We start from the raw sequence: 55,502 nt of genomic DNA on the forward strand, positions 1-55,502 counted from the left end.
GTCAGGTTTTGGCGAGGCACAGAGGCGTGTTGAAGTCCTTGCGCGGGGTCGAGCGGCGCCGTCTCACTCTTGGCGTGAGCGTGCTCGCGAGGCGGCGTTTCAGGCGGATGCATTGACCCCAGCGGCGCCGTTTGCTCATCGCCCTTTGATGCCACTTCACGGGGCTCCAACGCCGGGTTATTGCCCTCTGCGCCCCTGATCAATTCGGCAAAGGCGGCATGGGCTTTTTGAAACGAAGCGCCCAACGCCGACAATGTCGGGCGCAGCGGTTTCACATCCTGCGTCATGGGCACCTGCATCACCTGTTCGAAGTGGTGTTGCAAGGCTTTGTCCGGGATGTTCGGCCCGCTCCGCTCAGCAGGTACTGCGGGTTCAACCGGCGTGATGCGGGTCATAGCGCGATGTCCGGGCGACGGAATTCATCGAGTTCCATTTCTTCTTTCAACTCATTCATAAGGCGCTCTTCATCTAACGCGTGACGGCTCAACTCGGTGAATTTTTCGACTTGCTGCTGCGCGGCCACCAATTTGCGCTGGCTCAAGCGCCACAGTTCGCGCTCTTGCACCAGCACCTGCGCGCGCTCAGCAATGGCTTGTTCGAGACGGGCTTCTTCTTCACGCAGCAGGGCCACTTGCTGTTGCCACTGCTCCAGTTTTTGACGGTTGAGCGGTTGCTCTTTGCACTGCTCAAAGAGCCGCGCTTCTTCTGCCTGACGCCACTGCTGATACTGCTGATGTTCAGTCACGCTCAACGCTTGCGCACTGCGACTGGCCAGCACCCGCAGTTGATGGCGATGTTGTTCCTGCTCGGCACGCTGAGCGCGCAAAGACTTAATGCTTAACAAGGTGTGCAAGGTCACAGGGCAAGGGCCTCCAATTGGGCAAGGCTTTGCGCCAAGTGGCTGAGTTCGTGGGTGCCCTGACGCAACCAGTCACGAATCGCGGGCATCTTGTCGATGGCGCGGTCGGCAACCGGGTCCTGGCCCTTCTGGTACTCACCGATCTTGAGCAGCAATTCCACTTCTTCGTATTTGGCCATCCATTCGCGCACCTGGCTGGCCGCGTGCCGGTGGCCGGGCGCAACAATCTGGTTCATCACCCGGCTCACTGAACGCAGCACGTCAATGGCCGGGTAATGATTGGCCGCGGCCAACTTGCGCGACAGGATGATGTGCCCGTCGAGGATGGAGCGGGTTTCGTCCGCCACCGGCTCGGTCATGTCGTCACCTTCCACCAGCACCGTGTACAGCGCGGTGATCGAGCCTTTATCCGACTGCCCCGCGCGCTCCATCAGGCGCGGCAAGGCGGCAAAGACCGACGGCGGATAACCGCGACGGGTGGGCGGTTCACCGGCGGCCAGGCCGATTTCGCGTTGGGCGCGGGCAAAGCGGGTGACCGAATCCATCAGCAGCAACACCCGCTTGCCCTGGTCGCGGAAATACTCGGCAATGCTGGTGGCGACAAACCCGGCCTTGGCCCGCTCCATCGCCGGACGGTCAGAGGTGGCGACCACCAATACCGAACGGCGCAACCCTTCCTCGCCCAGATCGGACTCAATAAATTCGCGCACCTCACGCCCACGCTCACCGACCAGCGCCAGCACAATCACATCGACGTCGGCATTGCGCATCAGCGTGGCCAGCAACGTACTTTTACCGCCACCCGCTGCGGCAAAAATCCCCATGCGCTGGCCTTCGCCGCAACACAGCAAGCCATCGAGCGTACGCACACCCAGCGAGATGGGTTGGCTGATCAGTTTGCGGCTCATGGGCGGCGGCGCATCGCGATACACCGGGTACCACGCAGCGGGTTCGCCCAACGGCGGGCCTTGCAAAGGTTGGCCCAGGCCGTCGAGCACCTGCCCGAGCAAATGATCGCCCACGCCCACCTGATGCATGGTGCCGGTGGGGCTAACCTCCGTATTAGAGGAAATGCCGTGCATTTCACCCAACGGCGTCAGCAGCGCTTGATGCTGCTGAAAGCCAATGACTTCGGCCATCAACGACAACGAGTGATCCGGATTACGCAAATGGCACAACTCACCAATCCGCACGCCGGGCACCACGGCTTTGAGCAATGTGCCGGTGACCTGAGTCACACGGCCACGAATTTGAATCAGCCGACATTGCTCGATGACGTGCTGCATCTGATCGGTGACGTGTTCGAGGGAGAGGTGCATGGTCGGCTTGGGTCTGGGGCTGACCATCATTCTAAAGAGAAGTACCTGTAGGAAATTTCAACCTTGGTCGTGAGTTTTTATAAATTGGTTGGGGTTTAAGCCCGCTCGCCGACCGTGGCAAACGTGGCCCCCTCTCGATTGCCCCTTACACACAACGCGTTGCCTGCCTGCAACCCAAAGCCCGCCGCCTGCGCCAACTTCTGCGCGGGGCGTGGTGGTGTATTGGGGTGGTTGCCTAAAAAAATGCGACGGATTTTGGCAGCCGCCCCACCCCGCATATTTTTACAATGGAGCTCTTCTTCAAAGCTGCACGAGAGTGAGTACCTCTATGGCCAACATCCAGAACCTGCTGGCGCCGACCGCACAGCCGGATCGCGAGGTCGAGCCATCGCGCAACCCCGATCCACGCCTGAGCGGCAGCTTTCAAGGCGAACGCGTGCAGTACATTTCCACCAGCCAATCAATGGCCGATGCCGCAGAAGAACTGACCTTTGCGTTTTCCGAACGCGTGGAAAAATCACTCGCAAAACGCAAGATCAGCGACGGCCAGGCCCGCCTGAGCGAAGTGCAAGAGATGCTCGAAGAGTATCTGCACAAGGTGCCCGACCTCGAACGCCAACAAAAACTTGAAACCCTGGTGGCGCAGCTGGCGAGCGGGCAATTGACCAACATGGCGCAGCTCAAGGCGTACCTCAAAGGCTTTTCAGGCGAGGTGAGCCATCAGTTCGTGGCGCTGTCGTTTGCACGCCAGACCCTGGCCACTAAAACCGATGCCCGTGCTCTGCTGGCGCTGATCGATCAAGCCTTGTTGCAGATGGCGGACGAGCATGGCGCAGCCATTGAAACCGGCCTGAGTATCGGCCCGCTGGCGCTGCACGCCGAACAGCTTGGCGTGGGCGATGTGCAAGCGTTGCGCGACACCTACCGTGATGCGGTGCTCGATTACAAAGGCCTGTCGGCCGCCTGGAATGACATTCAGGCCCGCTTCGCCAGCTCGGCCATCGAAGGGGTGACCGCCTTCATGATGAAAGCGTTGAGTGCCGACCTGGACAGCCAGCAAACGCGCCTCGACCCGATCAAGCTGGAGCGCGTGATGAGCGACATGTCCAAGCTCAGAATCCTGGCCGGTTTATCCGATCAGGTTCACGCGCTCTGGAAAGCACTGGTCACAGGAGAACAAGGGCATGGCATACGGGCCTTCTGACTTGATGGGCGACCTGGTGGCCGTGGTGGATAAACGCTGGGTCACCGTGCAAGACATTCAGCGCATGGGCCAGTCAATGGCGCTCAACAACGTGGCCGAAGTGATCACCTTTTATCGCGAAATAAAGCGCTTGCTGCGCCTGTTGCCGATCGAAATCTTTGCCGATGAGGAGCAGCGGCACAATCTGCTCAATGCCTGTCAATTGGCCATGGATTTGGCCATCGACCAGGAAGAGGACGAATGGCAAGCCCAATGAGTAAACAGCATGCAGTGGATTGATCAGGCGCTGGCCCAGTTCTGTCAGGACATGGGCGTGGCGCTGCCCTCGCCCTTGAGTGATTTGATCCAGCTGGAATTCGAGCACATGGGCACCCTGCAACTGGAGCGACACGCCAACGGCCTGACCGTGTGGCTGGCGCTGGAGTTGCCGTGGCATCAGGCGCACCAAGGGATGCTGCGTGCCATGTCGCGCAGTTACAGCCGCGCAGCCCCCGAGTTGCCACTGCGCTGTGGCTGGTCGGGTGAAACACGCTTGCTGTTACTCATCACCCTGGATGCACGCCGTGTCACGGCGCCGGTGTTGCATCAGGCGCTGCGGACCCTGATCAGCGTGCGCGACGAAGTCATCGCACCGTGAGTCGCATCAGCGGCCTGCATATCGGGATCGAACAGCTCAGCGAAATCGGCAGCGAACACGAACTGGCCGGGCTGCCCGAACGCTATGTGTTACCGCCGGACGGCCACAGTGTCGAGGCACATTTCGATGCCTTGTACCCGGCCCGTCGCGCCGAGCAGCAATGGCTCAGCCTGGCGCGCCCCACCGGCCAATTCCATGAGCTGCTGCGCCCGCAGGCGTTTCGCCAGGCACTCAACGGGTTACGCCACACACTCCAGGCCTCGGACAGCGCACCGTTACAGGCCGCTGCGGGGTTAATCGCGCAACGCAGTGACGATGAACATCTGCTGCGCATGGCCCTGAATTTGTTGCACAAGGTATGAGTGACATGACGTTAAAACCAGTTGAGCAAAAGCTGCTGTTGCTACTCGGATGGGTGCAACTGCAATGCGCTCAACCGGCACACGCACGCACTTTTTTTGAAGCCGTGCTGAGTGCCGAGCCGCAGCAACATGCCGCGCGCAAGGCGTTGGTGGTGGCATTACTGCAATTGGAACTGGGCGCACAGGCCGAGCAACACTGCGAGCATTTGCTCGCGCAGGGCGAAAACGACCCCGCCTTGTGGGCGTGCCTGAGCCGGGCGCAACAGGTGCAAGGCCAGCTTGAGCGGGCGCGTAGCACTTACGATCATTTCCTTGGCCTGCGGGACACCCATGCCTGAAGTCACGGAGTTTCTGACCCGCCTGGGCGCGCGCAAAGACATCATGCTGGCAGTCATGCTGCTAGCCGTGGTGTTCATGATGGTGCTGCCGCTGCCGCCCTTTCTGCTGGACATCCTGATTGCGATCAACATCACCATTTCAGTGGTGCTGATGATGATGTCGGTCTATATCAACTCGCCGCTGCAATTTTCGGTGTTTCCGGCGGTACTGCTGATTACCACCCTGTTTCGCCTGGCGCTGTCGGTCAGCACCACACGCATGATTCTGCTCGAAGCCGACGCGGGCAAAATCGTCGAAACCTTCGGTAATTTTGTGGTCGGCGGCAATCTGGTCGTAGGCTGCATTTTGTTTTTGATCATCACCATCGTGCAGTTTTTGGTAATCACCAAAGGGGCCGAACGGGTTGCGGAGGTCAGTGCGCGGTTCTCGCTGGACGCCATGCCCGGCAAGCAGATGAGCATCGACGGCGACATGCGCGCAGGCGTGATTGACGTCAACGAAGCGCGTGATCGGCGCTCGATGATCGAGAAAGAAAGCCAGATGTTCGGATCGATGGACGGCGCGATGAAGTTCGTCAAAGGCGACGCCATCGCCGGGCTGATCATCATCTTCGTGAACATTCTGGCGGGCATCACCATCGGCGTGACGCAAAAAGGCATGAGCGCCGCCGACGCCTTGCAGCTCTATTCGGTGCTGACGGTGGGCGACGGCATGGTCACGCAAATACCGGCGCTGCTGATCGCGATCACTGCGGGCATCATCGTGACCCGCGACTCTTCGGACAGCTCTACTGATCTGGGCAGCGACATCGGCGACCAGGTGGTGGCTCAACCCAAAGCGCTGATGATTGGCGGCGTATTGCTGGTGCTGTTCGGCCTGATTCCGGGCTTCCCGACCGTGACCTTTTTTGCCCTCGCGCTGTTGGTCGGTGGCGGCGGTTACTGGATGGTACTGCGCCAGCGCGGCGTGGCGGCCGCCGACGAGTCGCACGACTTGCCCACCTTGCTGGCGCAGGGCGCAGGCGCGCCGTCCGTCAAACCCCGCAGCAAACCGTCCTCGGGCAAGACCAAGGGCGGGCGCCTGAGCGACAAGGAAGAGTTCGCCATGACCGTGCCGCTGCTGATCGACGTCGATGCGAGCATGCAGCAAAGTCTTGAGGGATTCTCGCTGAACGAGGAACTGATACGGGTGCGGCGCGCCCTGTATCTGGATTTCGGCGTGCCGTTTCCGGGGATTCACCTGCGATTCAATGAAGGACTAAAGGAAGGCGAATACCTGATCCAGTTGCAGGAAGTGCCCGTGGCGCGAGGGCGCTTGCGAGCGGCGCAATTGCTGGTGCAAGAGCGCAGCAGCCAGCTGGAGTTGCTCGGCGTGCCCTTCGAAGAAGGCGACCCGGTGCTGCCGGGGCAGCCCGCGTTGTGGGTCAGCGAGGAACACAAGCCGCGACTGGAGCGCTCGGGGTGCAGCGTGTTGAGCATGGATCAGGTACTGACCTGGCACTTGTCGCATGTGCTGCGCGAGTACGCCGAAGACTTTATCGGCATCCAGGAAACCCGCTACCTGCTGGAGCAGATGGAACACAGCTACGCCGAGCTGGTGAAAGAAGCGCTGCGCATCATCCCCCTGCAACGCATGACCGAAATCCTTCAGCGGCTGGTAGGCGAAGACATTTCCATCCGTAACCTGCGGGCCATTCTGGAAGCGATGGTGGAATGGGGCCAGAAGGAAAAGGACGTGGTGCAACTCACCGAATACATCCGCAGCAGCCTCAAACGCTATATCTGCCACAAGTATTCGAGTGGCAATAACATCCTGCCCGCGTATTTGCTCGACCAGCAGGTTGAAGAGCAGATTCGCGGCGGCATCCGCCAGACCAGCGCAGGCAGTTATCTGGCGCTGGACCCCAGCGTGACGCAGGCGTTTTTACAGCAAGTGCGCCACACCGTAGGCGACCTGTCACAGATGCAAAGCAAGCCGGTGCTGATCGTCTCGATGGACATTCGCCGCTACGTGCGCAAGTTGATTGAAAGCGATTACTACGGCCTGCCGGTGCTGTCATATCAGGAGCTGACGCAGCAAATCAACATCCAGCCACTGGGACGCATTGCCCTGTGAAACGAGACCCGCTAAGCGAGTGGTTTGAGCAGCACGGTTACGGGGTGCGCGCGCATTTTTTGCGTAAAACGGGCATTCAACTGGGCTGGCGATTTGTCGACAGCGGCTGCGAAGTGGCGTGGCGCTGCGAAGGCCAGCGGGTATGGATTGTGATGTTTCGCAGGCTCGATGAACGCCTCGGGCTGGCCAACCCGTTTGCTGCACTGTACGTGTTGGCCGAAGCGGCGCGCAGCATGCTGCCAGCGCCTGCCTGGTTGTACGGCAATGTCCAAGTGCTGGCCGACAGCCCGTTGGCCGGTGCGCGCCTGGGCCGTTTCTATCAACGCTGGGCCGGTGCTCGCGAGCCACAACCCGGCTGGTTCGAGCTGGACGCCAACCGCGTGTGCTCATTACAAGACATGCGAAAACGACAAAAACTCGACCGTGCCTGACAGGAAGGCCCGCGCGCTATCCCTACTATAGGGCGCATGAACAAAGACCCTTGCACCCATGCAAATACCGTCCAGGCGGCAAAACTGGCCATTGAAAACAATGCCCAGCGCAGCCGTTTGCTCTCGGAAATGTGGGAGGGCCTGGGGCTCTCTCCCGAGGTGCGCGACCGGGTGTTTCGCCCAGGTCCGAGTCGTTTGATTGAAGCCGCCGAGCAAGAATTGCTCAAGGAAGTCGAGCGCATGCGCGCCGCCCAACGTCCCGCCGCCGAAGAAGGTAGCCGCATGCGGCGCCCTGCCCGGATGCGCGGCCTTATGGTTTAAGGACTCAGCATGAGCATCAGCCACTACACCCACACCACTCAATTTCTCAGCGATGTGACCAGCACTGCGCTGGACCAACTGCGCGGTCACGATGCGGCGGCGCTGACCGAGCTTCAAAGCCTGCTCGCAACGCTCAAGATCCGCGTGTCCCACGAAGGCACCGAGTTGACGTCGGCACAGATGAACAAAGTGTTGGCCTTTTTGCTGCCGCCCGACGCCAAGCTTGCCAATGGCGGGTATGCAAGCCAGCTGCAAAACGGCCTTAACGGCGTGAAAAAAACCCTCACCGAGTATGCCAACGCCCACCCCCACACCGCGTGGCCACTGAGCGACTTTTTAGCGCTCAACCATTTTGGCCTCACGGCGGATCGACTCGACGATGACGTGATCGATGTGTATGTCGGGGTGCTGGAGAAGCAAGATGCCAAGCGCCTCAAGCTGCGCGATGAGCTGAAAGAGCTGACCGGTGAGCTGTCGATTTACAGCGTGGTGCAGGCGCAAATCAATGCCAAGTTATCGTCCAAATCCGATATCGACATCAGCAAGACCGACGCGGGCGGCCTCAACTTGCTCGACAAAGCGCTGTATGGCTACAGCGAAGAGCAACCCTGGCTAAAGAGCGCGGAGTACGCCCTGCTGACCCGGCTGGACACCGCCAAGAACAAGACGCAGATCAGCATCAAGGACTTTTTGAGCGGCGTGCCCAAGGAAAGCGGCGCAATCAAGGCCGCTGATTTGAAAAACAGTTACGCCTTCGAAAAAGACAACAACCCGGTCGCCAATCTGGCCACCACCGTGGGGGATCGCTCGCGCTCGCTCAATGACAAAGTGAGCGAGAAAACCACCCTGCTCAACGATGTCAGCTCGCGTTACAACGCGGCCATCGAAGCACTCAATCGCTTTGTGCAAAAACACGACAGCCTGCTGCGCGACATTCTCAATGCCATTTAAGGAACGCCCCATGACCCAACCCACTCAAGACGCCTGCGAGCAGGAAATGGAAGCGTTTTTGCGCGACGGCGGCACGCTCGCCATGCTGCGCGATGTGTCTGCCGACAGCCTGGAACAGCTGTATTCACTGGCCTTCAATGATTATCAAGCGGGCAAATGGGAGACCGCGCACAAGGTGTTTCAGGCGCTGTGCATGCTTGACCATTACGACGTGCGCTTCTTCCTGGGGTTGGGCGCTTGCCGCCAGTCCATGGGGCAATTTGAGCAAGCGGTACAGAGCTACAGCTACGGCGCGGTGATTGATGTCAACGAGCCGCGCTTCCCGTTTCACGCTGCTGAGTGTCACCTGCAATTGGGTGATCTCGACGGTGCCGAAAGTGGCTTCTATTCGGCCCGGGCCTTGGCCACAGCGCACCCTGAACACGCGGCGTTAGCCGAGCGTGCAGGCGCTTTATTGGAAGCCGTACTCATCAGAAAGGATCAACAACATGATTCCAACAGCGATTGATCGCGTTGGGCTCAACCCGGCGGCAGTGTCATCTGCCGAACCGGTTGCGCCCAAACGTACAGCGCGCGAGCAGGATGTCACCGTCAGTCGGGTTCAGGCTAACGCGTCATCTGCCGTGGCGTCACAAGGGGTGCAGTTACCTGCCCCGGCGCCCGGCGTTGCCCACAGTTTGAAACCTCAGACCCTGGCCAACATCAACCAATTGGTCAGCTCGGTGATTCAGAGCACCGGCATCACGCAACAGCTGATCACTGAAGTCCCGCGCCTGGCCTTGGCGCGCTTGAGTTCACCGCAAGCGTTCGAGATTGAATTGGCGCGTATTACGGGCGAGCTGGAAAGCGCGCAAAAAGCCAACAAGCTGGAAGACATCAAGCGGGCGCGCGAGCAAAACCTGCAAAAGATGGATGAAAACCAGAAGAAGATTCAAGAGTCGCAAGACGCTGCCAAGGAGGCCCAGAAGTCGGGTCTTGCAGCCAAAATTTTCGGTTGGATCAGTGCTGTGGCCTCGATCATCGTGGGCGCAATCATGGTCGCCACCGGCGCGGGCGCAGTCGCCGGTGCCTTGATGATCGCCGGCGGCGTGATGGGCATCGTGTCCCAGTCCGTACAGGCAGCTGCGGCTGCGGGCTTGATCAGTAAAGAGGTGATGGAAAAGCTCGGCCCGGCATTGATGGGCATTGAAATCGCTGTCGCCTTGCTCGCCGCAGTCGTCAGCTTCGGCGGCTCTGCAGCCGCGGGCATTGCCAAGCTCGGGGCGAAGATGGGCACCAAGGTGGCTGACCTGACCGCCAGCCTGGCCAGCAAAGTTGCAGACCTGGGCAGCAAGTTCGGCACCGCGGCCAGCATGTCCATGTCCCATGGCGCCAAGCTGGGTGTGCAAGTGGCCGACGTGACGCTGGACGTTGCCAATGGCGCGTCCCAGGCGGTGAATAACGGTTATCAGGCACATGCCGCACTGCGCCAGGCCGACGTGCTGGAAAACCGTGCCGAGTTGACCGCGTTCCAGACCGTCATGGACACACTCAGGGAAGAACTGAGCCGGATGGTCGAGGCATTTACCCACGTCATGGAACAGATCTTCCAGATGATCAATGCCAAAGGCGACCTGCTGCATAACCTGTCCAGCCGTCCTGCGGCGATTTGAGGAGCCACAACATGATGATTGATATGAGTGTCAGCCCTCGGGCGCTGGGCGAAGTCGGCGCAGCCGCTGCTGTTGAAAAAAGCCCGGCACCGGTCAGCCGTGAAACAGCCCACGGCGCAGCCGCTTTGGCGGCACCTGCCACCAGCCCGGCCGGTAGCATCGAACTGGTGAAACCGACGCAAAACTTCAACCCCGTCAGCCTGGGCAAAGTCACCAGCGAGCTGGACACCACGGTTGAGCTGATGGTGCTGTTGTTTCGCATCGCACAAAAAGCCCGCGAGATGGGCGTGCTGCAACGTGACAGCGAAAACACCGCGATTATCGACGCGCAAAAATCCCAGGTGGCTGAAATGCGCTCGGGCGCCAACCTGATGATTGCGATGGCGGTCATCTCCGGGATCATGGCGGTGGGTACGGCGATTATTGGCGCGGTGGGCGCCAGCAAAAATGGCAAAGCCATCAAGCAGGAAGGCCAACTGGAAAAGTCCATTGCCGGACGCAATGAATTAATCGACGCCAAGATGCAATCGTTGGGTAAAACCACTGACGCAGAGCGCAAAACTGTCGCGGCACCGTGGGCGCAAGCGCAAGAATTTGATAGCAGCCTACTTAATAGGACAGGAAAGAAGATAGACACGCGCAATACCACTTTCCAGGCCATCAATGGTGTTAACCAATCACTGGGGCAAATGGCCAATACTTCGGTGCAAGTGCGCCAAGGTGAAGTTCAGGCCAACGCCAAAGAAGATGAAGTGGATGCGTCAATTGCACAAAGCCGCAAACAGATAGTTGATGAACAACTGAGTTATAACTCTAATTCCATGAAAGAGCTGATCCAGACACTTCATGAACTCTCACAAAACTACGTGGCCGCGTGGAGAGCCGCTGCTGCAGTTGTTTGATTCAGCGTCATAAGTAAGAAAAGAGCCACAGAGATGTGGCTTTTTTCTTAAAAGATAAGTCTACCAGTGACAAAATCAGGTTGTGACCTGGTGCTAGCATTCGCCTAGTCCGAGGAGACAAGCATGGATTTAACGATCAGGGTTAATCGGCTGCTGGCCGAATTTGCCAATCGCAGTGGGTTGCCCACCTTGTCGCTCGACGCTGACGGGGTCGCGACGTTGCTGTTTGATGAGCAGTTACACGTGACGCTGGTGCTTTTGGGTGGCCGTCACCGGCTGGTCATGGAAGCCAATGTGGCCGGTCTGGAGGCATTGGGTGAAGGTATTTTTCGCCAGTTGGCGAGCTTCAACCGTCGCTGGTATCGCTTCGATCTGCATTTCGGTTTTGATGAAACCACCGGCCAGGTGCAGCTGTATGCCCAGTTGCCGGCCGCAGAATTGACGCTGGAAAACTTCGAGAAAACGCTGGCCAATTTGCTGGACCATGCCGAGTTCTGGCAGCAGTTATTGCCTGAACAAGCGTGTGTCACACCGCAGGCCGCCAAGCCTGCGGGCATGAGGGTGTGAACCTGTCATGAAGATCGAAAGCGCGGGGGTTTCACCTTTATCCGTGAGTGAAGCCCCGACAGAGGCGGGGACATTCCACGGGCGTACGCTGAACGCGGGGGCCAACCCCTCAGCTGCACCCGTCACGCTGGCCGAACTGCTGGACTGGCTGGGCACTGAGTTGCCCACCAGCCCCAAGAGCGAACAGCACTTGCAGCGATTGCTGGACGGCGATATCACGCCTTTGTATGAACGCCGGGTTCGGCGGCCATGAGGCGCGTGGCGACCTGCGCATTGGTCGCCAGTGCGCTGCTGGGCTGTGTCAGCCACCCCGCCGCCCCCGAACACACGCTTGACCTCACAGGGACAGTGAGCAGCCGCCTGGTCTTGACCCAGGGGGCCTATGTGCGTATTCGCGTGTATGAAGTCAGTCAAGGGCAACCTCGCAAGGTCGCGACGTCCGACTATCGGGTGTCAGCCTTACCGCTGGGTGTGCAGTTCAAAGTGCCTGCGACGAAGGATCGTCAGTGGCTGATTAAAAGTGAACTGGCGTGGTCACAGGCAGGTTCGGTTCAAGCACGCGGGTGGCAACAGGTGGTACCGGGCCAAGCGGTGCACCTGCAACTGAGCCCTTTAACGTGTTACCCCAATTGCCGTATTAACCGCCCGCAGTAATACCGTGTTGCACGTCTGGTTATAAATAATTAAACGATTTCGGATTGCAGCCGAAACACCGAACAGTTCGACTCATATTGAGCGGTTCATTGAATAAGAGTAATTATTCTAAATTTGAATAATTACTCTTATTCATGACCTGGCTTGCTTTCTAGAATCAGCAATATGCGAATTTACGCATGTGCATGGAGATAGAGTGTGCTCATACGTCTGTCAGTAATGACGCGTCGATACGCCGCACACGTTCAGGATCACTACCTATGCAAGGTGCCAGTTTACGTGGCCAACGAATAACGCAGTGCCGATGGTGTATACCCGCCTTCGAGTTCATGTCCAACACCGAAGAAGGAATTGTTGTACTCATTGAAGGCAGCCTGACGGTTCAAGATGTCAATACAACGCTTAGTTTGGCGCCGGGTGAATTGATCTTTGCCCGACGTGGTAATTACGTGGTAAGTACGGGCGGGCAAGAAACGCGCGTACTTTGGATCCCTTTATCGGTCACGCGTTTGCAAAGTTTTGTACAGCGCTTTGGCGCGTTGCTCAGCGAAGTGGAGCGCTGTGAAGAACCGGGGAGCGGGATGATTGCATTTGCCAGCACACCGTTGCTGGCCGACTGCATAAAAGGGCTCAAAGGCTTGCTGGTGCATGAGCACCCGCCCGCGCTGGCGGTGTTGCGCACGGAAGAGTTGCTTATGTTGCTGGCATTCAGCCCGCAAGGACCGGCGTTGATGGCGGTGTTGCGCCAGCAGGGCAATCGCCATGTGGAGCGCCTGCAAGCTTTTATGGAAACCCATTACCTGCAAGAGTGGCGTTTGAGTGAGTTCGCACGCGAGTTTGGGATGGGCCTGACCACGTTCAAAGAGTTGTTCGGTTCGGTCTACGGCGTATCACCCAGGGCCTGGATCAGCGAACGGCGGATTTTGTATGCGCATCATCTGCTGCTCAACAGCGAAATGAGCATTGTCGACATCGCGATGGAAAGCGGTTTTTCCAGCCAGTCGTATTTCACCCAGAGTTACCGCCGCCGGTTTGCCTGCACACCCAGCCGTTCGCGGCAGGGCAAAGAATAGCCCCGGACTAAAAAAAACGGACGTTTATTGCAAGTCACTCGCGCCCCTCATCAGTAAGATTGCCACGCAACGCAAGACCCTGATGTGCGTGTCACGTAACAAAACAGTCAAGGCAGAGAATGAGCCAGGAAGACCCAAATCAAAGTCCCCGCCAAGGGATGTTCGCCGGCCGGCGCGTCTCTGTCGTGAGCCAGGAGGCGCGCGCGCGGGGAAATGTCGCCGGTTGTATTTCGGGCAAGGTGTACCGCGACGGCGACATCATCAGCGCCCGGCAGCTGATGCTCATGCAGCGCCTGTTACCCCGCGAGCAACTGGAGCAGCTGTTTCAGTCCAATTGGTTGCAACAGCGTCTGGCACGCGGCATGGCGCTGGAGCGCGGTGACGTGCAATTGGTGCTGAGCAAGGCCCGCGAGCAAGGGGCTAACTGGTGTGAATGGTTGGGCGACCGAATCAATCTGGCCAGCCCGCAAACCTTGATTGACTGGGTACTGTTGCCGGTCTACAGCTGGTGGGAAAGCCTGTTTGACGAGGCGATCCCGAGCTGGCGAGCGTCGTTGATCGAGTTCGAAACGCAGGCCCGGCAGTTGCGCATCAAGGCGCAGTTCTGGCGCCAGGCCAACGATGCCGATCCGCAATTGGTCGCACATGAACTGGCAGAAGTGGCACGCCGTCAGGTCGACACTGAAATCGCAATGGCCGAGCTGGCGCGCAAACTGGGCGTTATCTCCGAGCAGGCCCGACACGCGTGGCCCAACTGGCATCAAGGCGTGGCGGTACTGTTGGCCGATGGCAAGCTGGATGGTTTTTCACCGGTGCCACTGGCGCTTATCTCCTTGTGGGAGCCGCTGATCAAACTGGACGAAGACGCGAGCGCTGCCGACGCCGTTCAGCACTGGCTGCACGAACGCAGCCTGTGTCAGGCCCAGGATCACTTTTACTGGCAAGGCTCCTGACCGCCCGCTGCACTGAGGACTCATGGAACGTTTATTGACTGGATTGGCCGCACGTACCGGCCAAGGGCCTTTTGTTGCCGATCGAACGGGGGTGTATCACCTGCGTATTGATGGCCACAGCCTGTTTCTTGCGCGCCAGGGTGGCGATCTGATCGTTCACAGCCCTCTGAATTGGCAGGCCCGCGCCGACGCCGCCAACCAGCGTGACGTGCTGCGTTCGCTGCTGGAACACGTCACACGCTGGAGCCGCCGCTACCCCCAGGCGCTGGTGCTGGATGACAAGGGCCATTTGCTGCTTGAAGCCCGCCTTGAATTGGCTGCCCTTGAGCTGGATGAACTTGAACGGGTGGTGGCCGCGCAAGTAGGCATTGTGGAGTCGATCACACCCGATTTGCAGCAGGCTGCACTGGCCCCTCAATGGACCCAAACCTTATGGCGTCCCTGAACTGGCTGCGCGCTGCGGCATGGCTGCTGATGGGCGCGGCGCTCCCGGCCGCCGCGCAAGAGCTGGACTGGGCACCGTTGCCTTACCACTACGTCGCCCAGGGTGAAAACCTGCGCGATGTGTTGATCAACTTTGGCGCCAACTACGACAGCCCGGTCATTGTCAGTGACAAGGTCAACGATCAGGTCAGCGGCCGTTTCGACCTGCCCACGCCGCAAGACTTCCTGCAACAAATGACCTCGCTGTACAACCTGATCTGGTACTACGACGGTGCCGTGCTGTACGTGTTCAAAAGCACCGAGATGCAGTCGCGACTGATCAAGCTCGAACAAGTCACCGAGTCTGACCTGCAACAGGCTTTGCAGGCTGCGGGCGTATGGGAGCCGAGCTTTGGTTGGCGTTCAGGCGGCGACGGGCGGCTAGTGTATGTCTCTGGCCCGGCGCGTTATCTGGATGTGATCGAACAAACCGCGCAGGCCCTTGAACAGCAATCCACCCTGCGCAGCGAAAAGACGGGCGACTTGTCGGTGGAAATTTTCCCGCTCAAATACGCCTCGGCCGAAGACCGTCAAATCAAATACCGCGAAGACGATATTCAAGCACCGGGTGTCGCCACGATCCTGGCCAAAGTGCTGGGCGATGCCAATGTGGTGTCGGTGGACGGTCAAACCAGCGGCGCCCGCCCGCCTGCCCGCTCCGGGCGCGCGGTGATTCAGGCAGAGCCTTCGCTCAACGCGATTGTGGTGCGTGACAGCGCTGAACGCATGCCGATGTACAAACGCTTGATCGAGGCACTCGACCGGCCTTCGGCGCGCATCGAAGTGGCGCTGTCGATTGTGGACATCAACGCCGAAAACCTCGCCGAACTGGGCGTGGACTGGCATGTGGGCATCGGTCTGGGGCCAAAAAAACTGATTGATATTCGCACCAGCGGCTCTGGCGCCCAAGGGCAGCAAGCCCCCGGCGCCAGCCTGGTCGACAGCCGTGGCCTGGACTTTTTGATGGCTCGCGTCACCTTGCTCGAAAGCCAGGGCCGCGCGCAGGTGGGGTCGAGACCGACTCTGCTAACCCAGGAAAACACCTTGGCGGTGATTGATCACAGCGAAACCTATTACGTGAAAGTGACCGGTGAACGGGTCGCGGAACTGAAGTCCATCACCTACGGCACCATGCTGAAAATGACCCCACGGGTGATTCAGCTTGGCGACAAACCTGAAATCAGCTTGAGCCTGCACATCGAAGACGGCAGCCAAAAACCCAACAGCTCCGGCCCCGAGGGCATCCCGACCATCAACCGCACCGTGGTCGACACCGTGGCCCGCGTCGGGCACGGCCAAAGCCTGTTGATTGGCGGTATCCACCGCGACGAACTGAGCGAAGGTGTGCGCAAAGTGCCGCTGCTCGGTGACATCCCTTATGTGGGTGCGCTGTTTCGTTTCAAGTCCAACTCGGTTCGACGCTCGGTGCGTTTGTTTTTGATCGAACCGCGCCTGATTGACGATGGGCTGGCGCATTACGCCGCGCTGGGCAGCCAGCGGGGTTATCTCGATGACTTGCTTAATGTCGACCAACTGTCCAATCAGAGCCTGGACCTGGCCAGCGCCCTTGGCGCGACCCAATGTCAGGCACTCAGCAGCGCCCGGTTGCTGCAACAAAAACTGCAACAGGCGGCTAAAAGCTCGCACTTGTCGGCCTGCCGCATGGACGGCGAAAGCCGTGGCTGGCGTGTGATTGAAGGCGCCTGTGATGACTCGGTGGCGCACTGCGTTCGCCCGCTGAAGCAGCCCTGACATGAGCTGGAAGATCCGCTTCTACAGCGGCCTGAATCAGGGGGTCGACGTCCCGTTGAGCACCGGTCGGCTGGTGATCGGTTCAGACCCGCTGAACGCCGATCTGGTGCTGGTGGATGACGGTATCGCAGCTCGGCATCTGGTGCTTGAGGTCGACCCCCAAGGCATACGCCTACTGGAATGGGAGGCCACACACGAACCGACCCAGGACGGCGAACCCGTGCAGCCCGGCACCGTGCTGCAAGCGTTGGCCGCGCAACAATGCGGGCCTTTGAGCTGGGCTTACTGCGCTCAAGAGCGCACCTTTGCCCCGCTGCAACCGATCGCCAGCCGTGCGCAAGAGCGGCGTACCGTGCGCCGCAGCGCGCATTGGGGCGGACGTTTGATGGCCGGTTTCAGTGTGCTGTTGCTGCTGCTTTTGATTGGTTTGCTGAGCGATCCGTGGTCCAGCGTCAAGAGCGGCATGGCCAATGAAGACCGGCTGCTGGGCGTACAGATGTTCCTGGCTGACAAACCCTACCAACACCTACAGATCGACACCACGCAAGCCGATGGCACTGTGGTATTGAGCGGTTATCTGGACGACAACCGCAGCCGTTTGCTGCTGACCCAATACCTGGAAAAAACCGGCCTGAATTATCGACTGGACGTGCGCAGCATGGAAGAAGTGCGCCAGGGCGTGGACTTCATCCTGCAAAAGTTTGGTTACTTGCGGGTACGCAGCACACCCTCGCCCAACGCCGGCTGGATCATGCTCGAAGGTGAGCTGGCGCAGCAAGACGAGCACTGGCTCAACATCGAGGCGCTGCTGATGGCCGACGTGCCCGGTTTGCTGGGCGTGGACAATCGCGTGCGCCTGGCCGGCTCCCACATCAAGCGACTCGAACAATTGCTCAGTGACGCGCAGTTGACCTCGGCCCTGAGTTACACCGATCAAGGCGAGCGCATCGAACTGCGCGGCCAGCTCGACGAACGTCAACTGGGCGAGTTCACCCACTTGCAGCGCGAGTTCAGCCGTGAGTTTGGCACCCGCCCAACCCTGGAGCTGGTCAACCGTTCACGCCGGGGCAACGTCGAAGAACTGGCGTTCGTGGTACGCGGCGTGTCGCTGGGCAAGGTGCCCTATGTCGTCCTCAACGACAGCCAGAAATACCCGGTCAACGCCTCAACCGCTAACGGCGTGCGCGTGCTGTCGATCACAGACGAGGCAATTGTGGTCAGTCGCGGCAAACAGCAATTCATCATCCACCTCAAAGGACAAACACCATGATGACCGCATTGGAGCAACGCCTGAGCCGCGAAGGCGCGGGTTATCACACGCAGCTGTGCAACCGGCTGGAGCAGGCACAGAACGACTGCAAACGGCGCTTGCAGCAAGGCGCCAACCCGACGCAATACCAACAATGGCAACAGGAGGCGCAAGCAATTGATGCTGCCCTCAGCATCCTCAACACCCTTAAAGGAGCTTTGTGATGGCCGCTATTTTCACCAACAGCACCACCAACACCCTCGATCAGGTCGCCGAACAGCTCAAGGCCCAGGCCAATACCGCCAACACCGATGTAACGGCCGCGATTACCGCCCTCGATACCAATAACGGGGACAACCCGGCGGTGCTGGCAGACCTGCAACACAAGCTCAACAAATGGTCGGTGATCTACAACATCAACTCCACGGTGACCCGCTCCATGAGAGATCTCATGCAGAGCATTTTGCAGAAGATCTGAGCATGGACAGTTCATTGAAAGGGCTTTTGGCCGAAGTGGCGCTGGCTGGCACGGGGCATCATTGTCACGCCTACGCCGAACAAATCGCCGACTGGCTGGAGCAGGTTGAACACCAGGACGAAGCCGCGTGCCTGATTCGTCTCTCCAGCCTGATGAATCGCGGCGACTATCAACAGGCGCTGATTGCAGCACAAGGCAAAGAGTGGCCGTCGCTGTCACCCTGGCTGGCCTTGTGCGAGTGGCGGCTGGGGATGGGGGCTGCGCTGGACCGGCGTTTGGCACAGTTGGCGCAGAGCGACGACCCGCGACTGGTGCAGTTTGCCGAAGGCATGCGCCACCCGGAGGGGCCATGAACCCGGTGGACCCGCTGGCGTTCAACCGTGAGCGGGTGCCAGGCACGCTGAACCCCACCGCGCCCGCCAGACCGGCCGACACCCACGCTTTTGAACAGGCGATGCAAACGCCTGTCGAGGCCACCAAACCGGTGAGCGCCGTCACCTTGCAGGTGCTCCAAACCCTGCAAGCCAACGCGGGTAATGATGAACAGGCACGCCTGGCGCTCAAACACCTGATCAAGCAAGACGCGCCTTTTGCCAAGCAGCAGCAAGAAGCGCTGCTGCGCGTGCTGGGCGAGATAAAACCCTTGCCGGACACCACCGGCGCAAGCCGCGTGATCAACACCGAACTCAGGCACCTGATCCCCCTGGCCGGGATGATCGACCACCTGATGCGCCATACCCACAAACCCGACCTGGAGTCGTAATGGACATCAGCCAGATCAGCCAATCGGTGGTCACCAACCTTGAAGAACTCAAACCGAGCGGTGCCAGCGCACAACACGTGGCCGATTTCGATCACGCAATGGGCAACGGTTCCAGCAGTTTGGGCGGTAGCTTCTTGAGCGAAATCGGGCAGATCAAAGAGAACTTCACCCAAGCCAAAAACGAGCTGAAAGTGCAGTTGTCGACCCCCGGTGACGACCCCAACAGCCTGATGCAAATGCAGTGGTCGCTGATGCGCATCAGCATGCAGGAAGAGCTGATCGCCAAGACCGTCGGCCGCATGAGCCAAAACGTCGAAACCTTGATGAAGACCCAATGATGCGTGGCGTTAAACCGAGGGTGAAATACCTGCACCGTACCCTGCTGCTGGCAGCCTTGTTGGCACTTGCCGGGTGCAAGATCGAACTGTACGCCGGAGTCAGCCAGAAGGAAGGGAACGAGATGCTCGCCTTGCTGCGTTCCGAAGGTATTTCGGCCGATAAACAGCCGGACAAGGAAGGCAAAATCAAGTTGTTGGTGGAGGAGTCGGACATCGCCCAAGCGGTGGACGCACTTAAGCGCAAAGGTTACCCGCGCGAGAGCTTTTCAACGCTCAAAGATGTGTTCCCCAAGGACGGATTGATCTCTTCGCCGGTTGAAGAGCGGGCACGGCTGAACTACGCCAAGGCTCAGGAAATTTCTCGCACCCTGTCTGAAATCGACGGCGTGCTGGTGGCGCGGGTGCATGTGGTACTGCCTGAAGAACGCGACGGGCTGGGCAAAAAATCCTCCCCCGCATCAGCCTCGGTGTTTATCAAACATGCGGCGGATATCCAGCTCGACGCCTACATCCCGCAGATCAAACAACTGGTCAACAACGGCATTGAGGGTTTGAATTACGACCGCATCAGCGTGGTGCTGGTGCCCTCGGCCGATGTGCGTCAGGTGCCCTTGGCGCCGCACTATGAAACCTTCTTCTCGATTCAGGTCACAGAGGATTCACGCGGGCGTTTGATCGGTTTGTTTGGCGTGCTCATCACGTTGCTGCTGGTGAGCAATGCCGCGCAGTTTATGTGGCACCGGACCAAGGCATGACCCGCAGTTTGACCCCTTACCAGCTCAGGTTTTGCCCGGCGCGCTACATCGACGAGGCGCACCTGCCGCACGCCTTGCTCGCCGTGTGCGACGCCCTGCCCGACTGGCGTCAACGCAGTGCGATCAATGCCTGGCTGCTCGATGAGCTGGCGTTGACCATTGACTACCCACTGGCCCCCCAGCTCGGCGGGCTGGCGTTGTTTGGCCACGCTGCGTTGCAACACACCCTGCGGTGCCTGGGGGGCTTGCTGCATGGGCATGCATTGCGTCATGCACTGACGGCGCGTGAATCGCAACGCGTGCAGGCCGCGCTGGGCGACGCCGGGCATCGCTACTGCCTGCAACAGGTGGACATGATCATCGGCCTGTGGCCTGCGGGGTGGCAAAGCGCCTTGCCCGACGGCGATTTGAGCGTGTACCTGCAAACCAGCGGCCTGGAGTTTTGGTTGAGCGCCGCCGGTGAAGCGGACGGCGGATTTGCCCGCCGCTTGCGCCTGCGCCTGCCGCCCGGCCCACCTTCTCGCTCAGCCGCATTACCGGCTGAAAACCCCGCATTGGCACGGGCGCTATGCCTCAAAGTTGCCCGACAGGTGAGTCCCGAATGTTGCCATTTATTGAAATAAAAAGTGATCAGGTGCTGCTCGCCCCCGATCAAGTGCTGCTGCGCAGCGCGGACTATCAGGGCTACCTGACAGCCAATCAACTGGTGGAGCTGGCACGCGAGCGCGCGCAAGCCATCGAGCAAGGCGCGCATGATGTCTACCAACAGCAGAAGGCACTCGGCTGGCAGGCGGGCGTCGAACAAGCGCGCATCCAGCAAGCCACGTTGATCCAGGAAACCCTGGTGCAATGCAACCAGTATTACCGCCAGGTTGAGCAGCAGATGAGCGAGGTGGTGCTGCAAGCCGTGCGTAAAATCCTCAAGCAATACGACAACACTGAACTGGCGCTGAGCGTGACCCGCGAAGCGTTGTCGCTGGTGAGCAATCAAAAGCACGTAATCCTGCACGTTCAGCCTGAGCAAGTCGTGGCCATGCGCGAGCAAGTGTCGCAAGTGCTCAAGGACTTCCCCGAAGTGGGGTACGTCGAAGTGGTGGCCGATGCACGCCTGGACCAGGGCGGCTGCATTCTGGAAACTGAAATCGGCATCATTGATGCCAGTGTCGACGGTCAATTGGCAGCCCTGGGCCTGGCCCTGAAAAAGCCGCTTTAAGTTGACCGTGTAGTCGCTGTCGAGGTACGAGGCTGCGATCAATCAACCCGGGGGGATCAGGCACACCGTACTCATCGCGTGTACGACCGCTTCGCGCCCGGGCCCAGCCTCGTAATACTCGACAGTGGCTACAGGTATCGCTGGGTTATCGCGATTCTCGCAAAGTGACAAAAATGCGCCTGATACTAAAAAAGCCGTTGAAACGATTCCCTTAAGCTTTGCGCCATCAAGGACCTCAGGTTCTCCAAGGAGCGCATATGAAAATTCAGTCCACCCCGCCCGCCGGTCTCAATCCGGCTATCGCCGATACCCCGCCGCCTGCCGCGCAAACCCCGAAAGCCAAGTTATCCACAGACCCGATCGGCCAAAGCCTGAGCAGCGCGCTGAAAAGCGCCTCGGCGATTGTGATCAAAGATCAACTGCCAGACGTGGGCCGTATCAAGCTGGTAACGCCACAGCCACAAGGGGCCGCACACACCGTGGCCGAGCAGGCGGGCCAGCGCCAACTGACCTTGCGCCGTTTCGACAACGGCGTGGCGCAACTGGAACTCAGCCGCCCGCCTTTGACCAGCCTGGTGTTGAGCGGTGGTGGTGCCAAAGGTGCCGCTTACCCTGGGGCGATCAAGGCTCTGGAAGACAACGGCGCACTGGACGGTATCCGCAGCATGTCGGGGTCTTCCGCTGGCGGCATCACTGCTGCACTGCTGGCATCGGGCATGGGCGCGTCCGAATTCAAAACCCTGTCCGATGGCATGGACCTGATCGGCTTGCTCGATAGCACCCACAAAAAACACAAGCTGTTCCAGCGCATTTGCACCGAGATCGGCAATCTGGCGCAAAAGTATTTGCCCAAAATCGGCAGCTTCACGCAGTTGATTCTCAACGTGTTGCCGCGGGTTCAGTCCGAAGCCATGCCGCTGGAAAAAGTGCTGCGCGACGAATCGTCCAAAGCCGTGCTGGGGCAGATCAACGCTCACCCGCAGCTGGCCAATCAACCCGCGATTGCCGCCATCGCCCGCAAGCTGGAACAAGGCGGGGTTGTCACGTTCGGGGATCTGGCGCTGCTGAGCAGGCACATCCCGCAGATCAAGGAGCTGAACATCACCGGCACCGCGATGTTCGAAGGTCGCCCGCAGATGGTGATGTTTAACGCCAGCCTCACGCCGGACATGAGCATTGCCCGGGCGGCGCATATTTCGGGTTCGTTCCCGGTCGTGTTCAAACCGGTGGATGAACAGGCACAGCCGTTTCAGGCCGAAGGCGAACACACTCAATTCAAGGACGGCGGCGTGATGCTCAACGTGCCCGTGCCGCAGATGGTCGACAAGTCGTTCAACACCAGCCCGCTGCGTCAGTCGGACAATCTGATCCTCAAGTTCGAGGAGGAAGAAGGCGTGGCGCCTGACCGTGGCGGCCGTATCGGCGGCGCCTTCACTGACTGGTTGGTGGGCGCGCCTGTGGCCGCGCGGGTGATCCTGCAAAACGAAGCGCTGAGCGGGCATGACGACCAAACCGTGACCGTGCCGCTGAAAACCGAGAAGGGCGATTTCAGTACCACGTTTGGCGGCACGCTGAATTTCAGCATGCCGGACGACATCAAGAACCATCTGCAAGAACGCCTCGATCAGGCCGTCAGCGGCCACCTTGAAAACCGCAGCCAGTCTCGTGAGCAATACACCTTTGCCTCGATGGAAGAGGCGTTGATGGCACTGGATGACGAGATGCTCACCAGCTTGAGTGCACAAGACCCGGCCAGCGCCGGTGAAGTGTTGCAGTTCCGCCAGCAGGCACGCGATGCGTTCAGCCAATTGACCGTGGCGATTGTGGCGCAAAACGAGACCCCGGCCGGTCTGAAGCTCAACGACGTCATGCGCGGCGCGTTCACCCAACTGGACGCATTGGCCTCCACGCCCGAACGCAAGGAGTGGCTGGCCAAGGAACTCAATCACGCCGATAACGCCGATCACCAGCAATTGCTCAGTGCTGTGCGTGGTCAGGCCATTGAGTCGCCGGTGCTCAAAGCAGCGGTCGCCGAGATGCAACTGCGCACCGTCGCCGTGGTGGCCGACAACATCCGCAAGGAAGTCATCTTCCCGTCGCTGTACCGTGCCGGTCAGCCTGACGCCAACGTCGCCCTGTTGCGTCGCGCCGAACACAGTCTGGCCCGTGCCACGACGCCTGCGCAGGTGAACCAGGCGCTTGACGACATTATTGAGAACTATGGCGCGCGCAATAAACCGTGGAGCAAGCCCATCAGTTCCACCACGATTGACATGGCCAAGGCCTGGCGGATGGCGGGGTAAGCACACATGATCCTAGAGAAATGGTTAGACCAATGGGGCATCAGCCTGCCCGCTCACGACGCCGAGACCTGCCGCCTGCAAGTGGCCGATGACCCGGAGTTGGTGCTGGAAAAGATCCAGGGCGGCTGGCTGATGGCAATGCGCCTGGGCAGCGTCCCCAGCCCGATGCTTTTAGGGGTGCAGTTACAACTGCTGCAAGCCAATGGCCCGTTTTGTGCCTTGGCACCGGTGCATCTGGCGGCCGACAGTGCAGGGGATCTGGTGCTGTGGGTGGAGGTGCAGGAAGGGGCGGTGGACGTGCCAACCTTGAACCAGTGGTACGCCAAGCTGTGTCAGGGCCACGCGCACTTCAGCCCGCTGCTTGAAGCCGTGGTGGATCGGCCACAGCCGGTGTCAGGCGCGCGTTTGTTCGTTTGACCGCACAAACAGTACCCGCCCAGAGGGCTGTTTGACGTATAAACAGCCGTCATCCCCTAAAAAAAGGAAGTTCCAATGACGGTTGCCTTCTGGTGTGTGCTGATTGCCTTGTGTTTGCCGTACGTGTGTACCGCGGTTGCCAAGTTCAGTGGCGGTCGATTCGGGCCTCGGCAAAACCATGATCCTCGGGCGTTTCTGGACACCCTCGACGGTTTTGCCAAACGCGCCCACAGCGCGCAACTCAACAGCTTCGAAGTGACACCGGCGTTTGCCGCAGCGGTGATCATTGCCGACATCGTTGGCAACGCCCAGCCCGTCACCCTTGATGTGCTGGCAGTGCTGTTTATCACCAGCCGCCTGCTTTACATCATTTGCTACCTAGCTGACTGGGCTCTGTTGCGTTCACTGGTGTGGTTCATCGGCATGGGGCTGATTGTCAGCTTCTTTTTCGTGTCGATGTAAGCCCCCGCGCTTAGAAATCGCCCCACAGCTGTTGCGCCACGGCCAGCGCGACGACGGGGGCGGTTTCTGTGCGCAGCACCCGAGGCCCGAGACGTGCCGGTTGATAACCGGCGGCTTGGGCCTGCTCGATTTCGGGGTCGGTCAAACCGCCTTCAGGGCCGATCAGGAACGCCAGCCGTGAAGGTTTGGCGTGACTGACCAATGGCTCGGCCACCGGGTGCAGCACCAGCTTGAGATCCGCCTCGGTGGTTTTGATCCAGTCGTTGAGCACTACCGGCGGATGAATCACCGGCACTCGCGAACGGCCACATTGCTCGCAAGCGCTGATCGCCACTTGTCGCCAATGCGCCAGGCGCTTGTCGGCACGTTCGTCCTTGAGCCGCACTTCGCAACGTTCACTCATGATCGGCGTGATTTCATTGACCCCAAGCTCGGTGGCCTTTTGAATCGCCCAGTCCATACGTTCACCACGGGACAAACCCTGGCCGAGGTGGATGAACAGCGGGGATTCGATCTGCCCGGCGAAGGTTTCGTCCAACAGCACGCGCACGCGCTTTTTGCCGACCTCCAGCAAACGCCCCAAAAATTCGTGGCCCGAGCCATCGAACACTTGCAAGGCGTCACCTTCAGCCATGCGCAGTACGCGGCCAATGTAATGCGCCTGTGCTTCAGGCAACTCATGCTCACCGAGGCTCAAGGGCGCATCAATGAAGAAACGGGACAATCTCATGTCAATACTCTGGAAAAAATGCGCTTTGTAGGGGCGAACTCGCCCCTACGCAAAATAGGCGTTAGCCCGGATCACGAAAATCCGGGTGAAAGTTCGACGGGACCGCCACGCGGATGTCGCTGCGGGTCGCAATGTCGATGCCTTCAGTGGCCACCTCAGCCAAAAAATCGATCTGTTCTGGCGTGATCACGTAGGGCGGCAAGAAATACACCACGCTGCCCAAGGGACGCAACAGCGCGCCGCGCTCCAGTGCATGCTGAAAAACCTTAAGCCCACGGCGCTCTTGCCACGGATACGCCGTTTTAGTGGCTTTGTCCTGCACCATTTCAATGGCCAGCACCATCCCGGTCTGGCGCACTTCTGACACATGCGGGTGATCCACCAGATGCGCGGTCGAGCTGGCCATGCGCTGCGCGAGGGCCTGGTTGTTCTCAATCACGTTGTCTTGTTCGAAGATGTCCAGCGTCGCCAGCGCCGCCGCACACGCCAGCGGGTTGCCGGTGTAGCTGTGGGAATGGAGGAAGGCGCGCAAGGTCGGGTAGTCGTCGTAGAACGCGCTGTACACCTCATCAGTGGTCACACACGCGGCCAGCGGCAAATAACCGCCGGTCAACGCTTTGGACAGGCACAGGAAGTCCGGGGTGATACCGGCCTGCTCACAGGCGAACATGGTGCCGGTGCGGCCGAAGCCCACGGCGATTTCGTCATGGATCAGGTGTACGCCATACCGGTCGCAGGCTTCGCGCAGCAGCTTGAGGTACACCGGGTGATACATGCGCATGCCGCCCGCGCCTTGTATCAGTGGCTCGACAATCACCGCGGCCACCGTGTCGTGGTGTTCGGCCAGGGTCTGTTCCATCGCCATGAACATGTTGCGCGAATGCTCTTCCCAGCCCATGCCTTGAGGGCGCAAGTAGCAATCGGGGCTGGGCACCTTGATGGTGTCGAGCAGCAGCGCCTTGTAGGTTTCGGTGAACAAAGGCACATCGCCCACCGACATCGCTGCCATCGTCTCGCCGTGATAGCTATTGGTCAGCGTGACGAAACGCTTTTTGTTTGGCTGGCCGCGGTTGAGCCAATAGTGAAAGCTCATCTTCAGTGCAACTTCAATGCACGACGAACCGTTGTCGGCGTAAAAGCAGCGGGTCAGACCCTCGGGGGTCATCTTGACCAGGCGCTCGGACAACTCGATCACCGGTTGATGACTGAAGCCCGCCAGAATCACGTGCTCCAGTTGATCGACCTGATCTTTGATGCGCTGGTTGATGCGCGGGTTGGCATGGCCAAACACGTTGACCCACCAGGAACTCACGGCATCCAGATAACGCTTGCCCTCGAAGTCTTCCAACCACACGCCTTCACCGCGCTTGATCGGGATAAGCGGCAATTGCTCGTGATCTTTCATTTGGGTGCAGGGGTGCCACAAAACGGCTAAGTCGCGCTGCATCCACTGATTATTCAGGCCCATTTCCACTCTCCTGGCGCTGGCTCCCGGCGTGTGCGGGCAAACAATCGCGCAAGCCTATGCAATGCGCGAGCGTGTCACAAGCCATTGCGCACCCGCTGTGCGCCTCAACCACTCGAAGGCAAACCCTGGCTGCGCTATCGCGTATTGAGAAACCAGGTGCGTAAACGCTCAAACACACAGGCCAGCACGCCATCGTTGTGCACCAAGGCAATGCGCACATAGCCTTTGCCAGCAGGGCCGAAGGCACTCCCCGGCGTGACGAGCAGCCCTGTTTCGTCGAGAAGTGATTGAGTAAACGCCACATCACACGCGGGCACCACATGCCCAGGCAACTGAGCCCACAAAAAGAACCCGCCCTCTGGGGCTTCAACCTTCCAGCCCAAGGCGTTAAACGCTTCAACGGCAAGGGTTATCCGGTGTACATAACGTTCGCGGATAGGGCCTGACACAGATTCGAGCTGAGTCAGTATTTCGGTAGCCACGCGCTGAAAAGGCAAAAACATCCCAAAGTCGCTATTGAATTTAAGACGCTTCATCGCCTCAATCATTGACGGCGCCCCCAGTGCGAACCCCATACGCCAACCCGCCAGCCCGCATGACTTGCTCATGCTGTGAAGTTCAATCATGCAGGCCATGGCACCCTCCAGGTGTAAACCGGCGCCACGCAACATGCCCTCATCCGGGGCAACCTGCAATTCCGCATAGGCCCTGTCCAAGATCACGCGAAGCGAGTGCTGCCGGGCAAATGCCACGGTGCGTTGCAGAGTCTGTTGCGTGAGTATTGTTCCGGTCGGATTATTGGGCGAACACAGCACCACTAACCGTGCACGCGTCAGTTGCTGCGGCGTAATCAGACAGACATCCGGCTGGCCGTGTTCGTCGCACGGAAAGTACGCCACACGCGCACCGATCTGCTCTGCACAGGCGTGATAAACGCTGTATGAAGGCGCAGGCAGCAATACGGTGTCACCGGGTTTCAAGAAGGCGAACAGGGCGTAAAAGATGCCCTCTTTGCTGCCCAGCAGATCCAGTACGTGATGCCCGGCATCCAGCGGCACAGCGCTTGCACCTTCAAACCGGCGCTGATAGTAAGCAATCACTTGCTGACGCAATGCTTGATTGATATCAGGCCTGAACTCAGCGTAACCATGCAGTTGCGGGTCTTTTATGTGATGAATCAAGCGCTCTTGCCAATACCCGGCAGGCAGCACATCGGGGTTACCCACAGACAGGTCTATCAATTCAGGTAAAGCCCCGCCACTGCTTAACTGACGCTGTCGATACTGCTGAGTCATGGTTTTGAGCAGGACAAAGCCCTCGGCGGGAGGGCGTTGGGAGCGAGTCATCTGATGGGCTTTTCAAAATCACACATCGACTCACCCTCCAGGCGTTGGCGATACGCTGTTTCGAACACCTCTTTTTGCTGTGCAATTTGCGCCAACACCCAGTCCCAATCGTCGGAGGTCATCTCGGTGTTGCAAGGCGTCAGCAGAAAGGCGGTCGTGATGCGAGCCGGATCATTATTGATTCTGTAGTGAGGCACGATGCTGAACAACGGGAACATCTCACCGGCATTGGTGATGTCCCAGCAATGCTGCATGAACTGTTTGGCCACAGACTCATGGCTGTCACTGTCGCGCAGTAAGTCAGGCGCGAAAGGAATCAAAAAAACAACTTCATGCCCCAACGTCAGGTCATTGACCTGAGTAAACAGCCCCTGCCTTTTAATGGCCTCAGTCAGCGCATCGCGCGCGTGTTGCAGCTGTAATGCATACCCCGACACACCTAACCGACCATACTTTTTTAATACCACCCAACTGGCAAGAATCGCACCCGCAGAGCGGGAGTTTTCAAACGTATAGCGATACGCTCGAAACTGTCCTTTGTCGAAGTCCTTGTCACTGAACTTATAGTGACCATCGCCCAACTCATCCATAAAACGACGGTCTTGGCTGATGAAGTAACTGTTGTTATAGGGGCACATACCGGTCTTATGAAAATCAACACCGAAGGAATCAAAGTGTCCAATACCTGCAAAACGTTCACAGAGGGTCTTGAGACGATGCATCGCTGGCGCACCAATAGCGCACACTGCCGCCAGCCGCTCCAGGCCTCCCTTCAATAAAGTGAAGTAGACCCAGCCAATGACGCTGTCCAGGTGCAGATACGGTCGGTAGCTCAAGCCTTGCATGGCAACAAAATGGTCCACCACTGCCTTGACCTCACGCGTGTCATCACAGTTGAAATTGATCGTTGTACCGCCGCAACAAATGACCGCCGCTACTTTTTTACCCTGCTCATGCGCTTTGTTCAGCGCTTGTAACAAGGCCTGTGGACACATTTGTCCCTGTGCATTAGTCGATACACGCCAGCAGTTGGCGGAGCCCAAACCTAATTGGCTGGCAATATGTTCTACGCAGTAATGCCCGCCTTCACTGCACAAAATGACCGTGTCGCCTGGCAGGCCGTTAATCAGAGAGTGCGGCGTTATTCGACTCAGGGCCGCGCGGATGGCGTACATGAGGGTGATTTTTCCACCGCTGCATGCGATCCCCATTGCACTGTCCCAGCCCACCCATTTACCCACGGTGCGCGCCACCTGTTGCTCGACCAACAAGCTCTCGCCTGCGAACCCTTCCATCAAACAGTTGATGTTGTAAGCCGTGGCTAAATTCGCCGCCGCCGTGGCGTCAACATCCGGTTCTGCAATGATATTGAACAGGGCATATTTAGAGTGTGGGCGGATAGCGCCATTAAAAAAACGCGCCACTTCTTTCAACAAATCAGGTGCTGAAAGTGCGAAATCCTGCGTATCCGCCACGGCGTCCAGAAAGTTGAAGTGGCGTTGCGCAAAACGAGGGGGCGGCGTTATCGAGGGGGCTGATCGTTTATCCACCCACGCGCCGGACGACGTTAAACCCTGCACATACTCATCAAATTCCAGCAGGCGTTCAGTCATCGCCAGCGCGCTGCTCGACGGTCGGCTTTTTACCCCAACAGGCGGGTTATTACGTTTTAGAACAACCGACATAAAAAGACCTTTTAGTTCAGCCAAAGCGATTAAAACGGCTGGCGTTTTCGAGGCAAAATCTGTCGGTCATACGTGTTCATATCAAGCGCTAGTATGTAACTTGCTTTTGGACATAAAACGATACGCCCAGCCCAAGCCCATGCCTGCGGGAGTGCACGGGCAAGGTGTGGCGTACAAGCCACATCATTGCTGATTGTTTATCGCGAGCTGACGCGCGTGGGGTCTGACTGTTTTGCTCTGCCACCTCCCGAATGGGCAGCTCCACCTCGGTTACATCCGGTTTAATATTCCCTTAACCTCTTTGGGTAAGGTTACAGATCGTATTTATCGATACCTTACAGCGAAAAAATGCGCTTTCATTCGATAGGTAAACCATTAGTCTTAGGCCCAAGTTCCTACAGGATGTCGGCAATGCAGCTACGTAACTCTTCTTCTCGCTATGGCGCTGTCAGCGTTTTCTTGCATTGGTCTGTTGCGTTGGCGGTATTTGGATTATTCGCGCTGGGCTTGTGGATGGTCGGTCTCGACTACTACAGTCCTTGGCGTAAGGAAGCACCTGACCTGCATAAAAGCATTGGTCTCACGCTACTGGCGGTGATGGTCATACGTGTGGTGTGGCGCTGGATCAGCCCGGCACCGCCCGCTTTGGCCAGTTACAGCCGTGCTACCCGCATCGGTGCCACGCTCGGCCACGGTTTTTTGTATCTAAGTTTGTTCGCGGTAATGATTGCCGGCTACCTTATTTCCACCGCTGAAGGCGTGGGTATACCGGTTTTCGGGCTGTTTGAAGTGCCTGCACTGGTTTCCAGTCTGCCCGACCAGGCGGATGTGGCAGGTGTCGTGCACTTGTACCTGGCCTGGACCGTGGTGATTTTCGCCGGTTTGCATGGTCTAGTCGCACTCAAGCACCACTTTATTGATCGTGATGCGACCCTGACTCGTATGCTGGGGCGTAAAGCCTGATATTCAACCTCAACTCAAAAGGAATAGAACGCATGTTGAAAAAAACACTCGCCGCTTTGGCACTGGGTACTGCACTGCTGTCGGCCGGCCAGGTCATGGCTGCTGACTACACCATCGACAAAGAAGGCCAACACGCCTTTATCGACTGGAAAGTCAGCCACCTGGGCTTCAGCTTCATTCACGGTACGTTCAAGGACTGGAGCGGCACATTCTCGTGGGACGCCGCCAAGCCTGCTGACAGCAAAATCGACGTCACCCTGAAAACTGCCAGCCTGTTCTCGAACCACGCTGAACGTGACAAGCACATCGCCAGCAAAGATTTCCTGGACGTGAGCAAGTACCCGCAAGCCACCTTCAAGTCGACCAAAGTGGTGCCGACTGGCGAGAAAACAGCTGACGTGACGGGCGACCTGACCTTGCACGGCGTGACTAAGCCAGTAACGTTCAAAGCGACGTTCAACGGCGAAGGCAAAGATCCATGGGGTGGCGAACGCGCAGGCTTCAACGCGACCACGTCTGTCAACCTGAACGACTTCGGCATCAAGTCCCCAGGTACAGACCAGACGCTGACCCTGGATATTTCGCTGGAAGGTGTGAAAGCCAAGTAATAGCGCTTTCGTACAGATGAAAAACGCCCTGACTCGTGAGAGTCGGGGCTTTTTTATACCCAAACAAAAACGCCCCCGATCGTGCGATCGAGGGCGTTTTTTATCAGCCGTTTACTCAGCGGTTGCGGGTCAGCAACGCTGGTTTTTCACCGCGAGGGCGGTTCGGCAGTTGATCAAGCTGCTCAGGCGTCGGGAAGCGGTCGCTTTTCGACTCTTTGTGCATGATCTTTGGCTGGCTCTCGCGAGGACCTTTAACGGCTGGCTCTTGACGGGCATCGTCACGGACCGGGCGATTCTCGCGGCGGGCCTGACCGTCTCGCGGTGCGCCGCTGCGTGGGCCATTGCGCTTGGCTGGCGGTGTGCCAGTGGTCGCGCCACTGCCTGTGCGCGGGCCACTTGGACGAGCGCCGTTACGCGCAGCGGGAGCAGCCCCTGTACCCTGCGCCGGAGCGCCTGGACGGCGACCGCGGCTCTGGTTGTTTTTGTTCTGGTAGGGGCTGACGTAATCAGCGCGGTTACCAAAGTTATCCACATCGTCATCACGGAACTCGTCCGGGGCGCGGTTAGCGTCCTGACGCGGTGCCGATGGCGCTGACTGCTGACGTGGCTCACGGGCGGGCGTGCCTTCACGTGGCTTTTGCTCACGGGCCGGACGCTCACCGCGTGCGGCGGCAGGCTTTTCTTTACCCTTGTCCTTACCTTTGTCCTTACGACCACCGCCGCCGCCATTAGGACCGTCACCGCGTGGGCCGCGTGGTGGGTTGCGCGGGTTACGCACATCCGGACGCTCGCGCACTTCAGGCTTTTCAGCTTCGATGGTGCTGGAGTCAAAACCCATCAGGTCGCCATCGGCGATTTTCTGCTTGGTCATGCGCTCGATGCTTTTCAGCAGTTTTTCTTCATCCGGGGCAACCAGCGAGATCGCTTCGCCCGAACGACCGGCACGGCCTGTACGGCCAATACGGTGAACGTAATCTTCATCGACGTTAGGCAACTCGAAGTTCACGACGTGCGGCAGTTGGTCGATGTCCAGACCACGCGCGGCGATGTCGGTCGCTACCAGAATGCGCACACTGCCGGCTTTGAAATCAGCCAGCGCTTTGGTGCGCGCGTTTTGGCTCTTGTTACCGTGGATGGCCACAGCGCTAAGGCCGTGCTTGTCCAGGTATTCGGCCAAACGGTTGGCGCCGTGCTTGGTACGGGTAAATACCAGAACCTGTTCCCATGCACCGGCCGTGATCAAGTGCGCCAGCAAGGCACGCTTATGACTGGCAGGCAGGCGGAATACGCGTTGCTCAATACGCTCGACCGTGGTGTTGGGCGGCGTGACTTCAATGCGCTCAGGGTTGCGCAACAACTTGCCGGCCAGGTCGGTGATGTCCTTGGAGAACGTCGCCGAAAACAGCAGGTTCTGACGCTTGGACGGCAGACGGGCGAGAACTTTTTTCACGTCATGGACGAAGCCCATGTCGAGCATCCGGTCTGCTTCGTCGAGTACCAGGATTTCAACGTGGGACAGGTCAACGCTGCCTTGGCCGGCCAGGTCGAGCAAACGACCCGGGCATGCCACCAGCACGTCAACACCACGGGCCAGCGCCTGAACCTGAGGGTTGGTGCCGACACCCCCAAACACGCAAGCACTGACGAACTTCAAGTCGCGGGCATAGAGCTTGAAGCTCTCGTGCACCTGGGCGGCGAGTTCGCGAGTCGGGGTCAGGACCAGTACGCGCGGTTGACGCGGACCGTGACGCTGGGATTTGTCTGGGTGACCGTTGGGGAACAGCTTTTCCAGGATCGGAAGAGCGAAACCGCCGGTTTTACCAGTACCTGTCTGAGCCGCAACCATCAAATCGCGACCTTGCAACACGGCGGGAATGGCCCGCTGTTGCACCGGAGTAGGCTCGGTATAGCCCGCTGCTTCAATGGCGCGGACTAAAGCCTCGGAGAGACCGAGGGAAGCAAAGGACATGAGTAATCCTGTTCTAGTTAGGGCTTGGCCCAAAGGGATAGTCTTGCCTGGCGTGAATGGCGTTTATAGGAGACGCAATCCCGTCCGGTCCTGCTTCGGTCCTGAAGGTCCATTCGCACCGCTCGCGCTGGCAAGTGCTGCGCAGTAGCGGGGTTGAATGCCTTGTACAAGGACGAGCGGCCGGGCGTAAGCCTGGCGGAAAGCCCGCAGTATAACAGAGCATTCACGGCGCGCCGATTTCATGCTGCTCAACGGCTGGTTGCGCTAAATAACCCCGGAGCGCTGCCTGCGATAAGGCTCGAAGAGTCCTCAGGCAAACGGGTTGCTTCACAACCCTTCGCAACCTTGGGCAGCGACTACAGGGTACGGATTAGCGCGGAAGGTTCAGGTTGTTCCAGATCGCCAGGCTCGGCTCGGACTGGTTCAAGGTGTAGAAGTGCAGCCCCGGTGCGCCACCGTCGAGCAGGCGTGCGCACATGTCACTGATGACTTCTTCGCCAAACGCCTGAATGCTCTGCACGTCATCGCCATAGGCTTCGAGCTGCTTGCGAATCCAGCGTGGGATTTCAGCGCCACAGGCGTCAGAGAAACGCGCAAGTTTGCTGTAGTTGGTGATCGGCATGATGCCCGGCACGATCGGAATCGTGACGCCCGCCTCTTGAACGCGCTCAACAAAACGGAAATAGCTGTCAGCGTTGAAGAAGTATTGGGTGATCGCGCTGTCAGCACCGGCATGGGCCTTACGCACGAAGTTGGTGATATCGTCTTCGAAATTACGCGCTTGGGGGTGCATTTCCGGGTACGCGGCGACTTCAATGTGGAAGTGGCTGCCGCTCTCTTCACGAATGAAGCTCACCAGATCATTGGCATAACGTAGCTCGCCGCTGGCCATGCCCATACCCGAAGGCAGGTCGCCACGCAGCGCAACAATACGCTTGATGCCTGCGGCCTTGTACTGTGCCAACAGGCTGCGCAAATCGTCCTTGCTGTCGCCAACGCAGGACAAATGCGGGGCCGCAGGTACGTTTACTTCGCTCTCCAGTTGCAGCACGGTGTTGATCGTGCGGTCACGGGTAGAGCCACCGGCACCGTAGGTGCAGGAGAAAAAATCCGGGTTGTAGGTCGCCAATTGGCGAGCCGTGTTCATCAGTTTTTCATGTCCAGCATCGGTCTTGGTCGGGAAGAACTCGAAGCTGAAACGACGGTCTTGAGACATGGGAATACCCTTGCATACGCGCAGGCGGTTGATGACAACCCCTGACGCTGAACTCACACATAAAAAAAAGGCGGTCAGTACAAGCCTGACCGCCTTTTTCTAATCAGTAACGGTAAGCGTCTGGCTTGAACGGGCCTTCGACGGTAACGCCGATGTAGTCAGCCTGTTGTTTAGTCAGTTGCGTAACCACGCCACCAAAACCACGCACCATTTCCAGTGCGACTTCTTCGTCGAGCTTCTTGGGCAGCACTTCGACGGTCAGACGCTCGGCTTGCAGCTCGGCCGGCAGGTCAGCGTACTTCTGTGCGAACAGGAAGATCTGCGCCAGTACCTGGTTGGCGAACGAGCCGTCCATGATGCGGCTTGGGTGACCTGTGGCGTTGCCCAGGTTAACCAGACGGCCTTCGGCCAGCAGGATCAGGTAGTCATCGTTCTGCGGATCGAAATCGTTAGGGCCGGTACGGTGAACTTTGTGCACCTGTGGCTTAACTTCTTCCCATGCCCAATTTTTGCGCATGAAAGCGGTGTCGATTTCGTTGTCGAAGTGACCGATGTTGCACACCACAGCGCGCTTTTTCAGCGCAGCCAGCATGTTTTTGTCGCACACGTTGACGTTGCCGGTAGTGGTCACGATCAGGTCGATCTTGCCCAGCAGTGCAGCGTCGATGCTGGCGGCAGTGCCGTCGTTCTGGCCGTTGATGAACGGCGAAACCACTTCGTAGCCGTCCATGCACGCTTGCATGGCGCAGATCGGGTCAACTTCGGACACTTTAACGATCATGCCTTCCTGACGCAGGGACTGAGCCGAGCCCTTGCCCACGTCACCGTAGCCGATGACCAGTGCTTGCTTGCCGGACAGCAGGTGGTCGGTGCCACGCTTGATTGCATCGTTCAGGCTGTGACGGCAGCCGTACTTGTTGTCGTTTTTGCTTTTGGTCACCGAGTCGTTCACGTTGATCGCCGGGATCATCAGCTCGCCTTTGGCCAGCATGTCCAGCAGACGGTGTACGCCAGTGGTGGTTTCTTCCGTCACGCCGTGGATCTTTTTCAGCATGTCCGGGTATTTTTTGTGCAGCAGCTCAGTCAGGTCGCCGCCATCGTCCAGGATCATGTTGGCATCCCAAGGCTGGCCATCTTTGAGGATGGTTTGCTCAAGGCACCACTCGTACTCTTGCTCGGTCTCACCTTTCCAGGCGAACACCGGGATGCCGGCAGCAGCGATAGCGGCAGCGGCCTGATCCTGAGTCGAGAAGATGTTGCACGACGACCAACGCACTTCGGCGCCCAATGCAACCAGGGTTTCGATCAGTACGGCAGTCTGGATAGTCATGTGGATGCAGCCCAGAATCTTCGCGCCCTTGAGCGGTTGTTCTGCTGCATAGCGGCGGCGCAGGCCCATCAGAGCCGGCATTTCGGATTCGGCGATGAAGGTTTCACGACGGCCCCACTGGGCGAGGGACATGTCAGCGACTTTGTAGTCGGTAAAACCAGCAGGCGTGTTTACAGCGCTCATTTAGAGCCTCCATTCGTTTGATCGCGAATGGGCGCCGTTGTGCGTTTAGTGCCTGCCCAGGGAGCCCTGAACAAACAACGCCCCATCCGAGCCTGACAGGTTTTACCTGCTGCAGCGCCCCTCGGACAGGTGGCGGGAACGGTACTGGATGAAAATGACCGTTTTGAAGCGGAGGTGATTATAGCCATCAAGGCAGATGTTCCCAAGGCTTAATCCACGCCTTTTTCTATTTGCTTAATCGAGACCATAGTCGAAGCTTAATAGAGCGCAGCGCCAGGGTCTGACATGATGGCCCGCATCTAACGGCAGACGGTCAGGAGCGAACATGAACTTTCACACCCGCAAATGGGTAAAACCCGAAGACCTCAACCCCAATGGCACGTTGTTCGGTGGCAGCTTGCTGCGCTGGATCGACGAAGAAGCCGCTATCTACGCCATTGTCCAGTTGGGCAACCAGCGCGTGGTGACCAAATACATCTCGGAAATCAACTTTGTCAGCGCCTCACGTCAGGGCGACATCATCGAGTTGGGCATCACCGCCACCGAATTCGGCCGTACCTCGATCACCCTCACCTGTGAAGTGCGCAACAAGATCACCCGCAAGAGCATCCTCACCGTCGACAAAATGGTGTTCGTTAACTTGGGTGAGGACGGCCTGCCTGCTCCGCACGGACGCACAGAAATCAAATACGTCAAAGACCAGTTTCAGGACGATGCAAACAGCGAAACATAAACTGTCGACATAGGTATTTTTCAACGCAAGTGGCTGGATACTTTTCCTCAGGCGCCTAAAAACCTGCAGGAAGTTGCCAGAAAGGCGATTCCACAGCCTTTCTGGCGCCATCGTGAGCCTTCCAGATGCTCATAGGGCATGCCTGATTTTTGTGTGGCCTTATCGTTCAGCGCACAGACAACCCACACGGCTTTTTGTACCTTGCTCTTTCTTCAGCAAAGCGCCTGATCTTGAGAGAGCCCAAGCTGCATGAAAACTGTCGCGCCGCGTCTATTTCCCTCGACCTTACCGCTCACCGACCGGACGCCAGGCACACGGACCGACGCCCAGGCGGCTCGAACACTCTTAACCGAAAATGCAGGTGCACGCAGAGTCACCTTTCACCTCAACAGCAACGCCAGCGTTGATCTGATGCTCTCCCCCCCGCCTGTGACTCAACTCATCCTCAGCGGCGGCGGCGCCAAAGGCATCGCCTTTCCAGGCGTCATACAGGCGCTTGAGGACAAAAATCTGCTCAAAGGTGTGGTAACCATTTGCGGCTCGTCAGCGGGCGGTATTTCAGCCGCACTGCTGGCCAGCGGAGTGAGTGCCACCGCGTTCAGCGCATTGACCAATAGCATCAGCTTCCCGCAGCTGTTGAACAGCACGAGCAGCACCTTGGCAAGCCTGCAAAATGCCAGCACCGCGCTGGGGAAAATGCTCAGCCATTTACCGGGAAAAACAGGCACCTTTTCGCAGTTGTTACTGACCGTGCTGCCGCGCCTTCAATCCAAAGCAGAACCGCTTGAAGAACTGATACGCACCGAATCGCGCAAAGTCATTCTTGCCCACATTGCAAACATGACACGCGAGACACGCACCGCGTCCATCATGGCCATTGCTGACAAATTGCACACGGGAGGTGCAACCACCTTCGCCGACCTCGATGTACTGAGCCGACACATTCCTGAAATCAAACAACTCAATATCACCGGTGTGGGCATCTTCGGGGGCCGCCAGCAACTAGTGCTGTTCAATGCCAGCTTAACCCCGGACATGGATATCGCCCGCGCGGCGCACATTTCAGGGGCGTTGCCGATTCTATTCAAGCAGCCTTCTGAACAACGCCTGGCGTTTCAACAAGACGGTCAAAAAAACGCATTTCAGGACGGCGGCTTGCTACTCAACACCCCTGATATTGATATCTACGAACCCCCCGCCCACAGTAGCCCTTTCAGCGCGGCCGAAAAACTGATCGTACGCTTTGAGCCCGGGGCGGCGAAAACCGCAAACCCCAAAGGTAGTTTTATCAGCCATGCCATCAACCAACTCACAGGACTGCCTCCTGACGGAGCCAAAAACTTTGCAAAAAACCGAAGCGAGTCGTTTTCCGAGCAGCGTGTCGCGCTGCCCCTAAACACCGCCCTGGGCGATTTTCGCGGCACGTTCAATGGCACGGTCAACTTCACAATGAACCTGAGCGTCAAACATCATCTCCAGGGACTCTCTCGCCAAGCCGTCATTGAACACTTGGACAAGCGCGCGGCCGTACGCGATCAGCATCACTTTGCTTCGGTGCAAGATGCCGTTCTGGCCATGGACGATGAGATGTTCAGCAGCGTAGCGCCCGCCCTGGAGAAGCTGGGCGGGCACGCTGATATTTTGCATTTTCGTCAGCAGGCACAGACCTCGTTGGGGTCACTTGACGCTGCGATCAGCGAAGCTAACACGGCACCCTCGCTGAAATTAACGCAAAAGCTGGGTGCAGCATTACGTAACCTCGACGCGCTGGCCCGTCGCCCGGAACAGATCGAATGGCTAGGTAAACAGCTCAATGTGGCCGGGAACTGCAACTTCCAGCAATTACTGCAAAGCGACTTGAGTAAGCACGCCAACCTGTCGAAAGTCCTGACCAGCGCCCACGCTGAAGCCAAAAAACGGAATGTGGCCGTGATCGCCGAGAATTTCACGCGTGAAGTGATCTACCCGGCATTGTTTCTGCCTGGCCAGCCCGAGACCAACCTGAATCTGTTGCGCCAGGTCGAGCAAACGCTCAAACACGCAACAACTGCCACTGAGGTTAACCAGGCGCTGGACGACATCGTTAATAAGTACGTCGCACGTAACAAGCCCTGGAAGCATCCGCAGGGGGCCACCACCGTTGGTCTGGCCAAGGCGTGGCGCATGCAGACCTGACCCCTGCGCCATTGAACAGCCCTGAGTCCTGTGTGTCGTACCTACACAGCCCACCTCGGATTCAGGTACCCATCATGGCCACTCAACACGGCAGTAAAACTCCCAATCTGTCGGCTGAAGAAGAGCACGACGTCACCAAAAACCAGCCACCACGCGCCGCCGTGCTGCACGAGATTATTCGTTTACAGGGCGACCAGGAGCTGGAACGCAGCATCGCTGCACTATTCTGGTCAGCACTGGCCGCCGGGCTGACGATGGGTCTTTCGCTGATGGCGATGGGCTTGCTCAACTCACGCCTGCCCAGCGGCGAAGCGTTTAAAGTGATTGCCAGCTTTGGCTACTGCGCAGGTTTTTTAGCGGTGATTCTGGCGCGCCAGCAGTTGTTCACTGAAAACACCCTGACGGCCGTGTTGCCCATCATGAGCAAACCGACGTTAAGCAATTTCGGGCGTTTGTTCAGGTTATGGGGCGTGGTACTGGTCGGTAATCTGCTCGGTACGCTACTGGTGGCCTACGTCATGCTGCACTTGCCGATTTTTGACACCCAGACCGACAAGGCCTTTCTTGAAATCGGCCGCAAGGTCATGGAAAACGACACTTCGCAAATGTTTGCCAAAGGCATTATCTCGGGCTGGATGATCGCAACCATGGTGTGGATGATCCCCTCCATGGAAAGCGCCAAGATGTGGATCATCATCCTCATCACCTACCTGATGGCGCTGGGCGACTTCACGCACATTGTGGTCGGCACCGCAGAGGTCTCGTACCTGGTGTTTGCGGGTGAGTTGCCATGGAAAGACTTCTGGCTGGTGTTTGCCGGTCCGACCCTGGCGGGCAACATCATTGGCGGCAGTTTTATCTTCGCCCTGATCAGCCACGCGCAAATCCGCAGCGACAACAAAAAGCCGCAAAAGACTTAAGCGCCCTTTAATACGCGCTGACGAGAGCCGGGGCGCGAACCCGCCGTCATCCTGATGACGCCGGGTTCGCGGACACACAGGGGCTTTAAATCACGTAATGCGCGATGGCCACAAAGTGCAACAGGCTGCCCGCAATCACAAACAAATGCCAAATACCGTGGGCATGGCGCAGGCGGTGATCGAGGGCAAAAAAGATAATGCCCACGGTGTACATCACGCCGCCCGTGGCCAGCCAAATGAAGCCTGCCGTGCCCAGCGCCGCCAGCAAGGGCTTGACTGCCACCAGTACAATCCAGCCCATCACCGCGTAAATCACAATGGACAAGATACGCGCCTCAGAGCGCGGCTTGATCTCTTGCAACATGCCAATCACGGCCATGCCCCACACAATCCCAAACAGCGACCAGCCCCACGGCCCATGCAAGGTCACGAGGCAAAAAGGCGTGTAGCTGCCTGCAATCAACAGGTAAATCGACAAGTGATCGAACTTCTGCATGATCACCTTGGGCCGCCCGCGCACGCTGTGGTACACGGTCGACACGCTGTACAACAACACCAGCGTGACGCCGTAAATCGCGGTGCTGACTATTTTTTGCGGGCTGCCATCAAGGCACGCCATGACCAACAACCACACACTGCCCACTGCGGCGGCCACCGCCCCCAACAAGTGAGTCCAGGCGTTGAGCTTTTCTCCGTGATACATCTGCAACATCCTCAAGAGCCGATAGTGCGACTGCCTCACTTTGATACGAGATAAGGGTCAAGGTTGCGAACTTAAAGGGCAATGCGGCGTTCGTCGAGGGGACTTGGGGGCAACCCCGACACCAAACGCTCCAAGCCCCACAAATCAGGGATTTTCGCCACATGCTCGCCCACTTGCACGGCGGCACGTTCCAGCGGGCAAAGGGGCACGTCGACAAAGCTCAGTTGGCTGTCGAGTTTGTAGGAGCGCGGAATGCCCTGAACCACCATCGCGATGTATTTCAACGCCGGGTTGGCACTCAAGGTGTTGAGGATGACGATGCGCGCCCGTTCGCCAATCAGCAGCGGGCTGCCGCATGCAGCCTCAAAGCTGATGAGTGGCAATGGGTGGTCGCGCCAGGTGATCTGGCGCAGATGCCACGGCGGGGAGTCGCTGCTGGGTTCGCCGCGCTGGTAGTCGATCAACTCGGCAATCGCGACGTTGGGCAACAGCAAGTAGCGGTCAGCCAGCGGCAAGAGCAGGCAGGTGAGGCTGCCAACACGGTGGTCAAGCATGGAAGCGGCTCCAGTAGGCGATGCGCTCCAGCAACACAGACTCTTGATACGGTTTGCCCAAGTAGTCGTTGACGCCAATGGCCATGGCGCGGTTCTGGTGCTTTTGCCCGGTACGCGAGGTGATCATGATGATGGGCATGTCTTTGAGACGCGGGTCGTTGCGCACATGGGTGGCCACTTCAAAGCCGTCCATTCGCGGCATTTCAATATCCAGCAGCATCAAGTCCGGGGTGTGCTCTTCGAGCACGCTCATGGCGTCAACCCCGTCTTTGGCGGTGATGACGTTCATGCCGTTACGTTCCAGCAAGCGGCTGGTGACTTTGCGCACGGTGACGGAGTCGTCCACCACCAACACCAACGGCGGACGCACCGCCGGGATGAATTCAAGGCTGCCGCTGACTTCATGATGGGCGCGCTGCAAGGGTTGACGCACTTGATGGGCACGTATGTAGGCGAGCAAATCAAGGATCAACACCACGCGCCCATCGCCCAAAATCGTGGCCCCCGACAACCCTTGTACAGCGGCAAATTGCGGACCCAGGCTCTTGACCACGATTTCGCGCGAGCCGGCCAGCGCATCCACTTGCAGCGCCACGCGCATGTCTTGGCAATGCACCAGCAACACCGGCAATGAATGCTGCTCACCGGCCAGTTTAGGCTTGACCACGGTTTGCAATAACTCGCCCAAATAACGCAATTCGTAGGTCTGGCCGCCGTAGTGATACAGCGGCGGGTTGAGCTGGTAATAGCCTTCCAGTTCGTTGGGCATGACGCGCACGATGCCTTCGACGGTATTGATCGCAATGGCGTATTGCTCATCCGCGCACTGCACCATCAGTGCGCGGTTGAGCGACACGCTAAACGGCAACCGGATCTGAAAATGCACACCCTGCCCTGCCACCGAATCGAGCGTCATGCTGCCGCCCAACTGCCGCACTTCTTCATGGACTACGTCCATGCCCACGCCACGCCCGGAAATCTGGGTGATTTTTTCAGCAGTAGAAAACCCCGGCTGCAAGATGAACTGCAACACGTCGCGGTCGCTGACACTGTTGTGCGGGTCCAGCAAACCGCGATGAATCGCCTTGCGCCGCACCGCTTCAAGCGGAACACCCGCGCCGTCATCGCGGATATCAAACACCACGTCGCCGCCTTCGTTAGACAACTCCAGCGTGATCAGCCCTTGCTCGGGCTTGCCGCTGGCATGGCGCACATCGCTCGGTTCCAGGCCATGATCGACCGCGTTACGCAGCATGTGCTCCAACGGGGCAACCATGCGCTCCAGGACGTTACGGTCGATTTCAGCTTCAGCATTGATCACGCTGAACTCGACCTGTTTGCCCAGCTCGCTGGCCACTTGGCGCACCACGCGTTTGAGGCGCGGCAACACCCGTTCAAACGGCACCATTCGCGTGCCCATCAGGCCCTCTTGCAGTTGCGTGTTTATCCGCGCCTGCTTTTGCAGCAAGTTGTGAGCGTCTTGGTTACGGGCGGCCAGCGTGGCTTTGAGGTCGAGCAAGTCGGACGCAGATTCAAATAACGCCCGAGACAACTGTTGCAGCTGGGAGTGACGGTCCATTTCCAACGGGTCAAATTCGTCGTATGCCAGACCATCGCTCTCAGTGTGCCCACGACTGTGGCGCTGGCCCTGGGTTTCAGTGTCCAGACGCCGCAGTTGGTCGCGCATGCGCTCAAGGGTGGTCTGCATTTCGTTGAGCGCAACCTGACCATCATTGATTTGCTGCTCAAGGCGACCCCGGATAATCGAGGTTTCACCTGACAGGTTGACCATGTCTTCCAGCAACTCGGCAGGCACCTTGACCATGTCCAGGCCCGTGCGCTCCCCTTCGGTCATGGTGGCGCCCGGGGGTTCAGCCTTCGTCGAGGCAGGCGCTTGAACCGCCTGCCGGGCATTGCGTTCGGTGTCACGAATGCGTTCGATCAAATCCTGGGGCGACTGCACAGGCTGACCGCTGCGCAGCGCATCCAGCATTTGTGCAGCCCGGTCATGACAGTTCTGCAACAAGGCGAACAAATCGGCACCGGGAGGCAGCACGCCTGCTGACACATCTTCGAGCAGGGTTTCCAGCTCGTGGGCAAAATCACCAATGGCGGCGATTTCAACCATCCGCGCCCCGCCCTTGAGGGTGTGCAGGTCTCGCAGCAGGTTTTCGACTTCCACCGTACCTTGAGGCTCAGCTTGCCAGCGCGTCAGGGCAGCGCCGGAGCTTTCGAGAATGTCGAAGGCTTCTTCGAGAAAGATGTCCAGCAGTTCAGTGTCGCCGCCTGAGGCCCCATCAGGTGGTGCGACGGGCAGTTCGGCAGCCGGGTGGGGGTGATGCCGAAACCCGCGAATGGCGTCGATCAATTGGTTGGGTTCGCGCAACGGTTGCTGCTGTTGCAAGTGTTCGAGCATCAGCGCCAACTGCGCATGGCTGCGGTGCAGCAAGTCGGCCAGCGCCGGGCTTTCGCTGGCGCGCCGATCCAGCAGGCCTTCGTACAAATGCTCAAGTTCTTGGGCCAGGTCGCCCACCGGACCAATGCCCGCCATGCGCGCCCCGCCTTTGAGGGTGTGCATGTCACGCTGCAACGAAGACAGCGGTGCCAGACTCTCCGGCTCACTCAGCCAGCGCTGCAAGGCCTGGTCCGCGCTGTCAAGGATGTCGACCGCCTCTTCCAGAAAGATGGCGACGATTTCGTCATCCATCGACTCGCCTTCGCCCGCCAATGTGCCTGCCTGTAAATGAGCCGTGGCAGCCCCCAACTCGGTGATGTCGAGGGTTTGGCTGCCCTCACGTCGAATCAGGCCCGTGGCATCGGGCGCCAGCCCCTCGTGCAGCAACCGGTGCAGCGCGTCAATGCGGATCGGTTGCGGGGTAATGTCCTGGCCCGCAGCCAGTTGGTCGAGCATGTTGATCAACGCTTCGTGAGCCTGTTCGGCTTCGTCAAAAAAACGCGCACTGGCGGCCAGGCTGCTTTCTTCCACTGCGCCGTACAGGTCAAGCAAGGCTTCGCACAGGGCATCGAAGGGCTGTAAATCCAGCAGGTGCGCTGACTCGCCCAACGCCGTCAATTGGTCCAGCAACGTGTCGAGACCTGCGCGCTCGTGCGGCTGTTGCCGCCAATGGCGCAGCACGTCTTCGGCCTCAAACAGGGTGTCCATGCCCTGCTCCAGAAATGCACCGATACGCTGCGGGTCACGGGTGGGTCTCGCCGCATTGCCGGGCGTATTGAGCAGCACGTCCAGGCGGTCGGCAATCAGGTGCTCAGTGCGCTCAATCAGCGAGCGGGCACCGTGAATCTCGGCCAGCGGATCACTGTCCAATTGTTTCAGGCCGCGGTGCAGCAGGCCGTCGGCCTCAAGCAGCAACTCGATTTCGTCCAGGTCCAGCACCAGATGGTGTGCTTTGTATTCACGCACCAAATGGTCCAGCGGCGCGGCCAGCTCAGCCATGCGCAAGACACCCGCCATGTGCGCGCTGCCTTTGAGGGTGTGCACGGCACGCTGCAATTCGTCGCTGGCATACAGCGGCAGTTGCTCGCTGGCGTGATCGAGAAAACGCTTAAGTGTGTCGAGGTGGCTTTGCGCTTCTTGACGGAAAATATCGAGCAATTGCGGGTCGAAACCGAGGGACTCTTGCTCAATCAACAGCGGCAGTGGATGACCTTTGGACAGGTGATGGGCTTGGGCGGCCAGTGTGTCGACGTCATCACGCTGACGTTGACGGCCCTCGGCAAACGCTTGAATCAAACCGGGCAACACGCGCAGTACATCTTCGAGTAACTGATAGATCGCCGGGACCGGCGCAACCTTGCGTTCAATCACACGATTGAGCAGGTTTTCGACCGCCCATGCCAACTCGCCCAGTACCAACGCGCGCACCATGCGTCCGCTGCCTTTGAGCGTATGGAAACCGCGCCGCAGTTCAGCCAGCGCAGCGCTGTCCGCCGGGTTGGCAACCCACTGCGGCAAGGCCTGGTGCAGCATGCTCAGCACTTCATCGGTTTCTTCGAGAAAAACGTCTAACAGCTCTTCGTCTACCCGCGCTTCATCCACGGGGGGCGGCAGCAAGCTGGCGGGAATGTGTTGCGCGGGCGGGTTGAGCGCCGACACCGGGTTTGCCAGCACCTCGGCCAGGCTCTGCATGACCTCGGGGTCCTGCAGCTCCTGCAAATCCTGCATCACCAGCACCTCGGTGGGGCTGAGGATGTCTTCGAGCAGCGGCACATGGCGTTCGGTCGGCGCATAGCCCAGCGCGATGAGGCTGCTTTCGGCCCGGTCCAGCACCTGCTCGCCCGCCGCGCCGGGGTCTTGGGCCAGGCGCTCCAAGTAGTATTCGATGCTCACCAGCGCGTCAGCCAGGCGGTCGATGTGCTGCGCGGTTACAGGCTCAGTGCCCAGCAACCAATGCTCACACAGGTAATCGTCGCAGGCTTGCAGCAAGTCGGCGGCGCGGTTGAGCGGAATCATCGCCAGTGCCCCGCGAATTTGCGTGAGCAGTGCAGGTACGGGCTGCAAATGTTGACGATCAAAACCGCCCGCCAGAGAGTCGCTGATCAAGTCTTTGGCTTCATCGAAGACGATGCGCGCTTCTTTGATCACCAATTGGTGAATCTGCATCAAGTCGGTGGTCGGCAAACGGCTTTCTTCACGCTGCGAAGGCTCGACAGTACCGACCATGCCCGCCAGCGTGGCTTCGACGTACAACAACGCCGCTGCCACATCCATCAACACGGCATCAGTGGGTTCGCGCTGACCCTGGGCCAAGCTCTGGACCACGGCCAACTGGTCGATGATGACCTTGCGTGGCTGGCCGAAACCCAGCACGGCCAGGGTGTCGGCGATTTGGCGCAAAGGCGCCATCAAACTGTTGAGTTCGGACACATGCGTGCGGTCACTGCGCACAAACAGGTCAAGACGCTCTTTGACCCGCACCAGCTCTTCGCACAAGGCGGCCACCACCGAGCGCATGGCGTCCCGGTCGGGACCGGCGAGGCGAGCACGCTCTTCGTCGACCATTGCCGCGTCGGGCATGGCTTCATCCAGCTCGTAATGGTTTTTCAAACTGAGCATTTTCGGCGTCGGGCGCTCGGCCTTGGCGATGTAAAACAGCAGGCTGGTGAGCAACACATCAGAGGCTGGCTGGTTAAGCGCTTCAATCCCCTGGGTGTGCAAACGCTGGAGTTCTTTGTCAGTGTCTCTGAGCAAGCTGCGCAAGGCCGGACTGTTGCCCACTTTGCCCTTGAGCATGCCTTCGACCAGCGCCGTGGCGATGTTCCACAGCGCATTGAGCGGCGCACCCTGACACAGCGCTTCGAGTTGCGTAAACACACTGGCCAGTTGCTCCAGTTGGCGCTGCACATCGTCTTCGCGCAGCAACCCCAACAGCGACGTTTGCAGGGTTTGGCGCCAGGCGCGCACCTGCGCAGGCAGGTCGGCCGGGGAGCGTTGCGCCAAGGTCGCGTGATCAAGCGGCGCCAGCACCTGCAACGGTGGGCTGAACAAACTGGTTTCTGACAACAGCGACTCGCCCCTGGCAGTGCGCAAGTCGTTGATCAATGGCAACACCACCAACGGCCAGTCGCGCCGGGCGCTGTGGACGCGCTCCAGGTACAACGGCAATTGGTTGAAGGCCTGTTGCAGCACACGTACCGCTTCGTCGAGTTGGCTGACGCGGCGCTGTTGCAACGCGATCACCAGTTGCTCCATCTCTTCTGCCAGCAGGGCTGCGCCGTAAAACTCGACCATCAACAAGCTGCCATGCACCTGATGCACGCACGCCAGACACTGCGCCAGCGCTTCGGGCGTCGTTTGCCGGCCGTCGCTGTCCAGTGCCACGCGGGCCTGCTTCAAGGTTTCGGCAATTTCGCCTTTGACCCACTCAAGGGCCACATAGTCGTGCCGGTCAACCATAACGACTCCCCTCAAACGTACGCCGCACTAGTGAGGCCCTGGTGTTTTTTGCGTGTCCGGCAAGGTAAAACCGGACACCGAGCGCCGCAATTGGCTGGCCATTTTGGCCAGGTTGCCAATGCTGTCGGCGGTAGCGGTTGACCCGGATGAAGTTTGGCTGGTGATTTGCTGAATGACGCTCATGGTCAAGGAAATCTGGCCCGCCGAGGTGGTTTGCTGCTGCGCGGCATTGGAGATGCTTTGAATCAGCTCGGCCAGGTTTTGCGACACGCCTTCGATCTCTTCCAGCGCCACGCCCGCGTCTTGCGCCAAACGGGCGCCGCGCACCACCTCAGTGGTGGTTTGCTCCATTGAGATCACAGCCTCATTGGTGTCGGCCTGAATGGCCCGCACCAGCGTTTCGATCTGACGCGTGGCCGCCGACGAACGCTCGGCCAAACGTTGTACCTCGTCCGCCACCACGGCAAAGCCACGCCCGGCATCGCCAGCCATCGAGGCCTGAATCGCGGCGTTCAAGGCAAGAATGTTGGTTTGATCCGCAATGTCATCAATCAGGCTGACGATGTCGCCGATTTCCTGAGACGACTCGCCCAAGCGTTTGATGCGCTTGGCGGTGTCCTGAATTTGATCGCGGATGTTGTCCATGCCGTGAATGGTGTTGTGCACCACTTCGTTGCCTTTGTTGGCAATCGCCACAGAGCGCTCGGCCACCGCAGAGGACTCGGACGCGTTGGCCGACACCTCATCAATCGATTGCGCCATTTGCGCAATGGCGCCCGACGCTTCGGCGATCTGTTGCGCCTGATGCTCGGAAGCCTCGGCCAGCTGCATCGCGGTGGCTTGCGTGTCTTGCACGGCCGCAGCCACTTGCCCGGCTGTCAGGTTGATGGTGGCCACCAGATCGCGCAATTGATCGACCGAGTAATTGATCGAGTCGGCAATGGTGCCGGTGAAGTCTTCGGTCACAGAAGCGGTGACGGTCAGGTCGCCGTCGGCCAAATCGGCAATTTCATCCAGCAGACGCATGATGGCGTTTTGGTTACGGTCGTTCTTCTCAGCGGTTTCATGCAGTTGGCGATTGGTTTCACGCACCATCACCAGCCCGATCAGGATGATCGAACCCAGCGCAAGCAGGCCCAACACATAGCCACCGATAATATCCAGCGAGCGACCGCTGGCCAGGTTTTCAAAACCGTTGGCCAACATTGACGCTTCATCGAGCAGGGTTTGTGACAGGCTGAAAATGTTGCTCGCCGCCTCACGCACCTGGAACAGCTGTGGCGAGGTTTCGAGGATTTCATCCACCGAACCGGACACAAACTGGAACAGCTCCGAGATCTCCAGCAGGCGGGCGCGGGCATCTTTATCTTCGACCTGTGAAATGCGCAGCCCCGCATTGCCTTCGAGCATGCCGTTAAGCACCTGGCCAAAACGGTTGGCGTCGCGGCCAAACGCATCGGCGGCTTGCGCGGCGGTTTCATCACCGGCCAGCACCGTGTTGACCGCCCCCAGAATGCGTTCGGCCAGCAGTGACTGGCGCTGGGCCAACGCCACCTGACTGGCGGGAGCGCCACGTTGCAACAGAATCTCGACCACTTTTTCGTATTCGACCTGCAACTGCGGCACGGTCTCGGCCAGCGTAGCGGCCACCTGGTGCAGCGACAGCACCGTTTGCTCACTGGCCAAAATGGCGTTGGTATTGCTCAGCAACTGCTCCCAGTCGCGCTGAACGGCCTGCATTTCTTTGTGCACGGCGGGCGGTGCGGCAGGAAGGCCGGTGACCGGGTCGCCTTTTTTCAGGTAGCCCCAACGCTGGCTGAAGTCGTTACGTGCATCGCTCAGCAGACGGAAAGCCGCAGCCTTACCGGCCGCCGCTTCGGTGGCATTTTTGGCGATGCGTTGGGACAGCACCCGCAATTCACCCGCGTGGCTGATGTATTGCTTGTCGTAGTTGGACTGGGTATTGAGGTAAGCAAAGTTGGCGAACAACAGCATGATGAACACGATCAGGGCGATAAAAAGCACGATGATCTGCGAACGACTGCGCGACCCTTCCATTGGTTTAACGGTTTTTGCTGTGATCATCGATCAGGCCCTGAGATGCTGTTTTAACGCTTGAAGTGACAGACGCTGCCCACTCACACAGCGACCGCCCAAAATTCAGGCGACTGGGCCAGCGCAAACGGGCTAAAGACCCACCATTCATGCTCGCCCGCGAAGCGCCCTTGCACATAGGGCAGGAATGGCAGGCCGGGGGACGCGGGTTCACAGGCGTTTAAATCGCTCTGGGCAAAATGCTGCATACCCAGCACTTCATCGACCTGAAGGCCCACAAAGATGTCTTCGAACTCCAGCACCAGTACCCGGCGCTGTTTGCGCAAAGGCGATAATTCAACGCCGAAAAAACCGCACAGATCCATGATCGGCAGTAATTGCCCCCGCAGATTGGCCACTCCCCTGACCCAAGACTTGACGCCCGGCAACAAGGTAAACCGCGGTTCATGGAGGATTTCGGCAATTTCACCCATCGGCGCCACGAAACACTGCTCGCCGATGCGAAAACCGATGCCGCTCCAGGCCTGGGCCTTGACTGGATCCGCCACCAGGCCTGCGGCCAGTGAACGACAGCGCTGGTCGATCTCAAGCAGCAGCTCGAAGGCAGTCTGTGAGTCAGGCATCGGGCTGGCGCGGCGACGCAGGCTTTGTTGCCAATGCCTTTTTAAGCGTCTGGAACAGGAGTACTTCATCGACGGGCTTGGTGATGTAATCCACTGCTCCCTGGCGTTTGGCCCACACCCTATCGGTCTCCTGATCCTTGGTGGTGACCACGATCACAGGAATGGCGCTGGTTTCAGGGTCTTTCATCAACTGGCGCGTCGCCTGAAAACCATTAAGCCCCGGCATCACGATGTCCATCAGCACGGCATCGGGTTTTTCCTGACGCGCCAATGCGACGCCATCTGCGCCGTTGGTCGCCTGAAGCACTTCATGACCGCTTTTTTCCAACATTTTAGCCATTTTGGACATTTCAGTCGGCGAATCATCGACGATCAGAATGCGAGCCATGGTGTTCCCCATCTATAAGGTAATTGGCCTGCGGGCCGGGAATCATTGAGCGGTTTGCACAAATGTGAACCCTGGCACATGGGCCTTGATCGCACTCAGCAGTTCATCCCGGCTAAAGGGTTTGGTCAAAAATTGATCAGAGCCCACAATCCGTCCCTTGGCCTTGTCAAACAGACCGTCTTTGGATGACAGCATAATCACCGGCGTCGACTTGAACGATCGGTGGTTTTTGATCAGCGCACAGGTTTGATAGCCATCAAGGCGCGGCATCATGATGTCGACAAAGATGATGTGCGGATGATGATCGACAATCTTGGCCAATGCATCGAAGCCATCGAGCGCGGTAATCACTTCGCAGCCTACGTTTTTCAGCAGCGTTTCGGCAGTGCGGCGAATGGTTTTTGAATCATCAATCACCATCACCTTCAAGGTGCTGGAATGCGTGTCCATATGTGCTCTACCATCGCCACGGCGACCCGTTTTGTTACAACTTTGCCAAATTTCAGCTCAAATCCTTAAGGGACAAGGGCTGCAAGTGCTGTGCGAGCCTTTTTAGCACAGTCTCTACATGCAATCTATCGGACGGGCCGCGCCATGCCGGGCGAGGCGGTTTTTCCTTGACCGAGACCCCACTCAGCGCCACTCTGGCGCCACTTTTTGAAGACCTGCTTATCGTGCAGGCGCTGACGAGGTAGCAAGCGGGCGCAACAGGATGAGTGCGGTGTCGCTCACGCTTGGGGTTGCCTGGTTTTGCGACGACCTTGTTATTGATCGTCAGGGCCTACAGTTGATATTTGCCTACTACTTTTGAGGAATTTGCCATGAGCGTTCGAGTCGGGATTGTCATGGACCCCATTGCGAGCATCTCCTATAAAAAGGACAGCTCGCTGGCCATGTTGCTGGCGGCACAGGACCGCGGCTGGACCTTGTTTTACATGGAACAGCAAGACCTGTACCTGACTGAAGGCAAGGCGCGGGCGCGCATGAAGCCGCTCACCGTGTTCGCCAACCCTGAAAAATGGTTTGAGCTGGACGCCGAGACAGACACAGCCCTGAGCGATCTGGATGTGATCCTGATGCGTAAAGACCCGCCGTTCGACATGGAGTTTGTGTACACCACCTACTTGCTCGAACAAGCCGAGCGCGACGGGGTGCTGATCGTCAACAAACCGCAGAGCCTGCGTGACTGCAACGAAAAACTGTTCGCCACTCAATTCACCCAGTGCACCCCGCCGACCGTGGTCAGCCGCCGGGCAGATGTGTTACGCGAATTTGCAGCGCTGCACGGCGATGTGATCCTCAAGCCGCTGGACGGCATGGGCGGCACGTCGATTTTCCGTCACCGCGCGGGTGATCCGAACCTGTCAGTGATTCTCGAAACCCTGACCGCCAACGGCACGCAGCAAATCATGGCGCAAGGTTACTTGCCAGCGATCAAGGACGGCGACAAACGCATCCTGATGATCGACGGCGAACCCGTGCCCTATTGCCTGGCGCGTATCCCGGCGCACGGGGAAACCCGTGGCAACCTGGCCGCTGGTGGCCGTGGTGAAGCGCGCCCATTGAGCGAAAAAGACCGTTGGATTGCTGAGCAAGTTGGACCCACATTGCGTGAAAAGGGCTTGTTGTTTGTAGGCCTGGACGTAATCGGTGAACACCTGACTGAGATCAACGTCACCAGCCCGACCTGCATCCGCGAGATTGATAACGCCTTTGGCACCCGCATCGGCGCCCTGCTGATGGACGCCATCGAACGCAAGCTGGCGGCGCGCTGATCGCTAACCGCCTGAAACAGACCAACATTGCGCTATCATGCGCAGCCTGTGAAACCCGCGATGTTGGTCTTTTGCCATGACACTCCCCAGCGACCTGCCCCCCGAACTGAGCCACAGCGGCGTACGCGCGGCTGATCGCCTGGGTTTTACTCTATTCGTCGCGGCCCTGATTCACCTCGCGGTGATCCTGGGTGTCGGGTTCAGCATGAGCGAGCCCAAGCAAATCAGCAAAACCCTGGAAATCACGCTGTCGACCTTCAAAAGCGCCACCGCGCCCAAGAAAGCGGATTTTCTGGCGCAGGACAATCAGGAAGGCAGCGGCACGCTGGACAAGAAAGCCGTGCCCACCACCACCCAGGTGGCACCGTTCCAGGACACCGAAGTCAAAAAAGTCACGCCGCCGCCCGCCGCCAAACCTGAACAGACCCAGGCGGCTCCCAAAGCGGCCGTGACCACCGTGGCCCCAAAACTCAAAAAAGCCACGAGCGAACCGCAGAAGGTCAAAACCGAAGCGGCGCCCAAGGCCAGCATTCCAACGTTTGACAGCTCCCAACTGTCGAGCGAGATTTCCAGCCTCGAAGCCGAACTGGCCAACGAGCAGCAACAGTACGCCAAACGCCCCAAAATCTACCGCATGAGCGCGGCCTCGACCATGCGCGACAAAGGTGCCTGGTACAAAGAAGACTGGCGCAAAAAGATCGAACGCATCGGCAACCTCAACTACCCCGAGCAAGCGCGCCGCGAAAAAATCTACGGCAGATTGCGGTTGCTGGTGTCGATCAACCGCGACGGCTCGCTGCATGAAGTGCTGGTGCTTGAATCTTCGGGCCAGCCATTGCTGGATCAAGCCGCGCAGCGCATCGTGCGGCTCGCCGCGCCGTTTGCCCCCTTCAGCGGCGACCTGGCCGACATCGACCGCCTGGAAATCATCCGCACCTGGAAATTCGCCCAGGGTGATCGGTTGTCCAGTAATTAACCCAAACGCGTAGTCGCTGCCGCCAACTTGTCAGTTTCGCTTGCCAGCGCCACACTAAGGCTCATGAAAAACCACGCACCGACCTACCTCAAGCATCAATTGCTGATCGCCATGCCGCATATGGCCGACCCCAATTTTGCTCATACCTTGACCTACATCGTCGAGCATACGGCCAATGGTGCGATGGGCCTGACCATCAACCGGCCGTTGGATCTGAGCCTGGGGGATATCCTGGAGCAGTTGCGGCCCGACCGTAAAATGTCTGAACTGTGCAAGCACGTACCGATTTATGCCGGCGGCCCGGTCATGACCGACCGCGGTTTTGTCCTGCACCCCGCCAGCATGAATTTCGATGCCACGGTTGAACTTGAAGACGGACTGGCCCTGAGCACGTCGCTGGATGTGCTGGACAGCATCGCTGACGGCAACGGCCCGCAGCGCAGCCTGATCTGCCTGGGTTATGCCGGGTGGGAGGCGGGCCAACTGGAAGCCGAACTGGCCGACAACGCGTGGCTGACCTGCCCCTACTCAGCCGATATTTTGTTTCAAACCTCTAGCGAGTTGCGCCTTGACGCCGCCGCCAATCACCTGGGAGTGAACCTCAACTTGTTAAGCACTCAAGCAGGTCACGCCTGATGGCCAGCCTTCGTTTACTGCTGGGCTTTGACTACGGCACCCGCTCGATCGGCGTCGCCGTCGGCCAGATGATCACTGGCCAAGCCCGCGAGCTGTGTAATTTGAAAGCCGAGAATGGCATCCCGAAGTGGGAAGACATCGAAAAACTCATCAAAGAATGGCAACCCGACGCCCTGGTGGTCGGCATGCCCCTGCACATGGACGGCACCCCGAGCGAGTTCTGCGCAAGGGCGCAAAAATTTGCCAACCGCCTGAATGGCCGGTTCAATCTGCCCGTTTTCACCCACGACGAGCGCCTGACCACCTTTGAGGCCAAAGGCGAACGCAAGGCTCAGGGCGGCCAGCGTGGCAGTTACCGCGACAACCCGGTGGATGCCATCGCCGCCAAACTGGTCTTGCAAGGCTGGCTTGACGACAACCCGGCTCAACCTCAAGCCTGACATTGCGCTCAATTGTTTGACGCACCTCATTGTTTGCGCCCGTCGCAGCACGCATCCTGCGCGGGCCTTTTAAGGAGCCACCATGATCCTGCCTGTTCCCGCTGAACTGATCTCTCAGATGGCGCTTGATCTCAAGGCCCATCTGGCCCGTCGTAACATCACTGAGCCGCGCTACATCGGCATTCGCACCGGTGGCATCTGGGTGGCCCAGGCACTGTTGCGCGCAATGAACAGTGAGGCCCCGCTGGGCACCCTGGACGTATCGTTCTACCGCGACGACTTCAGCCAAAATGGCCTGCACCCCCAAGTGCGCCCCTCGGAGCTGCCGTTCGAGATCGAAGGCCAGCACCTGGTGCTGATCGACGACGTGCTGATGAGCGGTCGTACCATTCGCGCCGCGCTCAACGAATTGTTCGACTATGGTCGTCCGGCCAGCGTGACGCTGGTCAGCCTGCTCGACCTGGACGCCGCCGAGCTGCCGATCCGGCCCAACGTGGTAGGGGCGACCTTGGCCCTCAAGCCGACCGAGCGGGTGAAGTTATCCGGCCCGGCGCCACTGACACTTGAACTTCAAGACTTATCTCAAGATCCAGCCCTTTAAGAGACCACTGCGATGACGCCTACCGACGCCAAGCGCCCGCTGCAGCTCAATGATCAGGGCCAGCTGCGCCACTTTTTGTCGCTCGACGGCCTGCCCCGCGAGTTGCTGACAGAGATCCTCGACACCGCCGACTCGTTCCTTGAAGTCGGCGCCCGGGCGGTGAAAAAAGTCCCGTTGCTGCGCGGCAAGACCGTTTGCAACGTGTTCTTCGAAAACTCCACCCGCACCCGCACCACATTCGAAATGGCGGCCCAGCGCCTGTCTGCGGACGTGATCACCCTCAACGTGTCCACTTCCTCGGCGAGCAAGGGCGAAACCCTGCTCGACACCCTGCGCAACCTTGAAGCCATGGCCGCCGACATGTTCGTGGTACGCCACGGCGACTCCGGCGCCGCGCACTTCATTGCCGAGCACGTGTGTCCGCAGGTGGCGATCATCAATGGCGGCGACGGCCGTCACGCGCACCCCACGCAGGGCATGCTCGACATGTTGACCATTCGTCGACACAAAGGCGGGTTTGAGAACCTGTCGGTAGCCATCGTCGGCGACATTTTGCACTCGCGGGTGGCGCGCTCGAACATGATCGCGCTCAAGACCCTGGGCTGCCAGGACATCCGCGTGATTGCCCCCAAAACCCTGTTGCCCATCGGCATCGAGCAATACGGGGTCAAGGTCTACACCGACATGACCGAGGGCCTGAAAGACGTCGACGTGGTGATCATGTTGCGCCTGCAACGCGAACGCATGTCCGGCGGCCTGCTGCCGAGCGAAGGCGAGTTCTACCGTCTGTTCGGCCTGACCACCGCCCGTCTGGCCGGTGCCAAACCTGATTGCATCGTGATGCACCCCGGCCCGATCAACCGGGGCGTGGAGATTGAGTCTGCCGTGGCCGATGGCCCGCACTCGGTCATTCTCAACCAAGTGACTTACGGCATCGCAGTGCGCATGGCGGTGCTGTC

The 55,502-nt window shown here is 58.8% G+C and carries 59 protein-coding genes and 1 riboswitch (2 of these 60 running past the window's edge); of the genes, 42 read left to right on the forward strand and 17 right to left on the reverse strand.

The window, feature by feature from the left end; translation table 11 throughout:
* The 3 genes in view from AP059_RS22545 to sctN are tightly spaced (each overlapping or abutting the next) and all read right to left on the reverse strand, a layout consistent with a single transcriptional unit that may run on beyond the window.
* Positions 1 to 395, reverse strand: partial view of a type III secretion system needle length determinant gene (locus tag AP059_RS22545; protein WP_256209822.1) — the 5' portion only. Its footprint begins 874 nt before the window's first position; 395 of the gene's 1,269 nt are visible here — the first part of the coding sequence; the start codon lies at positions 393 to 395; the stop codon falls past the left edge of the window.
* On the reverse strand, positions 392 to 859 hold the full coding sequence (gene sctO / locus AP059_RS11880; RefSeq protein WP_059765458.1) for a type III secretion system stalk subunit SctO: 468 nt from the start codon (positions 857 to 859) through the stop codon (positions 392 to 394). The genes AP059_RS22545 and sctO overlap by 4 nt, the downstream gene beginning before the upstream one ends.
* Complete coding sequence (gene sctN, locus AP059_RS11885) at positions 856 to 2,178, reverse strand: type III secretion system ATPase SctN (protein ID WP_048364298.1); 1,323 nt, start codon at positions 2,176 to 2,178, stop codon at positions 856 to 858. The genes sctO and sctN overlap by 4 nt, the downstream gene beginning before the upstream one ends.
* 328 nt (positions 2,179 to 2,506) lie before the next feature.
* On the opposite strand from sctN, the gene sctW reads away from it, so the two are divergent.
* The 31 genes from sctW (at position 2,507) to AP059_RS12040 (ending at position 24,552) form a co-directional block, all read left to right on the forward strand.
* Positions 2,507 to 3,382 carry a type III secretion system gatekeeper subunit SctW gene (sctW, locus tag AP059_RS11890; RefSeq protein ID WP_059765461.1) on the forward strand — a complete coding sequence of 292 codons (876 nt, stop codon included), beginning with the start codon at positions 2,507 to 2,509 and terminating at the stop codon, positions 3,380 to 3,382.
* Positions 3,363 to 3,638, forward strand: a complete 276-nt coding sequence (locus tag AP059_RS11895; protein WP_048364103.1) for a TyeA family type III secretion system gatekeeper subunit — start codon at positions 3,363 to 3,365, stop codon at positions 3,636 to 3,638. The genes sctW and AP059_RS11895 overlap by 20 nt, the downstream gene beginning before the upstream one ends.
* Before the next feature lie 9 nt (positions 3,639 to 3,647).
* Complete coding sequence (sycN, locus tag AP059_RS11900) at positions 3,648 to 4,019, forward strand: type III secretion chaperone SycN (RefSeq protein ID WP_059765463.1); 372 nt, start codon at positions 3,648 to 3,650, stop codon at positions 4,017 to 4,019.
* On the forward strand, positions 4,016 to 4,381 hold the full coding sequence (locus AP059_RS11905) for a YscX family type III secretion protein (protein WP_048364101.1): 366 nt from the start codon (positions 4,016 to 4,018) through the stop codon (positions 4,379 to 4,381). The genes sycN and AP059_RS11905 overlap by 4 nt, the downstream gene beginning before the upstream one ends.
* Before the next feature lie 5 nt (positions 4,382 to 4,386).
* Positions 4,387 to 4,719 carry a tetratricopeptide repeat protein gene (locus AP059_RS11910; protein WP_059765466.1) on the forward strand — a complete coding sequence of 111 codons (333 nt, stop codon included), beginning with the start codon at positions 4,387 to 4,389 and terminating at the stop codon, positions 4,717 to 4,719.
* Complete coding sequence (gene sctV / locus AP059_RS11915; protein WP_059765468.1) at positions 4,712 to 6,835, forward strand: type III secretion system export apparatus subunit SctV; 2,124 nt, start codon at positions 4,712 to 4,714, stop codon at positions 6,833 to 6,835. The genes AP059_RS11910 and sctV overlap by 8 nt, the downstream gene beginning before the upstream one ends.
* Positions 6,832 to 7,266, forward strand: coding sequence for an LcrR family type III secretion system chaperone (locus tag AP059_RS11920; RefSeq protein ID WP_059765470.1), 435 nt, complete (start codon positions 6,832 to 6,834; stop codon positions 7,264 to 7,266). Before sctV ends, AP059_RS11920 begins: the two co-directional genes overlap by 4 nt.
* A gap of 36 nt (positions 7,267 to 7,302) precedes the next feature.
* Complete coding sequence (locus tag AP059_RS11925; protein ID WP_059765472.1) at positions 7,303 to 7,587, forward strand: LcrG family type III secretion system chaperone; 285 nt, start codon at positions 7,303 to 7,305, stop codon at positions 7,585 to 7,587.
* Between the two features lie 9 nt (positions 7,588 to 7,596).
* Entirely contained in the window at positions 7,597 to 8,538 is a 942-nt protein-coding gene (locus tag AP059_RS11930; protein ID WP_059765474.1) for a virulence-associated V antigen, read from the forward strand.
* 10 nt (positions 8,539 to 8,548) lie between these two features.
* Entirely contained in the window at positions 8,549 to 9,046 is a 498-nt protein-coding gene (locus tag AP059_RS11935; protein WP_048364095.1) for a SycD/LcrH family type III secretion system chaperone, read from the forward strand.
* The gene (sctE, locus tag AP059_RS11940; protein ID WP_059765476.1) at positions 9,027 to 10,190 is read left to right on the forward strand and encodes a type III secretion system translocon subunit SctE; all 1,164 of its coding nucleotides are present in this window, start codon (positions 9,027 to 9,029) and stop codon (positions 10,188 to 10,190) included. The genes AP059_RS11935 and sctE overlap by 20 nt, the downstream gene beginning before the upstream one ends.
* Before the next feature lie 11 nt (positions 10,191 to 10,201).
* A complete protein-coding gene (locus tag AP059_RS11945; protein WP_059765478.1) occupies positions 10,202 to 11,092 on the forward strand; it encodes a YopD family type III secretion system translocon subunit in 891 nt (296 codons plus the stop codon).
* Positions 11,093 to 11,215: 123 nt separating this feature from the next.
* On the forward strand, positions 11,216 to 11,659 hold the full coding sequence (locus AP059_RS11950; RefSeq protein WP_059765481.1) for a type III secretion system chaperone: 444 nt from the start codon (positions 11,216 to 11,218) through the stop codon (positions 11,657 to 11,659).
* Positions 11,660 to 11,666: 7 nt separating this feature from the next.
* On the forward strand, positions 11,667 to 11,912 hold the full coding sequence (locus tag AP059_RS11955) for a T3SS regulon translocated regulator ExsE family protein (RefSeq protein ID WP_048364092.1): 246 nt from the start codon (positions 11,667 to 11,669) through the stop codon (positions 11,910 to 11,912).
* Positions 11,909 to 12,313 (forward strand): YscW family type III secretion system pilotin, encoded by a 405-nt coding sequence (locus AP059_RS11960; RefSeq protein WP_082706842.1) that lies wholly within the window; start codon positions 11,909 to 11,911, stop codon positions 12,311 to 12,313. The genes AP059_RS11955 and AP059_RS11960 overlap by 4 nt, the downstream gene beginning before the upstream one ends.
* A gap of 260 nt (positions 12,314 to 12,573) precedes the next feature.
* The gene (locus AP059_RS11965) at positions 12,574 to 13,386 is read left to right on the forward strand and encodes a helix-turn-helix transcriptional regulator (protein WP_059765484.1); all 813 of its coding nucleotides are present in this window, start codon (positions 12,574 to 12,576) and stop codon (positions 13,384 to 13,386) included.
* 185 nt (positions 13,387 to 13,571) lie between these two features.
* Positions 13,572 to 14,339, forward strand: a complete 768-nt coding sequence (locus AP059_RS11970; RefSeq protein ID WP_305728846.1) for a T3SS regulon anti-activator ExsD domain-containing protein — start codon at positions 13,572 to 13,574, stop codon at positions 14,337 to 14,339.
* Between the two features lie 22 nt (positions 14,340 to 14,361).
* Entirely contained in the window at positions 14,362 to 14,784 is a 423-nt protein-coding gene (locus tag AP059_RS11975; RefSeq protein WP_059765487.1) for a YscB family type III secretion system chaperone, read from the forward strand.
* The gene (gene sctC, locus AP059_RS11980; protein WP_082706843.1) at positions 14,772 to 16,574 is read left to right on the forward strand and encodes a type III secretion system outer membrane ring subunit SctC; all 1,803 of its coding nucleotides are present in this window, start codon (positions 14,772 to 14,774) and stop codon (positions 16,572 to 16,574) included. The genes AP059_RS11975 and sctC overlap by 13 nt, the downstream gene beginning before the upstream one ends.
* 1 nt (position 16,575) lies before the next feature.
* Complete coding sequence (gene sctD, locus AP059_RS11985; RefSeq protein ID WP_256209824.1) at positions 16,576 to 17,844, forward strand: type III secretion system inner membrane ring subunit SctD; 1,269 nt, start codon at positions 16,576 to 16,578, stop codon at positions 17,842 to 17,844.
* Entirely contained in the window at positions 17,841 to 18,047 is a 207-nt protein-coding gene (locus AP059_RS22720) for an EscE/YscE/SsaE family type III secretion system needle protein co-chaperone (protein ID WP_238938223.1), read from the forward strand. Before sctD ends, AP059_RS22720 begins: the two co-directional genes overlap by 4 nt.
* Positions 18,047 to 18,301, forward strand: coding sequence for a type III secretion system needle filament subunit SctF (sctF, locus tag AP059_RS11995; RefSeq protein ID WP_059765491.1), 255 nt, complete (start codon positions 18,047 to 18,049; stop codon positions 18,299 to 18,301). The genes AP059_RS22720 and sctF overlap by 1 nt, the downstream gene beginning before the upstream one ends.
* A gap of 2 nt (positions 18,302 to 18,303) precedes the next feature.
* Complete coding sequence (locus AP059_RS12000; protein ID WP_059765494.1) at positions 18,304 to 18,654, forward strand: YscG family type III secretion system chaperone; 351 nt, start codon at positions 18,304 to 18,306, stop codon at positions 18,652 to 18,654.
* Complete coding sequence (locus AP059_RS12005; RefSeq protein WP_059765498.1) at positions 18,651 to 19,064, forward strand: YopR/YscH family type III secretion effector; 414 nt, start codon at positions 18,651 to 18,653, stop codon at positions 19,062 to 19,064. The genes AP059_RS12000 and AP059_RS12005 overlap by 4 nt, the downstream gene beginning before the upstream one ends.
* Positions 19,064 to 19,402, forward strand: coding sequence for a type III secretion system inner rod subunit SctI (gene sctI, locus AP059_RS12010; RefSeq protein ID WP_059765501.1), 339 nt, complete (start codon positions 19,064 to 19,066; stop codon positions 19,400 to 19,402). Before AP059_RS12005 ends, sctI begins: the two co-directional genes overlap by 1 nt.
* A complete protein-coding gene (sctJ, locus tag AP059_RS12015) occupies positions 19,402 to 20,157 on the forward strand; it encodes a type III secretion system inner membrane ring lipoprotein SctJ (protein WP_120752336.1) in 756 nt (251 codons plus the stop codon). Before sctI ends, sctJ begins: the two co-directional genes overlap by 1 nt.
* Positions 20,154 to 20,780, forward strand: coding sequence for a SctK family type III secretion system sorting platform protein (locus AP059_RS12020; protein ID WP_059765503.1), 627 nt, complete (start codon positions 20,154 to 20,156; stop codon positions 20,778 to 20,780). Before sctJ ends, AP059_RS12020 begins: the two co-directional genes overlap by 4 nt.
* Positions 20,759 to 21,370: an HrpE/YscL family type III secretion apparatus protein gene (locus AP059_RS12025; RefSeq protein ID WP_059765506.1), complete on the forward strand. Its 612-nt coding sequence runs from the start codon at positions 20,759 to 20,761 to the stop codon at positions 21,368 to 21,370. Before AP059_RS12020 ends, AP059_RS12025 begins: the two co-directional genes overlap by 22 nt.
* 257 nt (positions 21,371 to 21,627) lie before the next feature.
* Entirely contained in the window at positions 21,628 to 23,673 is a 2,046-nt protein-coding gene (locus AP059_RS12030) for a patatin-like phospholipase family protein (protein WP_082706844.1), read from the forward strand.
* Between the two features lie 6 nt (positions 23,674 to 23,679).
* Positions 23,680 to 24,090, forward strand: coding sequence for a CesT family type III secretion system chaperone (locus tag AP059_RS12035; protein WP_238938224.1), 411 nt, complete (start codon positions 23,680 to 23,682; stop codon positions 24,088 to 24,090).
* A 75-nt stretch (positions 24,091 to 24,165) separates the two neighbouring features.
* Complete coding sequence (locus tag AP059_RS12040) at positions 24,166 to 24,552, forward strand: MAPEG family protein (protein WP_059765509.1); 387 nt, start codon at positions 24,166 to 24,168, stop codon at positions 24,550 to 24,552.
* A gap of 10 nt (positions 24,553 to 24,562) precedes the next feature.
* Here AP059_RS12040 and AP059_RS12045 read toward each other — a convergent pair whose 3' ends face one another.
* The 4 genes from AP059_RS12045 to AP059_RS12060 all read right to left on the reverse strand — a co-directional run bounded on the left by AP059_RS12045 (position 24,563) and on the right by AP059_RS12060 (position 29,805).
* Positions 24,563 to 25,282 (reverse strand): 16S rRNA (uracil(1498)-N(3))-methyltransferase, encoded by a 720-nt coding sequence (locus tag AP059_RS12045; RefSeq protein ID WP_048402237.1) that lies wholly within the window; start codon positions 25,280 to 25,282, stop codon positions 24,563 to 24,565.
* A 61-nt stretch (positions 25,283 to 25,343) separates the two neighbouring features.
* Complete coding sequence (locus tag AP059_RS12050; RefSeq protein WP_059765512.1) at positions 25,344 to 26,750, reverse strand: adenosylmethionine--8-amino-7-oxononanoate transaminase; 1,407 nt, start codon at positions 26,748 to 26,750, stop codon at positions 25,344 to 25,346.
* Positions 26,751 to 26,884: 134 nt separating this feature from the next.
* On the reverse strand, positions 26,885 to 28,096 hold the full coding sequence (locus AP059_RS12055; protein WP_059765514.1) for a pyridoxal phosphate-dependent aminotransferase: 1,212 nt from the start codon (positions 28,094 to 28,096) through the stop codon (positions 26,885 to 26,887).
* Positions 28,093 to 29,805, reverse strand: a complete 1,713-nt coding sequence (locus tag AP059_RS12060; protein WP_131811521.1) for a pyridoxal-dependent decarboxylase — start codon at positions 29,803 to 29,805, stop codon at positions 28,093 to 28,095. Before AP059_RS12060 ends, AP059_RS12055 begins: the two co-directional genes overlap by 4 nt.
* A gap of 387 nt (positions 29,806 to 30,192) precedes the next feature.
* Between AP059_RS12060 and AP059_RS12065 the strand changes: the two genes are divergently transcribed.
* Entirely contained in the window at positions 30,193 to 30,744 is a 552-nt protein-coding gene (locus AP059_RS12065; RefSeq protein ID WP_059765520.1) for a cytochrome b, read from the forward strand.
* A 32-nt stretch (positions 30,745 to 30,776) separates the two neighbouring features.
* Positions 30,777 to 31,352: a YceI family protein gene (locus AP059_RS12070; protein WP_059765523.1), complete on the forward strand. Its 576-nt coding sequence runs from the start codon at positions 30,777 to 30,779 to the stop codon at positions 31,350 to 31,352.
* A gap of 115 nt (positions 31,353 to 31,467) precedes the next feature.
* On the opposite strand, the gene AP059_RS12075 is transcribed toward AP059_RS12070, so the two are convergent.
* From AP059_RS12075 to ahcY, 3 genes are all read right to left on the reverse strand, one after another.
* Positions 31,468 to 33,321 (reverse strand): DEAD/DEAH box helicase, encoded by a 1,854-nt coding sequence (locus tag AP059_RS12075; RefSeq protein WP_048402240.1) that lies wholly within the window; start codon positions 33,319 to 33,321, stop codon positions 31,468 to 31,470.
* 370 nt (positions 33,322 to 33,691) lie between these two features.
* Positions 33,692 to 34,537, reverse strand: a complete 846-nt coding sequence (gene metF / locus AP059_RS12080; RefSeq protein ID WP_059765526.1) for a methylenetetrahydrofolate reductase [NAD(P)H] — start codon at positions 34,535 to 34,537, stop codon at positions 33,692 to 33,694.
* Positions 34,538 to 34,640: 103 nt separating this feature from the next.
* The gene (gene ahcY, locus AP059_RS12085) at positions 34,641 to 36,050 is read right to left on the reverse strand and encodes an adenosylhomocysteinase (protein ID WP_048364071.1); all 1,410 of its coding nucleotides are present in this window, start codon (positions 36,048 to 36,050) and stop codon (positions 34,641 to 34,643) included.
* Positions 36,051 to 36,072: 22 nt separating this feature from the next.
* A riboswitch (S-adenosyl-L-homocysteine riboswitch) is annotated at positions 36,073 to 36,179 on the reverse strand.
* 196 nt (positions 36,180 to 36,375) lie between these two features.
* Between ahcY and AP059_RS12090 the strand changes: the two genes are divergently transcribed.
* The 3 genes from AP059_RS12090 (at position 36,376) to AP059_RS12100 (ending at position 39,878) form a co-directional block, all read left to right on the forward strand.
* Entirely contained in the window at positions 36,376 to 36,783 is a 408-nt protein-coding gene (locus AP059_RS12090; RefSeq protein WP_059765529.1) for an acyl-CoA thioesterase, read from the forward strand.
* A 411-nt stretch (positions 36,784 to 37,194) separates the two neighbouring features.
* Entirely contained in the window at positions 37,195 to 38,958 is a 1,764-nt protein-coding gene (locus AP059_RS12095; protein WP_256209826.1) for a patatin-like phospholipase family protein, read from the forward strand.
* Positions 38,959 to 39,032: 74 nt separating this feature from the next.
* Positions 39,033 to 39,878, forward strand: a complete 846-nt coding sequence (locus AP059_RS12100; RefSeq protein WP_059765535.1) for a formate/nitrite transporter family protein — start codon at positions 39,033 to 39,035, stop codon at positions 39,876 to 39,878.
* An 85-nt stretch (positions 39,879 to 39,963) separates the two neighbouring features.
* Here the strand turns inward: AP059_RS12100 and trhA are convergent, their stop codons facing one another.
* The 7 genes from trhA to pilG all read right to left on the reverse strand — a co-directional run bounded on the left by trhA (position 39,964) and on the right by pilG (position 50,565).
* Positions 39,964 to 40,581, reverse strand: a complete 618-nt coding sequence (gene trhA / locus AP059_RS12105) for a PAQR family membrane homeostasis protein TrhA (protein WP_059765539.1) — start codon at positions 40,579 to 40,581, stop codon at positions 39,964 to 39,966.
* 71 nt (positions 40,582 to 40,652) lie between these two features.
* A complete protein-coding gene (locus tag AP059_RS12110) occupies positions 40,653 to 41,135 on the reverse strand; it encodes a chemotaxis protein CheW (protein WP_059765542.1) in 483 nt (160 codons plus the stop codon).
* Entirely contained in the window at positions 41,128 to 47,049 is a 5,922-nt protein-coding gene (locus tag AP059_RS12115; RefSeq protein ID WP_059765547.1) for an Hpt domain-containing protein, read from the reverse strand. Before AP059_RS12115 ends, AP059_RS12110 begins: the two co-directional genes overlap by 8 nt.
* A 27-nt stretch (positions 47,050 to 47,076) precedes the next feature.
* Entirely contained in the window at positions 47,077 to 49,134 is a 2,058-nt protein-coding gene (locus AP059_RS12120) for a methyl-accepting chemotaxis protein (protein ID WP_059765550.1), read from the reverse strand.
* Between the two features lie 53 nt (positions 49,135 to 49,187).
* Positions 49,188 to 49,727: a chemotaxis protein CheW gene (locus AP059_RS12125; RefSeq protein WP_059765552.1), complete on the reverse strand. Its 540-nt coding sequence runs from the start codon at positions 49,725 to 49,727 to the stop codon at positions 49,188 to 49,190.
* Positions 49,720 to 50,115 (reverse strand): twitching motility response regulator PilH, encoded by a 396-nt coding sequence (gene pilH / locus AP059_RS12130; RefSeq protein WP_059765554.1) that lies wholly within the window; start codon positions 50,113 to 50,115, stop codon positions 49,720 to 49,722. The genes AP059_RS12125 and pilH overlap by 8 nt, the downstream gene beginning before the upstream one ends.
* Before the next feature lie 42 nt (positions 50,116 to 50,157).
* Entirely contained in the window at positions 50,158 to 50,565 is a 408-nt protein-coding gene (gene pilG / locus AP059_RS12135) for a twitching motility response regulator PilG (RefSeq protein ID WP_059765556.1), read from the reverse strand.
* A 371-nt stretch (positions 50,566 to 50,936) separates the two neighbouring features.
* Between pilG and gshB the strand changes: the two genes are divergently transcribed.
* The 6 genes from gshB to AP059_RS12165 all read left to right on the forward strand — a co-directional run.
* On the forward strand, positions 50,937 to 51,890 hold the full coding sequence (gene gshB / locus AP059_RS12140) for a glutathione synthase (RefSeq protein ID WP_059765557.1): 954 nt from the start codon (positions 50,937 to 50,939) through the stop codon (positions 51,888 to 51,890).
* Between the two features lie 76 nt (positions 51,891 to 51,966).
* The gene (locus AP059_RS12145) at positions 51,967 to 52,866 is read left to right on the forward strand and encodes an energy transducer TonB (protein WP_059765559.1); all 900 of its coding nucleotides are present in this window, start codon (positions 51,967 to 51,969) and stop codon (positions 52,864 to 52,866) included.
* A gap of 63 nt (positions 52,867 to 52,929) precedes the next feature.
* Positions 52,930 to 53,502 carry a YqgE/AlgH family protein gene (locus tag AP059_RS12150; protein WP_059765561.1) on the forward strand — a complete coding sequence of 191 codons (573 nt, stop codon included), beginning with the start codon at positions 52,930 to 52,932 and terminating at the stop codon, positions 53,500 to 53,502.
* Entirely contained in the window at positions 53,502 to 53,942 is a 441-nt protein-coding gene (ruvX, locus tag AP059_RS12155; RefSeq protein ID WP_059765563.1) for a Holliday junction resolvase RuvX, read from the forward strand. The genes AP059_RS12150 and ruvX overlap by 1 nt, the downstream gene beginning before the upstream one ends.
* An 82-nt stretch (positions 53,943 to 54,024) precedes the next feature.
* Positions 54,025 to 54,543, forward strand: coding sequence for a bifunctional pyr operon transcriptional regulator/uracil phosphoribosyltransferase PyrR (pyrR, locus tag AP059_RS12160; protein WP_059765565.1), 519 nt, complete (start codon positions 54,025 to 54,027; stop codon positions 54,541 to 54,543).
* 12 nt (positions 54,544 to 54,555) lie between these two features.
* Positions 54,556 to 55,502 carry the 5' portion of an aspartate carbamoyltransferase catalytic subunit gene (locus AP059_RS12165; RefSeq protein WP_048364055.1) on the forward strand. The gene runs 58 nt beyond the window's last position, so the window shows 947 of its 1,005 coding nt (coding positions 1-947); the start codon lies at positions 54,556 to 54,558; the stop codon falls past the right edge of the window.

The organism is Pseudomonas sp. TAA207 (assembly GCF_001529285.1).
Taxonomy (GTDB): domain Bacteria; phylum Pseudomonadota; class Gammaproteobacteria; order Pseudomonadales; family Pseudomonadaceae; genus Aquipseudomonas; species Aquipseudomonas weihenstephanensis.

Excerpts from the sequence above, each read along its gene's own strand:
- sctN (WP_048364298.1), bottom strand. The coding sequence starts at position 2,178 with ATGCACCTCTCCCTCGAACACGTCACCGATCAGATGCAGCACGTCATC.
- sctW (WP_059765461.1), top strand. The coding sequence starts at position 2,507 with ATGGCCAACATCCAGAACCTGCTGGCGCCGACCGCACAGCCGGATCGC.
- AP059_RS11895 (WP_048364103.1), top strand. The coding sequence starts at position 3,363 with ATGGCATACGGGCCTTCTGACTTGATGGGCGACCTGGTGGCCGTGGTG.
- sycN (WP_059765463.1), top strand. The coding sequence starts at position 3,648 with ATGCAGTGGATTGATCAGGCGCTGGCCCAGTTCTGTCAGGACATGGGC.
- AP059_RS11910 (WP_059765466.1), top strand. The coding sequence starts at position 4,387 with ATGACGTTAAAACCAGTTGAGCAAAAGCTGCTGTTGCTACTCGGATGG.
- sctV (WP_059765468.1), top strand. The coding sequence starts at position 4,712 with ATGCCTGAAGTCACGGAGTTTCTGACCCGCCTGGGCGCGCGCAAAGAC.
- AP059_RS11925 (WP_059765472.1), top strand. The coding sequence starts at position 7,303 with ATGAACAAAGACCCTTGCACCCATGCAAATACCGTCCAGGCGGCAAAA.
- AP059_RS11930 (WP_059765474.1), top strand. The coding sequence starts at position 7,597 with ATGAGCATCAGCCACTACACCCACACCACTCAATTTCTCAGCGATGTG.
- AP059_RS11935 (WP_048364095.1), top strand. The coding sequence starts at position 8,549 with ATGACCCAACCCACTCAAGACGCCTGCGAGCAGGAAATGGAAGCGTTT.
- sctE (WP_059765476.1), top strand. The coding sequence starts at position 9,027 with ATGATTCCAACAGCGATTGATCGCGTTGGGCTCAACCCGGCGGCAGTG.
- AP059_RS11945 (WP_059765478.1), top strand. The coding sequence starts at position 10,202 with ATGATGATTGATATGAGTGTCAGCCCTCGGGCGCTGGGCGAAGTCGGC.
- AP059_RS11950 (WP_059765481.1), top strand. The coding sequence starts at position 11,216 with ATGGATTTAACGATCAGGGTTAATCGGCTGCTGGCCGAATTTGCCAAT.
- AP059_RS11955 (WP_048364092.1), top strand. The coding sequence starts at position 11,667 with ATGAAGATCGAAAGCGCGGGGGTTTCACCTTTATCCGTGAGTGAAGCC.
- AP059_RS11960 (WP_082706842.1), top strand. The coding sequence starts at position 11,909 with ATGAGGCGCGTGGCGACCTGCGCATTGGTCGCCAGTGCGCTGCTGGGC.
- AP059_RS11965 (WP_059765484.1), top strand. The coding sequence starts at position 12,574 with ATGCAAGGTGCCAGTTTACGTGGCCAACGAATAACGCAGTGCCGATGG.
- AP059_RS11975 (WP_059765487.1), top strand. The coding sequence starts at position 14,362 with ATGGAACGTTTATTGACTGGATTGGCCGCACGTACCGGCCAAGGGCCT.
- sctC (WP_082706843.1), top strand. The coding sequence starts at position 14,772 with ATGGCGTCCCTGAACTGGCTGCGCGCTGCGGCATGGCTGCTGATGGGC.
- sctD (WP_256209824.1), top strand. The coding sequence starts at position 16,576 with ATGAGCTGGAAGATCCGCTTCTACAGCGGCCTGAATCAGGGGGTCGAC.
- AP059_RS22720 (WP_238938223.1), top strand. The coding sequence starts at position 17,841 with ATGATGACCGCATTGGAGCAACGCCTGAGCCGCGAAGGCGCGGGTTAT.
- sctF (WP_059765491.1), top strand. The coding sequence starts at position 18,047 with ATGGCCGCTATTTTCACCAACAGCACCACCAACACCCTCGATCAGGTC.
- AP059_RS12000 (WP_059765494.1), top strand. The coding sequence starts at position 18,304 with ATGGACAGTTCATTGAAAGGGCTTTTGGCCGAAGTGGCGCTGGCTGGC.
- AP059_RS12005 (WP_059765498.1), top strand. The coding sequence starts at position 18,651 with ATGAACCCGGTGGACCCGCTGGCGTTCAACCGTGAGCGGGTGCCAGGC.
- sctI (WP_059765501.1), top strand. The coding sequence starts at position 19,064 with ATGGACATCAGCCAGATCAGCCAATCGGTGGTCACCAACCTTGAAGAA.
- sctJ (WP_120752336.1), top strand. The coding sequence starts at position 19,402 with ATGCGTGGCGTTAAACCGAGGGTGAAATACCTGCACCGTACCCTGCTG.
- AP059_RS12020 (WP_059765503.1), top strand. The coding sequence starts at position 20,154 with ATGACCCGCAGTTTGACCCCTTACCAGCTCAGGTTTTGCCCGGCGCGC.
- AP059_RS12025 (WP_059765506.1), top strand. The coding sequence starts at position 20,759 with ATGTTGCCATTTATTGAAATAAAAAGTGATCAGGTGCTGCTCGCCCCC.
- AP059_RS12030 (WP_082706844.1), top strand. The coding sequence starts at position 21,628 with ATGAAAATTCAGTCCACCCCGCCCGCCGGTCTCAATCCGGCTATCGCC.
- AP059_RS12035 (WP_238938224.1), top strand. The coding sequence starts at position 23,680 with ATGATCCTAGAGAAATGGTTAGACCAATGGGGCATCAGCCTGCCCGCT.
- AP059_RS12040 (WP_059765509.1), top strand. The coding sequence starts at position 24,166 with ATGACGGTTGCCTTCTGGTGTGTGCTGATTGCCTTGTGTTTGCCGTAC.
- AP059_RS12045 (WP_048402237.1), bottom strand. The coding sequence starts at position 25,282 with ATGAGATTGTCCCGTTTCTTCATTGATGCGCCCTTGAGCCTCGGTGAG.
- AP059_RS12050 (WP_059765512.1), bottom strand. The coding sequence starts at position 26,750 with ATGGGCCTGAATAATCAGTGGATGCAGCGCGACTTAGCCGTTTTGTGG.
- AP059_RS12055 (WP_059765514.1), bottom strand. The coding sequence starts at position 28,096 with ATGACTCGCTCCCAACGCCCTCCCGCCGAGGGCTTTGTCCTGCTCAAA.
- AP059_RS12065 (WP_059765520.1), top strand. The coding sequence starts at position 30,193 with ATGCAGCTACGTAACTCTTCTTCTCGCTATGGCGCTGTCAGCGTTTTC.
- AP059_RS12070 (WP_059765523.1), top strand. The coding sequence starts at position 30,777 with ATGTTGAAAAAAACACTCGCCGCTTTGGCACTGGGTACTGCACTGCTG.
- AP059_RS12075 (WP_048402240.1), bottom strand. The coding sequence starts at position 33,321 with ATGTCCTTTGCTTCCCTCGGTCTCTCCGAGGCTTTAGTCCGCGCCATT.
- metF (WP_059765526.1), bottom strand. The coding sequence starts at position 34,537 with ATGTCTCAAGACCGTCGTTTCAGCTTCGAGTTCTTCCCGACCAAGACC.
- ahcY (WP_048364071.1), bottom strand. The coding sequence starts at position 36,050 with ATGAGCGCTGTAAACACGCCTGCTGGTTTTACCGACTACAAAGTCGCT.
- AP059_RS12090 (WP_059765529.1), top strand. The coding sequence starts at position 36,376 with ATGAACTTTCACACCCGCAAATGGGTAAAACCCGAAGACCTCAACCCC.
- AP059_RS12095 (WP_256209826.1), top strand. The coding sequence starts at position 37,195 with ATGCTCTCCCCCCCGCCTGTGACTCAACTCATCCTCAGCGGCGGCGGC.
- AP059_RS12100 (WP_059765535.1), top strand. The coding sequence starts at position 39,033 with ATGGCCACTCAACACGGCAGTAAAACTCCCAATCTGTCGGCTGAAGAA.
- trhA (WP_059765539.1), bottom strand. The coding sequence starts at position 40,581 with ATGTATCACGGAGAAAAGCTCAACGCCTGGACTCACTTGTTGGGGGCG.
- AP059_RS12110 (WP_059765542.1), bottom strand. The coding sequence starts at position 41,135 with ATGCTTGACCACCGTGTTGGCAGCCTCACCTGCCTGCTCTTGCCGCTG.
- AP059_RS12115 (WP_059765547.1), bottom strand. The coding sequence starts at position 47,049 with ATGGTTGACCGGCACGACTATGTGGCCCTTGAGTGGGTCAAAGGCGAA.
- AP059_RS12120 (WP_059765550.1), bottom strand. The coding sequence starts at position 49,134 with ATGATCACAGCAAAAACCGTTAAACCAATGGAAGGGTCGCGCAGTCGT.
- AP059_RS12125 (WP_059765552.1), bottom strand. The coding sequence starts at position 49,727 with ATGCCTGACTCACAGACTGCCTTCGAGCTGCTGCTTGAGATCGACCAG.
- pilH (WP_059765554.1), bottom strand. The coding sequence starts at position 50,115 with ATGGCTCGCATTCTGATCGTCGATGATTCGCCGACTGAAATGTCCAAA.
- pilG (WP_059765556.1), bottom strand. The coding sequence starts at position 50,565 with ATGGACACGCATTCCAGCACCTTGAAGGTGATGGTGATTGATGATTCA.
- gshB (WP_059765557.1), top strand. The coding sequence starts at position 50,937 with ATGAGCGTTCGAGTCGGGATTGTCATGGACCCCATTGCGAGCATCTCC.
- AP059_RS12145 (WP_059765559.1), top strand. The coding sequence starts at position 51,967 with ATGACACTCCCCAGCGACCTGCCCCCCGAACTGAGCCACAGCGGCGTA.
- AP059_RS12150 (WP_059765561.1), top strand. The coding sequence starts at position 52,930 with ATGAAAAACCACGCACCGACCTACCTCAAGCATCAATTGCTGATCGCC.
- ruvX (WP_059765563.1), top strand. The coding sequence starts at position 53,502 with ATGGCCAGCCTTCGTTTACTGCTGGGCTTTGACTACGGCACCCGCTCG.
- pyrR (WP_059765565.1), top strand. The coding sequence starts at position 54,025 with ATGATCCTGCCTGTTCCCGCTGAACTGATCTCTCAGATGGCGCTTGAT.